General features: G+C 74.0%; 39 protein-coding genes. 23 read left to right on the forward strand and 16 right to left on the reverse strand.

The window, feature by feature from the left end; genetic code table 11:
* Positions 1 to 527, reverse strand: a 527-nt coding sequence (locus tag RI554_00575; GenBank protein MDR9390503.1) for a hypothetical protein, incomplete at its 3' end; no start/stop codon positions are given.
* Between the two features lie 97 nt (positions 528 to 624).
* Between RI554_00575 and glgP the strand changes: the two genes are divergently transcribed.
* Together glgP and RI554_00585 are read left to right on the forward strand one after the other, a co-directional pair.
* A complete protein-coding gene (gene glgP, locus RI554_00580; protein ID MDR9390504.1) occupies positions 625 to 3,162 on the forward strand; it encodes an alpha-glucan family phosphorylase in 2,538 nt (845 codons plus the stop codon).
* Positions 3,163 to 3,186: 24 nt separating this feature from the next.
* Complete coding sequence (locus tag RI554_00585; protein ID MDR9390505.1) at positions 3,187 to 3,783, forward strand: HDIG domain-containing protein; 597 nt, start codon at positions 3,187 to 3,189, stop codon at positions 3,781 to 3,783.
* 34 nt (positions 3,784 to 3,817) lie between these two features.
* Here the strand turns inward: RI554_00585 and lepB are convergent, their stop codons facing one another.
* The 4 genes from lepB to RI554_00605 form a co-directional block, all read right to left on the reverse strand.
* On the reverse strand, positions 3,818 to 4,750 hold the full coding sequence (gene lepB / locus RI554_00590; GenBank protein MDR9390506.1) for a signal peptidase I: 933 nt from the start codon (positions 4,748 to 4,750) through the stop codon (positions 3,818 to 3,820).
* Between the two features lie 10 nt (positions 4,751 to 4,760).
* Positions 4,761 to 5,627 (reverse strand): patatin-like phospholipase family protein, encoded by an 867-nt coding sequence (locus tag RI554_00595; protein MDR9390507.1) that lies wholly within the window; start codon positions 5,625 to 5,627, stop codon positions 4,761 to 4,763.
* A 70-nt stretch (positions 5,628 to 5,697) separates the two neighbouring features.
* On the reverse strand, positions 5,698 to 6,939 hold the full coding sequence (locus RI554_00600; GenBank protein ID MDR9390508.1) for a trypsin-like peptidase domain-containing protein: 1,242 nt from the start codon (positions 6,937 to 6,939) through the stop codon (positions 5,698 to 5,700).
* A gap of 103 nt (positions 6,940 to 7,042) precedes the next feature.
* Positions 7,043 to 7,978: a DUF368 domain-containing protein gene (locus RI554_00605; protein ID MDR9390509.1), complete on the reverse strand. Its 936-nt coding sequence runs from the start codon at positions 7,976 to 7,978 to the stop codon at positions 7,043 to 7,045.
* 62 nt (positions 7,979 to 8,040) lie between these two features.
* Here RI554_00605 and RI554_00610 point away from each other — a divergent pair, with 62 nt between their 5' ends.
* On the forward strand, positions 8,041 to 8,358 hold the full coding sequence (locus tag RI554_00610; protein MDR9390510.1) for a DUF3248 domain-containing protein: 318 nt from the start codon (positions 8,041 to 8,043) through the stop codon (positions 8,356 to 8,358).
* A complete protein-coding gene (locus tag RI554_00615; protein ID MDR9390511.1) occupies positions 8,355 to 8,861 on the forward strand; it encodes a DUF3809 family protein in 507 nt (168 codons plus the stop codon). The genes RI554_00610 and RI554_00615 overlap by 4 nt, the downstream gene beginning before the upstream one ends.
* A 19-nt stretch (positions 8,862 to 8,880) precedes the next feature.
* On the opposite strand, the gene mnmE is transcribed toward RI554_00615, so the two are convergent.
* On the reverse strand, positions 8,881 to 10,236 hold the full coding sequence (mnmE, locus tag RI554_00620) for a tRNA uridine-5-carboxymethylaminomethyl(34) synthesis GTPase MnmE (GenBank protein ID MDR9390512.1): 1,356 nt from the start codon (positions 10,234 to 10,236) through the stop codon (positions 8,881 to 8,883).
* A gap of 82 nt (positions 10,237 to 10,318) precedes the next feature.
* Here mnmE and RI554_00625 point away from each other — a divergent pair, with 82 nt between their 5' ends.
* The 9 genes from RI554_00625 to RI554_00665 all read left to right on the forward strand — a co-directional run bounded on the left by RI554_00625 (position 10,319) and on the right by RI554_00665 (position 17,142).
* Entirely contained in the window at positions 10,319 to 11,179 is an 861-nt protein-coding gene (locus RI554_00625; GenBank protein MDR9390513.1) for a phosphatase PAP2 family protein, read from the forward strand.
* Positions 11,176 to 11,994, forward strand: a complete 819-nt coding sequence (gene truA, locus RI554_00630; protein ID MDR9390514.1) for a tRNA pseudouridine(38-40) synthase TruA — start codon at positions 11,176 to 11,178, stop codon at positions 11,992 to 11,994. The genes RI554_00625 and truA overlap by 4 nt, the downstream gene beginning before the upstream one ends.
* A 9-nt stretch (positions 11,995 to 12,003) precedes the next feature.
* The gene (gene moaC / locus RI554_00635) at positions 12,004 to 12,477 is read left to right on the forward strand and encodes a cyclic pyranopterin monophosphate synthase MoaC (GenBank protein ID MDR9390515.1); all 474 of its coding nucleotides are present in this window, start codon (positions 12,004 to 12,006) and stop codon (positions 12,475 to 12,477) included.
* Positions 12,450 to 12,884, forward strand: a complete 435-nt coding sequence (locus RI554_00640; protein MDR9390516.1) for a DUF1999 family protein — start codon at positions 12,450 to 12,452, stop codon at positions 12,882 to 12,884. Before moaC ends, RI554_00640 begins: the two co-directional genes overlap by 28 nt.
* Positions 12,881 to 13,192 carry a DUF503 domain-containing protein gene (locus RI554_00645; GenBank protein MDR9390517.1) on the forward strand — a complete coding sequence of 104 codons (312 nt, stop codon included), beginning with the start codon at positions 12,881 to 12,883 and terminating at the stop codon, positions 13,190 to 13,192. The genes RI554_00640 and RI554_00645 overlap by 4 nt, the downstream gene beginning before the upstream one ends.
* A gap of 104 nt (positions 13,193 to 13,296) precedes the next feature.
* Positions 13,297 to 13,707 carry an Asp23/Gls24 family envelope stress response protein gene (locus tag RI554_00650; protein MDR9390518.1) on the forward strand — a complete coding sequence of 137 codons (411 nt, stop codon included), beginning with the start codon at positions 13,297 to 13,299 and terminating at the stop codon, positions 13,705 to 13,707.
* Positions 13,700 to 15,298: a DAK2 domain-containing protein gene (locus tag RI554_00655; GenBank protein MDR9390519.1), complete on the forward strand. Its 1,599-nt coding sequence runs from the start codon at positions 13,700 to 13,702 to the stop codon at positions 15,296 to 15,298. The genes RI554_00650 and RI554_00655 overlap by 8 nt, the downstream gene beginning before the upstream one ends.
* A gap of 159 nt (positions 15,299 to 15,457) precedes the next feature.
* Positions 15,458 to 16,324 (forward strand): hypothetical protein, encoded by an 867-nt coding sequence (locus RI554_00660; GenBank protein MDR9390520.1) that lies wholly within the window; start codon positions 15,458 to 15,460, stop codon positions 16,322 to 16,324.
* Positions 16,321 to 17,142: a hypothetical protein gene (locus RI554_00665; GenBank protein ID MDR9390521.1), complete on the forward strand. Its 822-nt coding sequence runs from the start codon at positions 16,321 to 16,323 to the stop codon at positions 17,140 to 17,142. Before RI554_00660 ends, RI554_00665 begins: the two co-directional genes overlap by 4 nt.
* Positions 17,143 to 17,152: 10 nt before the next feature.
* Here the strand turns inward: RI554_00665 and pyrF are convergent, their stop codons facing one another.
* The 3 genes from pyrF to RI554_00680 all read right to left on the reverse strand — a co-directional run bounded on the left by pyrF (position 17,153) and on the right by RI554_00680 (position 21,535).
* Positions 17,153 to 18,067, reverse strand: coding sequence for an orotidine-5'-phosphate decarboxylase (pyrF, locus tag RI554_00670; protein ID MDR9390522.1), 915 nt, complete (start codon positions 18,065 to 18,067; stop codon positions 17,153 to 17,155).
* Positions 18,067 to 20,874, reverse strand: coding sequence for a preprotein translocase subunit SecA (secA, locus tag RI554_00675; protein ID MDR9390523.1), 2,808 nt, complete (start codon positions 20,872 to 20,874; stop codon positions 18,067 to 18,069). The genes pyrF and secA overlap by 1 nt, the downstream gene beginning before the upstream one ends.
* A gap of 109 nt (positions 20,875 to 20,983) precedes the next feature.
* Entirely contained in the window at positions 20,984 to 21,535 is a 552-nt protein-coding gene (locus tag RI554_00680) for an RsmD family RNA methyltransferase (protein MDR9390524.1), read from the reverse strand.
* Between the two features lie 41 nt (positions 21,536 to 21,576).
* Here RI554_00680 and RI554_00685 point away from each other — a divergent pair, with 41 nt between their 5' ends.
* Together RI554_00685 and RI554_00690 are read left to right on the forward strand one after the other, a co-directional pair.
* The gene (locus RI554_00685) at positions 21,577 to 22,500 is read left to right on the forward strand and encodes a hypothetical protein (protein MDR9390525.1); all 924 of its coding nucleotides are present in this window, start codon (positions 21,577 to 21,579) and stop codon (positions 22,498 to 22,500) included.
* A gap of 36 nt (positions 22,501 to 22,536) precedes the next feature.
* Positions 22,537 to 22,893 carry a phage holin family protein gene (locus RI554_00690; protein MDR9390526.1) on the forward strand — a complete coding sequence of 119 codons (357 nt, stop codon included), beginning with the start codon at positions 22,537 to 22,539 and terminating at the stop codon, positions 22,891 to 22,893.
* Positions 22,894 to 22,911: 18 nt separating this feature from the next.
* On the opposite strand, the gene lon is transcribed toward RI554_00690, so the two are convergent.
* Positions 22,912 to 25,359, reverse strand: coding sequence for an endopeptidase La (gene lon / locus RI554_00695; protein MDR9390527.1), 2,448 nt, complete (start codon positions 25,357 to 25,359; stop codon positions 22,912 to 22,914).
* A gap of 77 nt (positions 25,360 to 25,436) precedes the next feature.
* On the opposite strand from lon, the gene dinB reads away from it, so the two are divergent.
* Positions 25,437 to 26,558, forward strand: coding sequence for a DNA polymerase IV (gene dinB / locus RI554_00700; protein MDR9390528.1), 1,122 nt, complete (start codon positions 25,437 to 25,439; stop codon positions 26,556 to 26,558).
* Positions 26,559 to 26,565: 7 nt separating this feature from the next.
* On the opposite strand, the gene RI554_00705 is transcribed toward dinB, so the two are convergent.
* From RI554_00705 to RI554_00720, 4 genes are all read right to left on the reverse strand, one after another.
* On the reverse strand, positions 26,566 to 27,954 hold the full coding sequence (locus tag RI554_00705; protein ID MDR9390529.1) for an MBL fold metallo-hydrolase: 1,389 nt from the start codon (positions 27,952 to 27,954) through the stop codon (positions 26,566 to 26,568).
* Positions 27,951 to 29,258 (reverse strand): RsmB/NOP family class I SAM-dependent RNA methyltransferase, encoded by a 1,308-nt coding sequence (locus RI554_00710; protein ID MDR9390530.1) that lies wholly within the window; start codon positions 29,256 to 29,258, stop codon positions 27,951 to 27,953. The genes RI554_00705 and RI554_00710 overlap by 4 nt, the downstream gene beginning before the upstream one ends.
* 8 nt (positions 29,259 to 29,266) lie before the next feature.
* Positions 29,267 to 29,926 (reverse strand): zinc metallopeptidase, encoded by a 660-nt coding sequence (locus RI554_00715; GenBank protein MDR9390531.1) that lies wholly within the window; start codon positions 29,924 to 29,926, stop codon positions 29,267 to 29,269.
* A 133-nt stretch (positions 29,927 to 30,059) separates the two neighbouring features.
* On the reverse strand, positions 30,060 to 30,401 hold the full coding sequence (locus RI554_00720; protein MDR9390532.1) for a stage V sporulation protein S: 342 nt from the start codon (positions 30,399 to 30,401) through the stop codon (positions 30,060 to 30,062).
* A gap of 275 nt (positions 30,402 to 30,676) precedes the next feature.
* Here RI554_00720 and ilvB point away from each other — a divergent pair, with 275 nt between their 5' ends.
* The 6 genes from ilvB to gltB all read left to right on the forward strand — a co-directional run bounded on the left by ilvB (position 30,677) and on the right by gltB (position 42,061).
* The gene (ilvB, locus tag RI554_00725; protein ID MDR9390533.1) at positions 30,677 to 32,371 is read left to right on the forward strand and encodes a biosynthetic-type acetolactate synthase large subunit; all 1,695 of its coding nucleotides are present in this window, start codon (positions 30,677 to 30,679) and stop codon (positions 32,369 to 32,371) included.
* Positions 32,368 to 32,916 (forward strand): acetolactate synthase small subunit, encoded by a 549-nt coding sequence (gene ilvN, locus RI554_00730; protein MDR9390534.1) that lies wholly within the window; start codon positions 32,368 to 32,370, stop codon positions 32,914 to 32,916. Before ilvB ends, ilvN begins: the two co-directional genes overlap by 4 nt.
* 103 nt (positions 32,917 to 33,019) lie before the next feature.
* Positions 33,020 to 34,012, forward strand: coding sequence for a ketol-acid reductoisomerase (gene ilvC / locus RI554_00735; protein ID MDR9390535.1), 993 nt, complete (start codon positions 33,020 to 33,022; stop codon positions 34,010 to 34,012).
* A gap of 34 nt (positions 34,013 to 34,046) precedes the next feature.
* Positions 34,047 to 35,648 (forward strand): 2-isopropylmalate synthase, encoded by a 1,602-nt coding sequence (locus RI554_00740; protein MDR9390536.1) that lies wholly within the window; start codon positions 34,047 to 34,049, stop codon positions 35,646 to 35,648.
* Complete coding sequence (gene cimA / locus RI554_00745) at positions 35,645 to 37,297, forward strand: citramalate synthase (protein ID MDR9390537.1); 1,653 nt, start codon at positions 35,645 to 35,647, stop codon at positions 37,295 to 37,297. The genes RI554_00740 and cimA overlap by 4 nt, the downstream gene beginning before the upstream one ends.
* Positions 37,298 to 37,492: 195 nt before the next feature.
* A complete protein-coding gene (gltB, locus tag RI554_00750) occupies positions 37,493 to 42,061 on the forward strand; it encodes a glutamate synthase large subunit (protein ID MDR9390538.1) in 4,569 nt (1,522 codons plus the stop codon).
* A gap of 13 nt (positions 42,062 to 42,074) precedes the next feature.
* Here the strand turns inward: gltB and RI554_00755 are convergent, their stop codons facing one another.
* Positions 42,075 to 43,940, reverse strand: coding sequence for a serine/threonine-protein kinase (locus RI554_00755; protein MDR9390539.1), 1,866 nt, complete (start codon positions 43,938 to 43,940; stop codon positions 42,075 to 42,077).
* A gap of 4 nt (positions 43,941 to 43,944) precedes the next feature.
* Complete coding sequence (locus RI554_00760; GenBank protein ID MDR9390540.1) at positions 43,945 to 44,160, reverse strand: transcriptional regulator; 216 nt, start codon at positions 44,158 to 44,160, stop codon at positions 43,945 to 43,947.
* A gap of 151 nt (positions 44,161 to 44,311) precedes the next feature.
* Here RI554_00760 and murA point away from each other — a divergent pair.
* Positions 44,312 to 45,622: UDP-N-acetylglucosamine 1-carboxyvinyltransferase (gene murA, locus RI554_00765; GenBank protein ID MDR9390541.1), on the forward strand; the 1,311-nt coding region annotated here is incomplete at its 3' end.

Genomic DNA, 45,622 nt, shown 5'->3' on the forward strand with positions numbered 1-45,622 from the left:
CCCCGCGCGACGGGGGCCGGACCGAACGGCGCCGCCTCCGCGGCCGTCGAGGTGGCGGGCGGCTGCGCGCCCCACGCGCCGCGGAGGGTGCGGGCGGCGCCGCCTCGGTGCGTGAGCGCGAGGCGCCCCGCGACCGGGCCCAGCCCCCCGCGCACCGTGGCGCCTCCGGCCCACGCGACCGGTCCGGACCGGTCGGCGCGGACGCCGAAGCCGCCCTCCACGATCCCCGTCCCCAACGGGCCGGCCGTCGCTGCGTACCGCGCGGCGGCGTCCAACCCGACGGTCGGCCCGACGACGGCGGCGACGTCCAGGACCGCGCCGGAGCGGCGGAGGTCCTCGACGCCGACCCGGAGGGATGCGGCGAACGGGGGCGCGCCGCCCCCCACCGCGACCGTCCCGACCGCGAGCGCGCCCGTCACGGTCGGCGTCTGCGCCACCGCGAACGGGGTGCAGAGGAGGGCGGCGAGGACCGCGCGCGCCGCCGGCCGCGGGCCGCGCGCCCGGCGCCCGGTGCTGCGATGCGTCATGCCGTCAGCCTCGCACGCCGGCGGGGGCGGGGGCGGGGCCGGTGGTACACTCCGCCCCGGCTGCGCGGCCCGGGCCGCGCGCCTGGAAGGACGTCCCATGCACATCCTCGGTCGCTTGACCGTGCTCCCGAACCTGCCCGAACCGCTCGCCCCCCTGCGCGACCTGGCGCACAACCTGTACTGGACCTGGACGCCGGAGGTGCGGGCGTTGTTCCGCGACCTCGCCCCGGACGTGTGGGAGGCGTCGGGCCACACGCCGGCCCGCGTCCTGCGCGACGTGCCGCAGGCGCGCCTCGACGCCGCGGCGGAGGACGACGCCTTCGTCGCGCGGGTCCGGGCGGCGGACGACGCCTTCCGTCACGCCCTGAGCCGCCCGAGCCCCTACGACGCGGCGCGCGCGGCGGGGGAGACGTACGCGTACTTCTGCGCCGAGTACGGCTGGAGCGAAGCGGTCGCGCTGTACTCCGGCGGGCTCGGCGTCCTCGCCGGCGACCACACGAAGGCCGCCAGCGACCTCGGCGTGCCGCTCGTCGGGGTCGGCCTCTGGTACCCCGAGGGGTACTTCCATCAACGCATCGCCGCCGACGGGACCCAGGAGGCGGTCTACCGCCGTCTGGACCCCGCGACGCTCGGCTTCACGCTCGCCACCACGCCCGACGGCGACGTCGCCGAGGTGCACGTCGAGGCGTTCGGGCGCCCCCTCGCGGTGCGGGCCTGGCGGCTCGACGTGGGCCGCGTCCCGGTGTACCTGCTGGACGTCGATCACGACGGCAACGACGCCGAGGATCGGGCGTTGCTGCAGCGCCTGTACGGCGGCGACCAACGCACCCGCATCGCGCACGAGATGATCCTGGGGGTCGGTGGGGTCCGCATGCTGCGGGCCTTGGGGATTTCGCCCACGTCGTGGCACATGAACGAGGGGCACAGCGCGTTCATGCCGCTCGAGCGGGCCCGCGAACTCGTCGCGGACGGCGCGTCGTTCGCGACGGCCCGGGAGCGGGTCGTGGCGAGCACGGCGTTCACGGTGCACACGCCGGTCGCCGCCGGCAACGACGCGTTCGCCTTCGACCTGGTGAACCAGGCGTTCGGGGGGTGGTGGGGGGCGCTGGGCTTGCGCCAGCACGACTTCCACGAGCTCGGGCGCGCCGACCACGGGTGGGGTCCGGTGTTCAGCATGACCGCGTTGGCGCTGCGCTTCAGTTCGTTCCGCAACGGCGTCGCGGAGCTGCACGGGCACACGAGCCGGCGGATCTGGTCGGACCTGTGGCCCGACGTCCCGACCCACGACGTCCCGATTCGGCACGTCACGAACGGCGTGCACGCCCGCACCTGGATCGCCCCCGAGATCCAGCGGCTGCACGACGCCACGCTCGGCAGCGACTGGCGCGACCGCCTCGACGACCCCGCGACGTTCGCGCCGGTCCGCGACGTCGACCCGGCGGCGTTGTGGGCGGTCCGACGCGAGATGAAGGCCCGCTCGGTGCGGCTGTTGCGGCGGCGCGTGCGCGCCCAACGCGTCCGCCAGCAGGCGTCCCCGACCGCGCAGCACGACAGCGACGCGCTGTTCGATCCCGAGCGCCTCACGATCGGTTTCGCGCGCCGCTTCGCGACGTACAAACGCGCGACGTTGATCTTCCACGACCTGGACCGCTTGGAGCGCATCCTCGCCGATCCCGACCGCCCCGTGCAGCTGGTGTTCTCCGGGAAGGCGCACCCCGCCGACGCGCCCGGACAGGCGCTCATCGAGCGGATCGACGCGCTGTCGCGCGACCCGCGCTTCGAGGGCCGCATCCTCTTCGCCGAGGATTACGACATGGCGCTCGGGCGGGCGTTGACGCGCGGCGTCGACGTGTGGCTCAACACCCCCCGCCGGCCGCTCGAGGCGTCGGGCACGTCCGGCCAGAAGGCGGCGATGAACGGCGTCCTGAACCTGTCGATCCTGGACGGCTGGTGGCCGGAGGGGTACGACGGCCGGAACGGCTGGGCGATCGGGAACGGCGCCGCGTACGCCGACGACGACCGGATGGACGCCGCCGACGCCGACGCGCTCTACGACCTCCTCGAGCGCGAGGTGGTGCCCAGCTACTACGACCGCGACGAGGCCGGCGTGCCGCGCACCTGGATGGCGCGCGCCGCCGACGCCATCGCGAGCGTCACGCCGGTGTTCAACGCCCAACGCATGGTCCGCGACTACGTCGAGGGCGCCTACCGCCCCGCCAGCGCCCGCGACGCGCGCATGGCGGAGGGCGACCACGCCCGCGCCCGCGCGCTCGCGGCGTGGCGGGAGCGGGTCGAGAGCGGCTGGAGCGACGTGTTCCTCGCGGCCGACACGCCGCACGACGCGGTGCGGCGGATCGGCGACGAGGTCGACGTCGAGGCGGTCCTGCACGCCCGCAGCCTCGAGGACGTCGAGCTGCGCGTCGAGGTCGTGTACGGCCCCGACGCCGACGGTCTGGAGGAGGCGTTCGACGTCGTCGCCATGGAGGCCCGCAGCCGCAACACCGACGGGAGCGTCGTGTACGGCGCGCGGTTCGCGCCGCGCGTCAGCGGCCGGCTCGCCTTCGGGGTGCGGGTGTACCCCGTGCACGAGGACCTCGTGTCGCCCTGGGACGTCGGCGTCCGCTGGGCGTCGTGACGGCGGCGTGCTAGCCTCCCGCGCATGAGCGACGCCCCGACCGCCGGACCCCTGCGCGACGACGCTCTCGCCCTCATGGAGGCGTGGACGCCGTCGGAATCCCTTCGTCGACACATGCGGGCGGTGGAAGCCGCCGTCGTCGCGTACGCGCACGCCGAGGGCGCCGACGTCGACCTGTGGGCCGCCACGGCGCTCCTGCACGACTTCGATTACGAACGCCATCCCGACCCGGGCCCCGAGGGCCACCCGTACGTCGGCGTGGCGTACCTCCGCGAGCACGGTTGGCCGGACGCCCTGACCGACGCGATCCTCGGGCACGCCGACTACACCGGCGTGCCGCGCACGTCGCGCCTCGCGAAGGTGCTCTACGCCTGCGACGAACTGACCGGCCTCGTCACCGCCGCGGTCCTGGTGCGGCCCGACAAGGACGTCCGCCAGCAGACGGTGAAGAGCCTCAAGAAGAAGTTCAAGGACAAGGCGTTCGCGAAGGGCGTGAACCGCGACGAGGTGCGCCACGGCGCCGAAGCCCTCGGGGTGGACCTCTGGGAGCACGCCGCGTTCGTCCTCGAGGCGATGCAGGACCGCGCCGAAGCGCTCGGCCTGGACGGCCGCACCGCCTGACGGACCTTCGCCCGCACGCGTCGGGCGGCCGACGTCAGGGGGCGGCCGGAACGGCGTCGAACGCCGGGGGCGGCCCCAGCCCCCGCCAGTTCCACGCCCCGTCGCGCCGCGGCGGCCAAATGACGGCGGTCGCGCGGCCCGCGACGGTGATCGCGTCGATCGGCCCGAAGTACCGCGAGTCCTCGCTCCCGCCGGCGGACGTCTGGCGGTTGTCGCCCATCACCCAGTAGCTGGATTCGGGCATCACCACCTCGTGCAGGAACGCTCGGCCCTCCGGCGCGTCGTCCGGGACCGGCGCCAACGCCTCGACCACCTCGCCGTAGTACAGCTGGACGCGGGGGTCGTCCACCGGAACGCCTTCGGGGATGCGTCCGTCGAGCGGTAGTTGCGGGACGGCGGTCCCCCGCATCGTTTGCGCGAACCCGACGTGCAGGTGCGTCACGACGCCGTCCCGGGCGGTGACGACGGGGAAGTCGATCCGATCGGCCGTGATGTCGCCCGAATCCTCGATGTAGCCCTGATCGACCGGCACGCCGTTCACGATCGTCACGCCGTCGTCCAGGCGGAAGGTGTCGCCGGACCGCGCGATGACGCGCTTGATGAAGAACGGACGTCGGTCGCGCTCCTGCGCGGTCGGGGCGTTCGCCGGTTCGCGGACCACGACGATCTCCCCGCGGGCGTACGGCCCCAACGCCCCGGCGCGGCGCAGCCACGTGTCGTACTTCGGGATGAACACGCGGTCTCCGGTCAGGAGGGCCGACAGGACGCTCCCCCCCGACCGGCCCCCATCGAGGTTCGGGCTCATCGAGACGCCGACCACGCCGACGGTGTTGAACACGAACGTGACGACGAGGTACGCGATCGCCAGCGCTTCGGCGTACCCGCGCACCTCCGTGAGGAGTCGGGCGCGCCAACGGGGGGGCGTCGCGCGCCCGGTGCGGGCGTCGCGCGGGGAGGGCTCGGGCATGCCGGGGAGTCTACCGCCTGGCCGCGATCGGGGGCGCCTTCTCGGGACGCTCGCGCTCGAGCGCGTCGAGGGTGCGTTCGCTGGTCTCGCGACCCAACGCCGCGATCGCTCGGAAGTCGCGAAACGACTCCATGCGGTACTGCGGCATGTCCATCGCGATGCGGACGTCGGCGGGGTGGAAGGTGTACTGCAGGTCGGTCAGCATCGCCTGCATGACGTCGGTCGAGCGGAGCAGCATCTGCGCCATCGGGCTGCGCCGCTCGAGGCGCACGGTCGCCGCCATCCGCTCCCACCAACTCCCGTCGTCGTCGGGTGCCGGGTCGAACGCCGACCGGCGGGGCGGCGTCGCGTCGCTGGCGATCACGTAGTCCGCTTCGAACAGGGCGGCCGCCGCGACCGGGAGGTTGTTCACGATCCCCCCGTCCGCCAGCGTCCGCCCCCCGACGACGACCGGCTCGAACGCGCCGGGGAAGCTGCTCGAGGCGCGCACCGCTTCGACGAGGTCGCCCTCGCGGAGGATGACCTCCTCGCCGGTCTCCATGTCGGTCGTCGTCACCGCCAGGGGCACGTCGAGCGCATCGAACGTCGCGGGAATCCGGTCCTGCAGGAAGCGCCGGAGTTTGTCGCCCTTCAGCAGGCCCGCCCCGAAACTCAGGTCGAGGACGTCGCGCCAACCGAGACCGTCGGCGATCGCGTAGATCGCGTCGGCGTCGTGCCCGGCGGCGGACATCGCCCCGAGGATCGCGCCCATCGACGTCCCCGCGATCGCGTCCACCCGGATGCCGCGCGCCTCGAGCGCCTGCATCACGCCGATGTGCGCGAACCCGCGGGCGCCGCCCCCGGACAACACCAACGCCACGTGGGGTCGTTCGCTCATGCCCGCAAGGTAGCACCGCCGCCCCCGAACGGGGGCGGCGGTACCGGGCCGTGCATCGCGGGACCGACGCTCAGCCGTCGTCCTCCTCGGGGACGACCGCCAGCGTGACGTCCACCTCGCGCACGTCGCCGCCGCTCGCGACGCGGAGGGTGACGACGTCGCCCTCGCGAAGCGCGAACACGGCGCGCTGCAGGTCCTCCGCCGCCTCGACCGGCCGGCCGTCGATCGCCACGACGACGTCCTCGGGGACCGGGAAGGTCGCGCCGTTCACCTCGATGCCGAAACCGCTACCGCGCAGGCCGGCGCGGTCCGCCGCCCCGCCGGGCGCGACCTCGATGATCGCCACGCCGCGGTCGGGCAGGTCGAGGCGTTCGCGGATCGCGTCGGGGTACGTCGCGACGTCGCGGACCGTGACGCCCAGGCGGGCGCGGGTGCGGACGCTGACGTAGCCCCCGTCGCGGAGCTCCTCGAGGGCGCCGGCGAGCGTGGCGGCGGGCACCGCGAAGCCGATGCCGAGCGAGCCCCGTTGCCCGGTCGCGCCGACGTTCGGAATGATCGCGGTGTTCACCCCCACGAGTTCCCCCCGTGCGTTCAGGAGCGGCCCGCCGGAGTTCCCGGGGTTGATCGCGGCGTCGGTCTGCACGAGCGGCGACGCGATCTCGCCGACCCCCTGCAGGGTCCGCCCGAGGGCGGACACGATCCCGGTCGTGACCGTGGATTCGAAGCCGAAGGGGTTGCCGATCGCGATCACCTTCTGCCCCACGCGGGGCGCGTCCTCGGACAGCGGGATCGGCCGCAGGTCCTGGGGCAGGTCGGCGGCGTCCTCCGGGACCAGCAGGGCCAGGTCGTACAGCGCGTTCGCGCCGACGACCTCGACGGGCACTTCGGTTCCGTCGGGGAACGACACGCTCAGGTCTGCGCCGTCCCGCTCGACGACCGAGGCGTCCTCCAGCGCGACGTCGACGACGTGGTAGTTCGTCACGATCGCGCCGGACGCGTCGACGACGAAGCCGCTGCCCGACCCCTGGCGGGGGCGTTCGCGTTGCTCGAACTGCGGCAGGAACTCCCGGAAGAACGGAGGGATCTGGTCCTCGGGGATGTCCTCCAGCGGGTTCGTGATGCGGCCCTCGACGCGGACGTTCACCGCGACGACGGAGTCGGCGTAGCGCTCGACGACGTCGATGGTGTTGCGTTCGCTCTCGAGGAGCGGTGCATACGTGGACGTGGCCTGCGCCAGGGCCGGCCCCCCGAACGTGGCGAGGGTGACGGCGAGGGCGCCGGCGAGGGCGAGGGTCGAGCGATGTCGGAACATGGGGCCTCCTCGGTGCGGGGTGTGGGTCCGCGAGCGGACCGAAACGTCAGGATGCCATCCGCGTCTGAGAGGATCACGAGTCCCGCATGAACGACGTGAAGGCTCAGCCGCGTGGAGGCGGCGCCGACCCCACGTCCCGCGACCGGGGCCCGGCGCTCGCCTCCAGCATGACGACCGCAGCGACGCCGAGCGCCAGGAACGTCACACCGAGCGCCGCGTCCGCGAGCGACGCCGGGGCGGCCAGCGGGACGACGAGGCCGTCCCCCTGCCACGGCCACACCTTCCGCAGGGCCCCCACCAGGAAGCCCGCCAGGAGGCCGAGGGTCGGGTCGGGGTAGCGGGTCAGGACCCACGCGAGGCCGCGCGCGGCGGCGAGGCCGCCGGCGATCATGCCGAGCGCCAGCGGTACGAGTACGCCCGGGTCGAGGGTGGCGACCGCGTTCAGGACGCGTTCGTACTGCCCCAGGAGGAGCAGCACGAAGGCGCCCGACACGCCGGGAAGCAGCAACGCCGAGACCGCCGCGGCGCCGGACGCTGCCAGCACCAGCGGCCCTCCGGGCGCCTCCATCGGGACGAGGCCGGCGAGGCTCCAGGCGACCGCGGCCCCCAGGGCGGCGGCGCCCCACACCCGCGGACCGGGGCGCGCGACCCGTCGGAAGACGAGCGGTGCGGACGCCGCGATCAGGCCGAAGAAGGCGCCGTAGACCGCCACCTCGTAGCGGGCGAGGGCGAACGACAGGGCGCCGGCGAGGCCCACGATCGCGACCGCCATCCCGGCGGCGAGCGCCGCCAGGAAGCCGCCGTCGACCGCGCGCCAGGCGGCGGCCAGGTGGCCGCGCCGCACCGCGGCGCGGAAGGGTGCGGCGGTGAACGCCGCGAGGGCGCCGATCAGGCGCGGGTAGATCCCGAGGATCAACGCCATCGTGCCGCCCGACACGCCCGGGACGAGGTCGGCGGCGCCGATCCCCAGGCCCCGCGCAGCGGTGGCGAGGGCCGCGCGGCGCGGGCGGCGGGCGTCGGGGGGGGACGAACGAGGCACGGACGGGAACGTAGCACGCGCGGCGACGGGGGCGCGCCCCGTCCCTGCGGTACCCTACGGGCATGAACGACGACGACCTGCGCCGCGGCGACGACGCGCCGGCCGAGGGGACGTCCACCCCGTCCGACGCCGGTCCGGCGGACGCCGCCCCCGGGGTCACGGCCGATCAGCTCGACGCGCTCGCCGCGAACCTCGTGTGGCGGGTCGGACGCACGTCCGACGACGCCCCCGTCACGGTCCGGGTCGGCCTCCCCAGCGCCGCGCACGCGTTCGCCGACCTCCCGAAACTCCGCAACGCCACCGACGCGGAACTGGCCGACGCGCTCGCGTCCGGCGACGTGCGCGTCGAGTGGGTGTCCCCGAAGGCGCGGGGCGCGTGAAGCTCGAACGCCGCGTCGCCTTCGACGTGCCGTCGACGCTGCCGCCCGACCCGGCGATCGCTTTCGTGCGGGACGTCGAGCGAAGCCTCCGGCACGCCGACTTCCTGGAGCGCTTGGAGGTCGGCGACGACGGCGTCGTGTCCGCGATGCTGCCGGTGAACGCCGCCCTCTTCGGGCAGCAGCGGCTCCGCTTCCGCAGCCGCGTCGAACCGACCGAGGACGGCGGCGCCCTCGTCGGCCTCGACCTGGACGACGTGCCCGGCTGGGCGCGCGTCGGTGGGCGCGGCCGCGTCGAGCCGGACGGCGACGGGACCGTGCTGCGCTACGCGTTCGACGTCGAGATCCACCTGTCGTTGCCGACCAGCCGGCACTGGGGCGGGCGGGCCCTGCTGCGCATGATCGACGTCACCGCCGACGCCGTCCTCGCCAAGATCCAAGCGTCGTTCCCCGAAGCGGTGCGGGCCGCCGCCCAGGACGCCGCCCGCGAGGTCGACGCCGCCTGAGGGCGGCGCCCCCGGGGGGTCACTTCCCGACGCAGAAGTTCGCGAACACGTGCTCGAGCGTCGCTTCGGCGACGTCGCCGCGTCCCGTCAACGACGCCAGGTCCACCAGCGCGTCCTGGACGTCCATCGCCATCAGGTCGTCGGGGGCCTCCAGGGCCCGGGCGAGGGCCGCGTCGACGCGGCGGAGGACGTCGACGTGTCGGTCGCTCGTCACCCACACCTCCTCGCCGGTGGCGCTCCCCACCAGCGCCTCCGCCACGGCGTCCACCAACGCCTCCATGCCGTCGCCCGTGGTCGCGCTGACGGGGAGGGCGGCGGGGAGGCCGCCGCCGGGCGCGGCGGGGTCCCATGCGGGGGGCAGATCCCCCTTCGAGGCGACCGCGAGCGTCCGCCCCTGCGGGAGGCGGTCCCACAGCGCGCGGTCCTCCGCCTCCAGCGGGCGGCTCGCGTCCCACAAGCCCAGCACCAGGTCGGCGTTCTCGGCGAGGTCGAGCGCACGCTCGACGCCGACCGACTCGATCGCGTCGGGGCTCTCGCGCACCCCGGCGGTATCGATGGCGGTCACCGGGACGCCGCGCAGCTCGAGGGGCGCCTCCAGGTAGTCGCGGGTGGTGCCGGGCACGTCGGACACGATCGAACGGTCGAACCCCAGGAGGGCGTTCAGGAGGCTCGATTTGCCGGCGTTCGGGCGCCCAACGATCGCGAGCCGCGCGCCGCGGCGCGCGAGGGCGGCAGCGTCGGCGGTGGCGAGCAACGCCGCGATGCGCTCGCGGACCCCCATGATGCGCGGGCGCGGGTCGCGGAGCTCGACCCCCTCCTCGGGGTAATCGAGGACCGCCGTGACGTCGCCGTACGCCGCCGTGAGGGCAGCCTCGAGGTGGAGCAGCTCCTGCGACAGGCGTTCCGTGAGGCCGTCGGCGGCGCTGCGTCGCGCCCGCTCGCTGCGGGCCTCCACGACCGCGAGGACGCTTTCCGCCTGCACGAGGTCGAGCTTGCCGGCGAGGTACGCGCGGAGCGTGAATTCGCCCGGTCCGGCCGGTCGGGCGCCGGCGGCGAGGCACGCGTCGAGGACCGCTCGGAGCACCGCCGGCCCGCCGTGCGTCTGCAGCTCCACGGCGTCCTGCCCCGTGTAGCTGTGGGGGGCGCGGAACGGCAGCAACACCGCGTCGTCGAGCACCGCGCCGTCGCGCGTGACGCGGCCGGTCACGATGCGGCCGGCGGGCCGGGCGCTCGGGGGGCGACCGCGGCGCGGGCGGAAGACCGCGTCGGCGACGTCGAACGCGTCGGGGCCCGCGACGCGGACGATCCCGATCGCGCCCTCGCCGGCCGCGGTGGCGATCGCCGCGATCGTGTCGCCGGAGGGGGGTAACGCCATGCGGGAAGGGTCGCACGTCGGCCCGCCCGACGTCGTCGCGCACCGTGCGCCTTGGTATCCTCGGCGGCCCGAGGAGGGCGCCATGACCGGCATCGAGTTGCTGCAACGCGTCGCCACGCCGTGGCTGGACCGCGTCGCGATGATCGGGACGCACGTCGGGTCGGAGGCGTTCTTCGTCGCCGCGTTGAGCGTGACGTACCTGGCGATCGACGCGGGGGCGGGGCGCCGTCTGGCGCTGGCGGTGGTCGTGAGCCAGTGGACGAACCAGGCGCTCAAGGGGGTGGTGGACGCCCCCCGCCCGTTCGAGCTGGACCCGTCGCTCCTGCGGCTGCCCGGCGCGGCGGAGACCGCTCCGCACGCGTCGTTCCCCAGCGGGCACGCGCAGGTGAGCGCCACCTTCTGGACGTTCGCGGCGTGGCACGTCCGCCGTCGCCGCTTCGGACTGCTCGCCGTCGCGGGGGTCGTGGGCGTCGCCTGGACGCGGCCCTACCTGGGCGTGCACACGGTCCCCGACGTCCTGGCGGGGGTCGGGATCGGCGTCGCGATCGCCGCCGGGGCGGTCGGTCTGGTGGCGCTCGGCGTCCGCCTCCCAAGCGTCGCGGAGGGGGCCTTGGGCGTCGGCGTGCCGCTCGCCGGTGTCCTGCTGGTGCCGACGCCCGATGCGGCGCGGTTGGCGGGCGCCTTCGCCGGGGTCGCGACCGCGCCGTTGCTGCGTCGGCACGCGCCGCGCGGGGGTCCGCTGCGGCGGGCGGCGACCGCCGCCGCCGGGTTGGGCGCCGCGGCCGCCGTCCTGGCCGCCGGGAGCGCGGCCGCACGCCCCCTCGTCGCGGGCGGGGTCCCGCCCGCCGCGGTCGAGGCCGGGGTGACCCTCGCCGCGGTGTACGGCGCGTGGGTCGCCGCGCCGTGGACCGCCGACGCGCTGCTCGGGGGCGGCCTCCGGTGAGCGTCGCGCCGGACGGGCGCCGCGTCGCCCTCACGGTGGAGTTCGACGGGACCGACTTCCGCGGGTGGCAGTCGCAACCCACGGGGGAGCGGACGGTGCAGGACACCCTCGAGGCGGCCCTGGCGCGCCTCCCGGGCCCGCACGGGCGGGTGCACGCGGCCGGGCGGACCGACGCCGGCGTGCACGCGTTGGCGATGACGGCGCACGTCGACACCCGCAGCGCCCTCCCGCCGGAGAAGTTGCGGTTGGCGCTCGACGCGCACCTCCCTCGCGACGTGGCGGTCCTGGCGGTCGAGGACGTGCCGACGTCGTTCGAGGCGCAGTTCGGGGCGACGTACCGGCGGTACCTGTACCGCATGCGGGTCGTGCGCGACGCGCCGCGTGGGGTGGCGCTCGACCGCGCCCGGGTGTTGATGGTGCACGTGCCGCTGGACGTCGCCGCGATGCAGCGGGCGGCGCCTGCGTTCCTGGGGACGCGCGACTTCTCCAGCCTCGCGACGCAGGAGACCCGCTCGCGGGTTCGGACGCTGCTGCTGTGCGAGCTTCGCGAGCGCGACGGGGACCTCGAGCTGCACGTCGCGGCCGACGGGTTCCTGCGCGGCATGGTCCGTGCGATTGCGGGGACGTTGCTGCGCGTGGGCACCGGCCGGCTCGCGCCGGAGGCGATCCCCGCGATCCTCGAGGCGAAGGATCGGCGGCGCGCCGGCCAGGCGGTCGCGCCGTACGCGCTGTACTTCGTCGAGGCCGGCTACGCCCCCTGGGATGGGGCGCGCAGCGACGCGCGGTTGGCGCGCCTCCGGGGGCGGCCGGGGTAGGCTCCCGGCATGGCAGGCCCCCACTTTCGCGACGGGCACCCGTGGATGGTGGACGTCGGCGCGAAGGCCCCCAGCGCCCGCGTCGCCGTCGCCGAAGCCACCGTCCGCCTCCCCGCCGACGCCGTGCACGCCCTCGACGCTCCGAATGCGAAGGGCGACCCGGTCGCGGTCGCCGAGCTCGCCGGCATCCACGGATCGAAACGCACCGCCGACCTGATCCCGCTGTGTCACCCGCTGCCGCTCGACCGCTGCGAGGTCGTCGCGACCCGCGAAGGGGACGTCGTCCGCTTCACCGCGACCGCGGCGACGCACGCCCGGACGGGCGTCGAAATGGAGGCGATGACGGCGGCGAGCGTCGCGGCGTTGACGCTGTACGACATGCTCAAGAGCGTGTCCAAAGGCATCGCGATCGAGGCGGTGCGGTTGCTGTCGAAGGAGGGGGGAAAGAGCGGGGCATGGTCCGCGTCCGACCGCTCGACGTAAGCGACGGCGACGCCCTCGGCGCGTTCGCGGACGCGGCGCCCGGCCGGGGCGCGGTCGCGTTCTACGCCCGGACCGGGCACGCCTTCGTCGCCGAGGACGACGCCGGGATCGCCGGGTTCGCCCTCGCGGCGGCGGTCTGGGACGGGGAGCGCCCCACGGTGCGCCTCGCCCGCCTCGCGCTTCGTGCGCACGCCGAGGCGGACGAGGCGGACGCGGTCCGCGCCGCGTTGCTGGAGGCGGTCACGAAGAGCGCCTACGACGCGGCGGTGTACGACCTGGTCGCGGAGATCCCCGAGGGCGACGCCGCGACCGCGGCGTGGTTGGTGGCGGCGGACTGGACGGTCCGTCCGGTGACGACGTTCGTGCGGATCCTGGGGTCGCGCGGTGGGGGGGACCGCGGCGCGTGAGCGACGGGGGACTCCCCGTCACGTGGGTGGGGGTCGCGACGTTCGACGTGCACACCCCGGACGCGCGCAGCAAGAAGGACAAGCGGGGGGTCGTCACGCCGCTCGTCGAGCGGTTGCGGCGCCGCTACCCCGTGTCGGTGGCGCGCCTCGCGGGCGTCGATCGGCTCGACCGGGAGACGATCGGTCTGGTGGTGATCAACGCCGACGCCGCGCAGTGCCGCAGCGTGCTCGAGACGGCGACGGCGTACGCCGCGACGTTCGGTGCGCGCGTCGATGCGGTCCGCATCGACGTCGAGCGTTGGGATTGAGCGGCCCGCCGGGGTAGACTGGCGCCACCCAACCCGGTGGACGCGGTCGGTGTGCGGACGCCGGCACCCGAGCCCTCATCCGCGTCGCCTCGGAGGAGGTCCACGTGACGGCAACCCCTTCGCCCGACCCGTCGGGCACGGATTCGACCGACCCCACCCCGCTCGAGACCGCTGCGCCGGTCGATGCGACGCACGTCTCCGACGATGCGCTCGCGACCCTGATCGGCCTTGCGGCGCACGAGGTGCCCGGCGTCGTCGGGATGGCGCCCGCCGGCTTCGGGGACGGCATCCGCCGCATCCTCGGCGTCCGCCAGGCGGACGAGGGCGTCGAAATCGATCGCGAGCACGAGGACGACGCCCCCGACGTCGTCCTTCACGTCGTCGTCGCCTACGGCGTGAACATCCCGGTGGTCGCCGAATCGGTCGAGGAGCGCGTGCGTTACGCCTCCGAGCACTACGGAGGCGTCGAGGTCGCCGACGTCACGGTCCGGGTGGCGGGGGTGTCGCGTGATTGACGCCGCCCAACGCGAACCGGTGACCGCGACGTCGCTCGCGTCGGCCTTCGCCTTCGCGACCGACTGGTTGGGCGTTCACGTCGACGAAGTGAACGCCCTGAACGTCTACCCGGTGCCGGACGGCGACACCGGCACGAACATGCACCTCACCATGCAGAGCGTCCGCCGGCAGGTCGCCGACGAGGACCCGCAGGACATGGATCGCCTCGCGCACGCGCTCGCGTACGGTTCGCTGCTCGGCGCGCGCGGTAACTCCGGCGTGATCCTCTCGCAGATCCTGAAGGGCTTCGCCGACGGCATCAAGGGGGCCGACGCGCTGGACGAAACGACCCTCGTCAAGGCGCTGGAGCGCGCGACCGACGCGGCGTACGCCGCGGTCATGAAGCCGGTCGAGGGCACCATCCTCTCGGTGTGCAAGGCGCTCGGCGAGCGTGCGGCGCAGGTGGAGGGGGGCGAGGGCCCCGTCGCGCTGCTCGAGGTGGCGCACGCCGCGGGCGAAACCGCGCTCGAGCGGACGCCGGACCAACTGCCGCTGCTCAAGCAGGCCGGCGTCGTCGACGCCGGCGGGTTGGGCCTGCTCCGGATCGTGGAGGGGCTCATCGCGCACTTCGAACGGCGCGACCTGCCGCCCCCCCCGAAGGTCGAGCGGCGGGCGCAGGAACAGTTCGAGGAGGAGGCGTTCGGGTACTGCACCGAATTCCTGCTCTCCGACGTGGACGTCCCCACGAAGGTCATCCAGGAGCTCGTCGCGCCGTACGGCGACTCGTTGTTGGTGGTCGGTGCCGAGGGGTTCGTCAAGGGCCACATCCACACCGAGGAACCCGAGCGGCTCCTCGCCGAGGTCGGCCGGTACGGCCACATGGTGCGCTCGAAGGTCGACGACATGAGCGAGCAGCACAGCGAAATCCTGGCCGGCGTCGAGATGACCGAGGCGGAGGCGCCCGCCCTCGCGATGGTCGCGGTCAGCGACGGGTACGGCGTCACGAACGCCTTCCGTTCGCTCGGGGCGCGCGTGGTCGGTGGGGGGCAGACGAACAACCCGTCGGTGCAGGACATCGCCGACGCCGTCCGTTCGGTCGGCGCGGAGACGGTGTTGGTGATGCCGAACAACAAGAACATCGTGATGGCCGCCGAGCGCGTCGACGAGTTGGTGCCCGACCGCGACGTGCGGGTGCTGCCCACCCGGACGTTGGGGCAGGGCCTCGCGGCCGCCGTGGCGTTCCAGGAGGACGGCGACGTCGACGGCGTCGTCGAGGGGATGATGGCGGCGGCGGAGGCGTCCCGCACGCTGGAGGTGACCCTCGCGAGTCGCGACGCGACCCTCGACGGCGTCGCCGTCACCGAGGGGCAGTTCATCGGGCTTCGCGACGGGACGCTGGTCGTGGCCGCGGACGCCGCGGAGGACGTGCTCGCGCGGATGCTCGAGGGGGAGGACGAGGCGGAGGTCGGCACGTTGTTCCACGCCGCGTCGGTCGAGGTGTCGGTGGCGCAGGCCACCGCGGAGCGCCTCGAGGCGGCGGTCGAGGACCTCGAGATCGAGGTGCATCCCGGCGCCCCCGACCTGTACCCCTACCTCCTCGTCCTCGAGTAGGCGGTCGGGGCGGCGCACCGGCGGCGGCGGACGGGCGCGGGGCGCGAGGGCGACGCGCCCGCCCAGGCCCCCACGCCGGTGCGTGGGCCACCGGCCGCGGTTCGGTCCGCGTCTAGGATGAAGGGGTCCCGCTCACGCGGGAGGAACCTGGAGGAGGTCATGCGTCCCGCCACGTCGTCCGCCGTCCGTACCGCCCTCGCCGCCGCCCTCGCCGCGGTCCTGCTCGCCGCGTGCGAGATCACCATCACGCCCGGCCCCACCTACGAGCGCCCGACCCCCGACGTGGCCGACCTGCGCGACGCGGCGCCGTTCGACGAGGCGTTCCTGAGCGACGGAGAGACCGCGTCGTGGGAGGTCCGCATCTCCCGCTTCGATGGCGATCAGGTCGTCTTCATGACCGACGGCGACGTCCTGCGCCTGCGCGACGCGAGCGGTCGCGTCGTCGCTTCGTCGGTGGTCGCCAACCGGTTCGTGGAGGGGGACGTCGTCCCCTTCGCCGTCCCGGCGATCACGGTCGAACCGACCGACCCCGGTGCGTGGCGGTGCGAGGCGGGACCGTGCGTGGCGGTGCCCGCGCCCGACGTCCCCGAGGTCGTGACGGTCGAGGTGGAGCGCTCGGGCTTCGGGAGCGCCTGGACCGACGTCTACGCCGCCGGGATGGCGTTCTACGACCCGGCCGAACCGACGAACGACGATCCCGACGGCGCGGTACGCCTCCGGAACGACGCGGTCGCGGCGCACGCGATCGAGACGATCGGGGACGTCGACCGCTTCGTGGTCGACGAGGAAGGCCGGTACGACGTCGCCCCCGCCTTCGACCTCGACCTGCGCGTCACCGTCCGCGGGGGCGGCGAGGCGCTCGACTACCGCCTGGAGGCCGGCGACCCGCCCGGGTCGGTGTACCTGTTCGCGGGGGACACCGTCGTCGTCGAGGCGGACGACGCGGGGCGCGCGGCGACGGCGGACGGCAGCGCGTACGAGATCGCGCACCCCGCCCAAAGCAGCGAACGGCTCCCACCCGAGTGAGGCGGCGCGCCCCCCGCCGCGGTGCGGTCCGCGCCCTCCTCGGGGCCTGCGTCGTGGTCGCGACGTCGGGGTGGGGGACGGCGCAGCCGGACGGCTGTCCCCCCGCCGCGGCGGACCCGGCGGCGCAGGCGTTGCTGGCGATCGAGGGGGCGCTGCCCGACGCGGCGTCGGTCCTCGCGAAGGGGCCCGACCGGACGCTCCTCGAGCGCGTCCGTGCGGGCGACGACGAGGTCGACCTGTTGGCGGTCGCGAGCGCCGCGTACGGGGTGGCGGTGCCGCCCGGGACGCCCGACGTGGACGCCTGGCGCGCCTGGACCGACGTCGCGGCGGAGGCCGTCACGGCGTACGCCGTGCTCCTCGAGGCGGCCCCCGGGGAGGTCGTCGCGCAGGGCACCTACTGGGCCAGCCCGTGGTTGGAACGCCTCACCGTCCGGCGGCTCGACGCGCCGCCCGACGACCCGTACGCGCCCGAGGCGTGGGCGGCGCTCGGGTCGTGCCGCGTGACGCCGGACGGCTGGATCGCGGTGCCGGCCGCGACGCTGCGCGACGTCGCGGGGAACGCGCCGGAGCGCTACGCCTACCTCGCGCCGGAGGGCCCCGACGGGCGCGACCTGCCGGGCGTCTGGATCGACGCGGCGGACCTCCCCGACGCGGTGCGGTTCGACCACCCCGCGGTCCGCGACGCGGACCGCTTCCACGCCTGGTTCGCCGGCCCCCCGCTTCCGTTCCTCGTGTGGGCGTCGGTCGTGCCGCAGGTGCGGTCCAGCGTCGATCCGGACGCGTTGCTCACGACGGTCCTGGAGATCGCCGGGTTCTGACGCGCTCGCGTCAGGGGCCGCGTGCAGCGACCGCGTCCCGCACGGCGCGCTGCATGGCGGCCGCCGCCGTCCGAGCGCTGGCGGCGGGGTCGTCCCCGCCCGCGTGCGTGAGGCTCCGACTGGCGCTCACGACCGCCCCGAACCCGTCGGCGTCGAAGGCGGCGGCGACGTCGGTCGCGTCCGCCCCCTGCGCACCGTAGCCGGGCACGAGCAGGACCGCGTGGGGGAGACGCGCCCGCGCGCGGGCGAGGGCGTCCGGATGCGTCCCGCCCACCACCGCCCCGAACGGCCCGTACCCGCGGACGTCGAGGCGTCCCTCCCGCGCGCGGGCGGTCCACAGGTCGGCGACGTGGTCGGCGACGGAGCGTCCGTCGGCCAGCGCGAGGTCCTGCAGGTCCGCGCCGCCGGGGTTGCTGGTACGGACCAGGGCGAACAGCCCGCGGCCCTCCGCCTCCGCCGCCGCCGCGAACGGCTCCAGTGCGTCCATCCCGAGGTACGGGTTCACCGTGAGGGCGTCGGCGACGAACGGACCGTCGCGGAGGTACGCGTCGGCGTAGGCGTCGGCGGTACTGCCGACGTCGCCGCGTTTCGCGTCGAGGATGGCGGGCAGCCCGAGCGTCCGGGCGTCGACCAGGAGTTGCGCGAGGCCGATCCAGCCGGGGATGCCGAGCCGCTCGAAGAACGCCGCTTGGAACTTCACGCACGCCAGGTGGTCCGCCGCCGCCTCCAGTTGGGCCCGGTGGTAGGCCGTGACGGCCTTCGCGACCTGCGCGCCGTCCCCCCCGAACCGGTCCGGGTGGGTCGAGGGATGCGCGTGCGGCCGCGGGTCGATCCCCATGCAAACCGCCGTCCCGAGCGCCTCCATGCGGGCGTGGAGCGCCTCGACGAACGGTGTCCGGGGATCGTCGCCGTCGTCGGGGGGCACTAGGCGGCGGCCCGACCGTGGCAGTGCTTGTACTTCTTGCCGCTGCCGCAGGGGCACGGGTCGTTCCGCCCGACCTTGTCGCCCACCTCGACCGGTTTCGTCTTGCTCTGCGCCTGGCCGCCCCTCGCGGCGCCCGTGAGGGCGGCGAGGCCGGCGGGGGTCCCGCCGTCGTCGTACGTGACGTTGCGGCGGGTCTCGGTCCGCTCGAGCGAGGTGTCGCTCTGCACCTGGACGCGGAACAACAACTTCGCGACGTTCAGGCGGATGGTGGCCTTCATCTCCTCGAAGAGGTTGTAGCCCTCGAAGGCGTACTCCTGCAGCGGGTTGCGCTGGCCGTACCCGCGCAGGCCGATCCCCTGCCGCAGGACGTCCATCGCGTGCAGGTGTTCCTTCCAGTGCTGGTCGACGGTCTGCAGCACGATGTAGCGCTCGAGGTCGCGCATGAGGGCGCTCCCGAACTCCGCTTCGCGCGCGGCGTACGCCGCCTCGATCTCCGGGACCAGGAGGTCCGTGGCGTCGTCGGGATCCATGCCGCGGAGGCGTTCGAAGTCGAACCCCTCGAGCGGCGGGAGGGCGTCGAGGATCGCTTGGCGCAACTCGCCGATCTCCATCTCCTCGGGCTCGAGCTGCGGGTTGAGGGTGGCTTGCACCTGCGCGTCGACGTACTCCGCGATCATGTCCTGGACGTCGTCGGCGATGTCGTTGCCGAGCAGGATGTCGCGCCGCTGCTTGTAGATCACTTCGCGCTGCTTGCTCATGACGTTGTCGTACTCGAGCAGCTGCTTGCGGATCCCCAGGTTGCGGTCCTCGACGCGTTTCTGGGCGCGTTCGATGGCGCCGGACACCATCTTCGCTTCGATCGGTTGGGTGTCGTCCATCCCCAGGCGGTCCATCATGCCGAGCACCCGCTCGCTGGCGAAGAGCTGCATGAGGTCGTCCTCGAAGGAGACGTAGAAGCGGCTGGAGCCGGGGTCGCCCTGCCGGCCGGAGCGGCCGCGCAACTGGTTGTCGATGCGGCGCGCCTCGTGCCGTTCGGTCCCGATGATGTGCAGGCCGCCCGCCGCGAGGACCTTCTCCTGGTCGGCGCGGGCCTCGTCGCGGAGGCGTTCGAGCTTCGAGAGCACGTCGGGGGGGAGCCCCTCGAGGCGGCGGGCGATCGCCTGCGCGTCGTCCATGCGGTCGCGCATGACCGACTTGATCAACAACTCCGTGTCGCTGTCGTAGCGGTCGAACCCCTCGCGCGCCAGCAGCTGCCGACCGAGCGCTTCGGGGTTCCCCCCGAGCACGATGTCGGTCCCGCGCCCCGCCATGTTGGTGCTGATCGTCACGGCCCCACTCCGGCCGGCCTGCGACACGATCTCCGCTTCGCGGTCGTGGAACTTCGCGTTCAGCACCTCGTGCGGGATGCCGCGCCGCTTCAGCATCGTCGCGAGCGTCTCCGACGCCTCGATGGTGACGGTGCCGACGAGGATCGGTTGGCCGGTCGCGTGGATCTCCGCGATCTCTTCGACGACCGCTTCGAACTTGCCCTGCACCGTGCGGTAGACGACGTCCTCGAAGTCCTTGCGGACGACCGGCTCGTTGGTGGGGATCACGAGGACGTCGCTTTCGTAGATCTCCTGGAACTCCTTCTCGTCGGTCTTCGCGGTCCCCGTCATCCCGGCGATCTTGTCGTAGAGCTTGAAGAAGTTCTGGTACGTCACCGTCGCGAGCGTCTGGTTCTCCCGCTCGATCTTGACGCCCTCCTTCGCTTCGATCGCTTGGTGCAGGCCCTCCCCGAAGCGACGCCCGGGCATCAGACGGCCGGTGAACTCGTCGACGATGACGATGCCGCCCGCCTCGTCCTTCACGTACTGCTGGTCGATGGCGTAGTGCTCCTTCGCCCGCAACGCCTGGCGCAGCATGTGGCCGAGCTCCATGTTCTCGTGACTGAAGATGTCGTCGATCTTCAGCAGGTCCTCCGCCTTGGCGATGCCCTGCTCGGTGAGGTGGACGTCCTTCGTCTTGCCGTCCGCCGTGTAGTCACCGGTGGGGGGGACGTCCTCCCCCTCGCCCGGCTCGCCCCGCTCGAGCTGCTTGGCGACCTTCGCCATCGTGAAGTACTTGTCGGTGGCGACCTCCGCGGGACCGGAGATGATCAACGGCGTGCGCGCCTCGTCGATGAGGATCGAGTCGACCTCGTCGATGATCGCGTAGTGCATCGGCGTCTCTTCACGCAGCACGAGCTGGTCGGGGCGCAACGCCATGTTGTCGCGCAGGTAGTCGAAGCCCAACTCCGAGTTCGTGATGTAGGTGACGTCGCGGCGGTACATCTCGCGCCGCGTGGCGTTGTCGTGCCCGTGCTCGATGACGCCGGCCGTCAACCCCAAGCCGCGATAGACCGGCCCCATCCACTCCGCGCCGGTCCGCGCCAGGTAGTCGTTCGTGGTGACCAGGTGGCTCCCCATGCCGTCCAAGGCGTTCAGGACCAACGCCAACGTCGCGACGAGGGTCTTGCCCTCCCCGGTCTTCATCTCCGCGATGCGGCCGTAGTGGAGCGCCGCCGCCCCGATCAACTGCACGTCGTAGTGCCGCAGGCCCAGGTAGCGCTTCGCGGATTCGCGCGTGAGCGCGAACGACTCGGGCAGGAGCGCCTCGAGGGTCTCGCCGCCCTCGCGGCGGGCCCTCAGTGCGGCGTAGGCCGCGACGAGGTCGTCGACCGCCTCCATGTCCGCTTCGAGCGCGTTGACCGCGCCGACCACCTCGTTCTCGAGGCGGCCGACCTCGCGGTCGTTGCCGTCGAACATCTTCTGCAGGAATCCGAGCATGCCGGGGTGAGCTCCCTCCGTGCGGAGCGACGTCCGGGACGGACCCCGCGCCCCGCTTCACGCCCCGGAGTGTAGCACCGCGCGCCCGCGCGCCCGTCGGCCGGACGGCTCAAGGGCGACGCACCTCGGTGACGGCGTTGCTGCCGTAGCGGCGGACGCGGGGCGCGGCCGCCCCGAGCCGCGCGAGGGGGCCCTCGAGGGCGGCGGCGGCGTCGAACCGCGTCGGGTGCTGCAGCAGCCAACGACCGCCGGGCGCGACCCCGCCGGCCTCGAGGACCGCCGCGAAGATCCGCGCGAGGTCGTCGGGGTAGGGCGGCGCGACGAACGTCACGCCGTATGCGTCGGGCCGGTCCCGCGCCACGCGCAGCGCGTCCGCCTCGAGCACCTCGACGTCCAGGCCGGCCCGCCGTGCGTTGCGGCGCAGGACCGCCGCCGCCGCGCTGGAGCGTTCGACCAGCGTCACCGGGAAGCCGCGGCTGGCGGCCTCGAGACCGATGGCGCCGGTGCCGGCGTACAGGTCCAGGAACGGGGTGCGGGGCGCGAACTGCAGCGCGTCGAACACCGCCTCGCGCAAGCGCGAGGGGCTCGGCCGGGTCCCGCGCCGCGGGGTGTCGAGGACGGCGCCCTTCGCGACGCCCCCGAGGATCCTCAGGTCCTTCACGGCTTCACCATCGCACGGAGGCGCGCGGTATCGTCCACGCCGTGATGCGGACGTTGGCGCCGGACGAGTGGGTGTGGTTCCTGTCGCGGAGCCTGCACTACCTCGGGCACGACGACCCGGTGGGGTTGGCGCGCCGCTTCGGGGCGCGGGTGCGCGACGCGCACGCCGCCGCCCCCCACGCCCTCGTCGAGGGGACCGGCGGCGGGCCCCCGCGCGCCGGCGTCGCGGTCCGGCCCGCACCCCCCGACGCGGTCGACGCCGTCGATGCGGTGGATGCGGTCGATGCGACCCGCCGCCTCGGTCCCGTGTGGCGCGACGACGTCGACGCCGGCCACGCGCTGATCGACGCGGTCGTGCGCCGCTCCCCGCACGACGCCCTCGCCGTCGACCTGGGGCCCTACCCGGACGGTCCGGCGGGCGACCTGCGGCGCTGGTTCGGGGCGCACGGCTTCCACGTCGTGGAACGCGACGCGCTCCGCTTCGCGCTGGCGGACACCCCGCCGCTCGGGGCGCCCCTCACCCTCGACGCGTGGACGCAGGACCGCGACGCCACCTTCCGGCGCGTCTACGCCGACGCCGAAGCGCGCGCCGTATCGGACGGGCACTGGTCGTGGCGGAAGCGCCACGGCGGGACCTTCCGGCCCGACCTGTGGTTCCTGGCGCGCCCCACCCCCGACCAGGCGCCGGTCGGCTACGCCTTCGTGCACGCCGGGCGCGGCGGCGTCGACGCCGTCTACCGCCTCGAGGCGGCCGGCGTGACGCGCCGCCACCGCACCGCGAGCGAGATGGCGCACCGCCTCGTCGTCACCGTCCTGCAGGAGCTCGCCGGCCGCAGTCCGCTCGGCTCGGTCCGGACCGACGTCGACGCGAGCGACGCGGCGTGGCGCCGCATCCTGGAGGGCGTCGGCTTCGAGGGGGCGCGGCGAACGCGCCGCTTGGAGCGGCCCCCCGGCGCGGTCTCGTGACGGGGGGCGCGCGCGAGGGCGCGGTACCCTGACGCCATGCACCTCCTGTGGCGCTGGGCGCTGAACGCCGTCGCGCTGTGGTTGACCGTCGAGCTCGACATCGGCGCGAGCCTCGCGGGGGACTCGCTGGGGACGCTCCTGATCACCGCGTTGGTGCTCGGCCTCGTCAACGCGGTCCTGCGGCCCGTGTTGATCCTCGTGACGCTCCCCCTGACGTTCGTGACGTTCGGGGCGTTCCTGTTGGTCGTCAACGCCCTGTCGTTGGCGGTGGTGGCGGCCCTCACGCCGCTCGAGTTGGCCGGCTTCGGGGGCGCGGTGCTCGCCGCGCTCGTGCTGACGGTCATCGCGTCGCTCCTGGCGCGCGTCGCGCCGCCCACCGCCCCCCGCCGCTGACGCCCCGGCGGGCGCCGCTCAGGCGCTGGCGCCGGGGCGGTCGCCGGCGGCGTCCTCCGCGGCGGGGGGCGGCGCGAAGGCGGCGTCTCCGTCGAGCAGCATGGCGTCCAGCACGTCCTGGAAGTCCCGCACGAGGGTGACCTCGAGCTCCTCGAGGACGGCGTCGGGGACGTCGTCGAGGTTCGCGCGGTTGTCCTCGGGAAGCAACACGCGGTGGATCTCCGCCTGGTGGGCGGCGAGGAGTTTCTCCTTCACCCCCCCGATCGCCAGGACCCGACCGCGGAGGGTGATTTCCCCCGTCATGGCGACGTCGCCGCGCGTCGGTCGGCCGGTCAGGGCGGACGCGACCGCGGTCGCGATCGCGATGCCGGCGGACGGCCCGTCCTTCGGCGTGGCGCCCTCGAGGACGTGCACGTGCAGGTCGAGGCTCTCGTGGAACCCTTCGGGCAGCGCGAACGCCACCTGGTGCTTGCGGAGGTAGGCGATGGCGGCCTGCGCCGACTCCTTCATGACCTCCCCGAGTTGGCCGGTGAGGGCCACCTTGCCCTTGCCCGGCACCGCGATCGCTTCGACGTCCAGCGTCACGCCCCCGACCGACGTCCAGGCGAGGCCGTGCGCGAGGCCCACCTGGGGCTCCTTCTCCGCGCGTTCGTCGCGGAAGGGGGGGACCCCCAACAGGGTGCGGGTCTCGTCGGGATCGACGGCGTGCGCGTCCTCCCACGGCGCGTCGAGGTAGCGCTTGGCGCTCTTGCGCGCGATCTTGGCGATCAACCGGTCCAGGGTGCGGACGCCGGCTTCGCGGGTGTACTCCGTGACGACCGTCCGCAGCGCCTCGGGCGTCACCTCGAGGCGGTCGGACAGCCCGTGGTCGCGCACCTGCCGCGGGACGCGGTAGCGCGCCGCGATCTCCAGCTTCTCCTGCAGCGTGTAGCCGGGGATCTGGATGACCTCCATGCGGTCCAGCAGCGGCCGCGGGATCGTCGCCAGGCTGTTGGCGGTCGTGATGAACATGACCTGCGAGAGGTCGTAGGGGATCTCCAGGTAGTGGTCCGCGAACGTCGCGTTCTGTTCCGGGTCGAGCACCTCCAGCAGGGCGGAACTCGGGTCGCCCCGGAAGTCGGCGGTCATCTTGTCGACCTCGTCGAGGAGGAACACCGGGTTCGTCGAGCCGGCCGTCTTCATGCCCTGCAGGATCCGGCCCGGCATGCTGCCGATGTAGGTGCGGCGGTGCCCGCGGATCTCCGCTTCGTCGCGCACCCCACCGAGGCTCATGCGCACGAACGAGCGCCCCATGCTCCGCGCGATCGACGCGCCGAGGCTGGTCTTGCCGACGCCGGGCGGCCCGACGAGGCAGAGGATCGGCGCCTTGTACTCCGCGTCCTCGGCGTCGGCGGCGAGCTGCCGTACCGCGAGGTACTCGAGGATGCGTTCCTTGGGTTCCTGCAGCGCGTAGTGGTCCTCGTCGAGGATCTCCGCGGTGTGCGCCACGTCGAGGGTCTCCTCGTCGCGTTCGCTCCACGGCAGCTCCAGCAGGGTGTCGACGTACGTGCGCACGACGGTCGCTTCGGGGCTGCCGCCCGGCATCTTCTCGAGCCGGTCGAGCTCCTTCTCCGCGCGCTCGCGTGCCGCCTCGGGCAGGCCCTTCGCGTCGACCTTCTCGCGGAGCTCGTCGAGTTCCGACGTCTCGTCGCTGCCGAGCTCCTTCTGGATGGCCTTCATCTGCTCGCGCAGGTAGTACTCGCGCTGGTTGGCGTCCATCTGTTGCTTGACGCGCGAGGTGATCTGTTTCTCGGTGTCGAAGCGCTCGAGGTCGCGCGCGAGGTAGCCGTGCACCTGCCGGAGGCGGGCGTGCGGGTCGGCCTCCTCGAGGACCGCCTGCTTGTCGGGCACGTCCCACGTCGCGTACTTCGTGACGACGTCGGCGACGGCGCCCGGTTCCGTCAGGCTCCGCAGGTTCTCGAGGTGGAACGAATCCAACCGAAGGCCCTTGTTCTGCTGCGCGTACTCCTGGAACGTGGTCTTGGTGCGCTCGACGAGGTCGGCGACGTCGCCGTCGGCCGCGTCGCCGCCGTCCTCGCCCGCGTCGGTCCCGCCCGCGTCGGCCTCGCCGGCCGCCCCGTCGGACGGGGACTCGTCGAGGGTGTGGACCTGCGCCCGCAGCGACGGCCCGTCGACGTACCCGTCGATCGCGGCGCGCTCGCGGCCCTCGACGAGGAGTTGCAGGGTGTCGTCGGGCAGCCGGATGACCTGCTTGACGACGCAGAGGGTGCCGACGTCGTAGAGGTCCTCGCCGTTCGGGTCGTCGACCCGCGCCTCGCGCTGCACGACCATCAGCACGCGGTTGTCGGCGGCCTGCGCCTCCTGGAGCGCGCGTTTGGACTTCGGGCGGCCGACGTCGACGTTCTCGAGCGTACGCGGCAGCACCACCTGATTGCGGAGCGCGATGACGGGCAGTTCCCAATCCATGACCCGGAGTAGACCCCGTCCGGCGCGCCCGAGCGGTAAGCCGGCCGACGCGGGCCGCGGCCGGGTAGCCTGAGCGCGTGCGGCGGATCGTGCACCTCGATGCCGACGCCTTCTACGCGTCGGTCGAGCAACGCGACGACCCGAGCCTCCGCGGCGTCCCGGTCGCCGTCGGCAGCGCGTCGGGGCGCGGCGTCGTCATGACCGCCAGTTACGAGGCGCGCGCCTTCGGCGTGCGCAGCGCGATGCCGTCGGCGGAGGCCGCCCGCCGGTGTCCCGAACTGCGGTTCGTGCCGCCCCGCATGGAGACGTACCGGGCGGTGAGCCGCGAGATCTTCGCGATCTACCGCACGTACGCCGCCGCCGTGGAGCCGCTCGCGCTGGACGAGGCGTACCTCGACGTGACCGAGCCGTTGCGGGGACCGCCGTCGGGGACGCGCGTCGCGGAAGCGATCCGGCGGGACGTGCACCGCGAGACCGGCCTTCGCGTGTCCGCAGGGGTGTCGTACTGCAAGTTCGTCGCGAAGCTCGCGAGCGACGACGCGAAGCCGGACGGCGTGAAGACGGTGCCGCCCGAGGACGCCGAGGCGTACCTCCGCGACCTGCCGGTCCGCCGCATCCACGGCGTCGGGCCGCGCACCGCGGAACGCCTCGCGGCGTTGGGCGTGGCGACCGCCGGCGACGTCGCGGCGTACGACCCGGACGCCCTCGAGCGGCACTTCGGGAAGGTGGGGCGCGACCTGTGGCACATGGCGCGCGGCGAGGACGAACGGCCGGTCGACCCCCACCGCGTCCGCAAGTCGGTGTCGTCGGAGACGACGTTCGCGCGCGACCGGAGCGGCGTCGAGGACCTCGTCGAGGCGCTCCCGGACGTGTGCGCCGACACCGCGCACCGGGCGCGCCGGGCCGGCGTCCGGGGGCGCGGCGTCGTCGTGAAGGTCAAGGACGACCGCCACCAGGTGCACACCCGCCAGGTGCGGCTGCCCGCGGCGACCGACGCGGTCGAGACGATCCACGCCGTCGCGCGGGACCTGCTGACGACCCGCGTGCCGCTCGCGCGTCCGGTCCGGCTGTTGGGGGTCGGGTTGACGGCGTTGGAGGTCGGGAACGTGCACCAGCCCCCGCTCTTCGAGGGGCCCGGGACGGACCCCACGCCCGCGGGGGCGACGCCGCCCGACGGCGATCCCGAACGCCGGCCCTGAGGGGCGCTCAGAGCGCCGTCGCGCGGCCCTCCTCGACGACCGCGGCGTCGTGGCCCCGGTCGCCGAGCGTCGCGGCGAACGCGTCGAGCGCGTCCGCTTCGCCGTGCACCAGGCGGACCTTCGCCCCGTGGACCGGCGCCAGCCACGCGAGCAGGTCGTCGCGGTCGGCGTGGGCGGAGAGCCCCCCGATGGTGTGGATGCGGGCCCGGACCCGAATCGCGTCCCCGAAGATCCGCACGTGCGTCGCGCCGCCCACGAGGGCCCGCCCGAGCGTCCCGCGGGCCTGGTACCCGACCACGACGACGCGGGTGTCGTCCTTCCAGAGGTGGTGCTTGAGGTGGTGCAGGATCCGTCCGCCCGTCATCATGCCGGAGCCCGCGACGACGATCAGGGGGCCCTCGCGGTCGTTCAGGGCGCGGCTGGAGGCCGCGTCGGGCGTCGCCTGGAAGCGCGGGGGCGTGAACGGGTCGCCGTCGCCGGCGAGGGCGCGGACCTCGGGCCGGAAGGCGTCGGGGTGACGGCGGTAGATCTCGGTCATGCGCGACGCCATCGGGGAGTCGAGCACCACGGGCACCTCCGGCACGGTGCCCTCGCGTTGGAGGCGGTGGATCTCGTAGAGCACCGCTTGCGTGCGCTCGAGCGCGAAGCTGGGGATCAGGACCCGCCCGCCGGCCGACGCGGCCTGCGCGAGGACGTCGGCGAACTCCGCGCGGGTCGCGGCGCGCGAGCGGTGCGTCCGGTCGCCGTACGTCGCTTCGCACAGCACCGCCCGGGCGGCGTCGGGCGGGGCGGGGGCGGGATGCAGGAGGCTCTCGCGGTTCCCGAGGTCGCCGGACGCCACGATGCGGCCCTCGGGGCCGTCGAGGGCGACCCAGGCGCTGCCGACGACGTGCCCGGCGGGGTGCAGCGTGACGCGGAGGCCGGCGACGTCGGTGGCGGCGCCGAACGCGACGGTCCGGAATCGATGCAGGGCGGCCTCGACGTCCGCTTCGTCGAACGGTGGGGGGGCGACGGCGTCCTCGCGGCCGGCCCGCCGGGCCTTGCGGCGGGCGCGCTCCACGTCCTCGCGGGCGATCTTCGCCGCGTCGTGGAGGATGACGTCGGCGACGTCGCGGGTGCCGGGCGCCGCGAGGACCGGGCCGCGGAAGCCCGCCCGCACGAGCTGGGGGAGGCGCCCGACGTGATCGAGGTGCGCGTGCGTGAGGACGACGGCGTCGAGGGCGGCGGGGTCGAACGGGAACGGTTCGGCGTTGCGCGCCTCGAGGTCCGCGGGGCCCTGGAAGGCGCCGCAATCGACGAGGAGGCGGGCGCCGGCGTAGGTGAGGTGGTGGCACGAGCCGGTCACGGTGCCCGCCGCGCCGGCGGAGCGGAGGACGGGGCCGGTGGGGGCGCTCACGGGGTGGCCGTCCGGCGCAGGCGCGCGACGTAGAAGCCGTCCAGGCCGTCGGCCGGCAGCGTGAACGTCCCGACGGCGGCCGGGTGGAGCGGGACGTCCGGCGCGAGCGTCGCGAAGGGGGGCGGGTCGGGCGTCAGGTCGCCGCGGGCGTGCAGGACCTGCGCGACGACGTCCGGGCCCTCCTCGGCGAACAGCGAGCAGGTGGCGTAGACGAGGGTCCCGCCGGCGGCGGTGGCGTCGGCGGCGACGTGCAGGAGTCGGCGTTGGGCGTCGGCGAGGGCGGGGAGGTCGGCGACGTCGAACCGGTCGGCGATCTCCGGGTGGCCGCGCAGCGTGCCCGACCCGCTGCAGGGGGCGTCCAGCAGGACGTAGGGGGCGGGGTCGCGGGCGAGGTCGGCGGCGACGTCGGGCGCGAGGAGGTCGGCGGCGCGGGCGTCGGTCCGTCGCCCGAGGCGCGCGAGGTTGCGCTGCGCAGCCGCGAGTTTGCCGGGGTCGCGCTCGACGGCCTCGACCCGGGCGCCGCCGGCGGCGAGGACCGCCGCCTTGATGCCGCGCCCGCTGGCGAGGTCGAGCACGCGGGCGCCCGTGGGCGCCTGCAGGGCGTGCGCGACGAGGGTGGAGGCGGGGTTCATCGGTTGCACGAGGCCCCGCCGGAACGCCTCGAGGTCGCCAAGCCGGCCCGCTGGGCGGACGCGACGCGTGCCCGGGACGGGGCCGGGCGCGACGTCCGCGCCGTCGCGGGCGAGCGCCGCGTCCGCGTCGGGCGCCAGGACCGCCAGCCAGGTCGGGCCGGGCGTCCGCATGGCGGCGGCGGCGGTGGCGGCGCGGTCGTCCCCGAGCGCGGCGACGAGGCGCGCGTACGTCGCGTCGGGGAGCGACGCCGCGAGGGCGGGGGAGGGCGCCTCGGGGGGCGCGACGCGGCGCAGGACGGCGTTGACGAGCTTCGCGAAGCGGGGGGTGCGGCGGCGGGCGACGTCGACCCACGTCGACGTCGCGGCGTGCGCGGGCGTACCCCGCTTCAGTCGGTCGAAGGTTCCGAGCCGGAGCAGCGTGCGGACGTCGGGGGGGAGGGCGTCGGGGCGGCCGAGGTGCGGGGCGAGGGCGGCGTCGAGCCAGCGGCGCCAGCGCGCTTCGCCGTACGCGAGGTCGGTGACCGCGGACCGGTCGCGACCGTGGAGGCCGCTGTGGTCGAGGGCGCGCCCGAGGGTACGGGACAGCCGCCCGGTCCGCGCGGCCCGCCGCGCGACGTCGAAGGCGACGTCGCGCGGGTCGCGGGGGGCGTCGGCGTGGGGCGCGGCGCCCACGCCGGGGTTCAGCGGCGCGCCATGAGGATGAAGTACAGCAGGTACATCACGCTGCCGGCGGCGGCGGCGACGTACGTCAGCGCGGCGGCGTTCAGGACCGCGCGGGCGCCGCCGGCGTCGTTCTGGGTGACGATGCCGAGGTCGCGCATCTCCGCGAGTGCGCGGCGCGAGGCGTCGAACTCGATGGGGAGCGTCACCAACTGGAACGCGACCGCCGCGCCGAAAAGCACGATGCCGACGTTTAGGAGGCCCGACGCGCCGAGCATCAGCCCGAAGATCGCCAGGTAGGGCCCGAACTGCCCCCCGATGTTGGCGACCGGCATCAGGGCACTGCGCCACTGCAGCGGCGCGTAGGCGTTCGCGTGCTGCAGGGCGTGCCCCACCTCGTGCGCGGCGACCGCCATGCCGGCGACGGAGGCCTGCGAGTGGATCGGGTCGGAGAGGCGCACGACCCGCTTCGTGGGGTCGTAGTGGTCGCTGAGTTCGCCGCGGACCTGCTCGATGGCGACGGTGTCGTCGAGGCCGTGCTTGCGCAGGATCGTGCGGGCGGTGTCGCGCCCGGTGAGGCCGGCGGTGTTGGCCTTCTTCGACCAGGTGCCGAAGGTGGAGCGCAGGTACCACTGCGCCCCGAGCGTCAGGACCATCATGAGGATGAAGATCGCGAACATCGTGGACCTCCTGGGGGTCGGCGGACGCCGTCCTCGGCCTCGGCGGGGGCGCCGGGGCCGGGCGGGTCGCCCGCATCCAGGGATTCAGGGTACGTCGCGCGAGCACGGTGGGGGGCGTCCTGGGCGACCGTCGTCAGTCGAGGAGGGCGTCGGCCCAACGAACGATCGGCGCCCGGCGCGCCTCGGGCGGGGTGCCGGTCGCCTCCACGCCGTTCGGGCGGGCGGCGACGTGGAGGTGCACCGCCGTGCGTTCCTCGCCGTGCAGCTCGAGCGTCACGAAGCCCGGCGTCGCGGCGAGCTCGAGGCGGTCGTCGGCGAGGTAGCCGCGGGCCACGGCGAGCGCTTTGATCGCCTGGTTGACGGCGGACGCGCCGATCGCCTGGACGGCGACGGTGCGGTCGCGCCGGAGGACGCCGGCGATCGCGCCGGCGACGGCGTGGGGCCGGGACGTTGCGGAGACGCGAAGGGTTTCCACGGGCCACCTCCCAAGGGGCCGCGGCGTCCGTCGGCGACGGAACGCGCGCGTTGACAGGGACGCTAGCAGGCCGTATACTCCGCCGCAGTGAGCAACGCCGCAGCCCCCGTCCGGACCGTGTCGACCCTCGAGGTCGTAGGCCTAGTCGGGTCGGGACGCGCTGCGTAGTCGTTGCATCACGCCACGCACGAAGCGACGTCCCGCCGACCGCACCTCGGTGGGACGTTCTCGTGCATCGTCAGGTAGGCCGCCCGCGTACGGGCCGAGGAGGAACCATGAACGGTGCCGAAGTCATCATCCGCGCGCTGGAACGCCACGGGGTCGAGGTCGCCTTCGGGCACCCCGGGGGCGCGATCATGCCCGTGTACGACGCGATCTACGATGGTGACGTCCGGCACGTCCTGGTCCGTCACGAGCAGGCCGGCGCGCACGCCGCCGACGCCTACTACCGGGCGTCGGGCAAGCCCGGCGTCGTGATCGCCACCAGCGGTCCCGGCGCGACGAACCTGGTGACGGGCCTGGCGACCGCGATGATGGACAGCAGCGCCGTCGTCGCGATCACCGGCAACGTCCCCACCAGCCTCATCGGGACCGACGCCTTCCAGGAGGCGGACGTCTACGGGATCACCGGGCCGGTCACGAAGCACAACTTCCTCGTCAAGTCGGTTCAGGACCTCCCCCGCGTCATCGCCGAAGCGTTCCACATCGCCACGACCGGCCGGCCCGGCCCGGTCCTGGTCGACGTCCCCAAGGACGTCCAGCAGGCGGTCTTCGAGGGCGACCCCGACGCGCCGGTGGAGGTGGACCTGCCCGGGTTCCAACCCACCTGGAGCGGGCACGCCGGCCAGATCCGCAAGGCCGCCGAAGCGATCCGCGCCGCGGAGAAGCCGGTGATGATGGTGGGCGGCGGCGGTCAGGTCGCCGCCCCCGAGGTCATGGCGTTCGCCGAACGCCTCGGGGTGCCGGTCATCACGACCCTCATGGGGATCGGGGCGTACCCCGCGGGCCGCGACCAGGCGCTGGGCATGCCCGGCATGCACGGCACCGTCACCTCCAACCGCGCGATCACGCACTGCGACCTAATCATCGGGGCGGGCCTGCGCTTCGACGACCGCGTGACGGGCAAGATCAGTCGCTTCGCGCCGAACGCGACGGTCGTCCACATCGACGTCGACCCGGCGGAGATCTCCAAGCTCGTGCACGCGCACGTGCCGGTCGTCGGGGACTTGCGCGACGTCCTGCCGCGCCTCGCCGACGAGCTGGGGCCGTTGGACGTCGAGCCGTGGTGGGCGCAACTCCGCGAGTGGAAGGCGCGCTACCCCGAGCGCTACAAGACCGACAAGCCGCTGGTCAGCCAAGAGGTGATCGAGCTCATGCGCGACGTCGTCGGGCCCGACGCCATCGTCGCGACCGACGTCGGGCAGCACCAGATGTTCGCCGCGCGCCTGTTCCCCACGCACGCCCCGCGCACCTGGATCACGTCCGGGGGGCTCGGGACGATGGGCTTCGGGCTGCCCGCCGCGATCGGTGCGGCGTTCGCGAACCCGGGGACGCCGGTCGTGCTGATCGCGGGGGACGGCAGCATCCAAATGAACATCCAGGAGCTCGCGACGATCCGCAAGCACGACCTGCCGATCTTCATCGCCATCGCCAACAACGGGGTGCTCGGCATGGTGCGGCAGTGGCAGGAGCTGTTCCACGCGCAGCGCTACAGCGAGATCTTCCTCGCCGACAGCAACCCCGACTTCGCGAAGCTGGCCGAGGCGTACGGCATCGAGGGGCACAACGTCTTCGATCGCGAGACCGCCGCGACCCTCGTGCCCGACGTCGTCGCGCGGGGTGGGCCGGCGCTGCTGAACTTCGTGGTGTACGAATCCGAGAAGGTCTTCCCGATGATCCCCGCCGGCGCCGGCGTCGACGAAATGATGATCGGCGACCAGGAGCCCGAGACGCCCGAGGCGACCTCGTGAGTGGCGTCTCGACGCGGCGCGTCATCTCCGTCACGGTCCGCGACGAACCGGGTGTCCTCGTCCGCATCGCCGGCCTCTTCGCCCGTCGCGGCTTCAACATCGCGTCGTTGTCCGTCGCGGAATCCGAAACGCCCGGCCTCAGCCGAACGACGTTCGTCGTCGACGGGGACCCCGGCACGATCGAGCAGGTGCAGAAGCAACTCCAGAAGCTCGTGGACGTCCTCAAGGTCGTCGATCACACCGAAACGAACTTCGTCGATCGGGAGCTCATGCTGATCAAGGTCGCGGTGCGCGGCCCCGACGAACGCGTCGAGCTGCGGCAGATCGCGCAGGACTTCCGCGCGCGGATCGTGGACGTCGCCCGGCGCGCCCTCGTGTTCGAACTGACCGGCGACGAGGGCAAGATGGACGCCTTCATCGACCAAATGCAGGACTTCGGCATCGTCGAACTCATCCGCACCGGCCGGGTGGCGCTGCCGCGCAGCGCCGGTCGGGCGGCGCGCGGCGGCGAGGGCGCCGTCCAGGAGCGGGCCGACGTGACCTGACGCCCCCGCCCCGACCCTCCGCCCCGGGCGTCCGCCCGGGGCGCGTTCCGTTCCCCCGTCCCCGTCCCCTCCCGCGGTACCCCCGCCCCCACGAAGGAGCATCATGGCCACCATCTACTACGACGACGACGCGAACCTGCAGGTCCTGCAGGGCAAGACGATCGCCATCCTGGGGTTCGGCTCGCAGGGCCACGCCCACGCGCTGAACGCCCACGCCTCCGGCCTGGACGTCGTCGTCGGCCTGCGCGAGGGGTCCGCCTCGCGCGCCGAGGCGGAGGCCGCCGGCCTGAAGGTCACCGGCATCGCCGACGCCGCGAAGGCCGGCGACCTGGTGATGGTCCTCCTGCCCGACGAGATCCAGGGGGCGGTCTACGCCCAGGAGATCGCGCCGAACCTCGCGCCGGGCGACGCCCTGGCGTTCGCGCACGGCTTCAATCGCGTCTTCCACCAGGTCACGCCCCCCGAGGGCGTCGACGTCGTCATGATCGCGCCGAAGGGCCCCGGGCACCTGGTGCGCCGCGTGTTCGTCGAGGGGGGCGGCGTGCCCTGCCTCGTCGCGGTGGACGTCGACGCGACCGGGGAGGCGATGCCGCGCGCCCTGGCGTACGCCAAGGCGATCGGGGGGACGCGCGGCGGGGCGCTGGAGACGACGTTCCGCGAGGAGACCGAAACCGACCTGTTCGGCGAGCAGGCGGTGCTGTGCGGCGGCGTGAGCGAACTCATGCAGGCCGGCTTCGACACCCTCGTCGAGGCGGGCTACCAGCCGGAGATCGCCTACTTCGAGTGCGTGCACGAGATGAAGTTGATCGTCGACCTGATCTACGAGGGCGGCTTCGAGACCATGCGGCACTCGATCAGCAACACCGCCGAGTACGGCGACTACCGGACCGGGAAGCGCATCGTGACGGAGGAGACCCGCGCGGAGATGCGCGACGTCCTCGAGGAGATCCGCAACGGCACGTTCGCGCAGGAGTTCCTGCTCGAGAACCGCGTGGGGCAGCCGCGCCTCAAGACCGAACGCGCGGCCAGCGACCGCAGCCTGGTGGCGACCGTGGGCAAGCGACTACGCAAGATGATGTCCTTCATCGCGTCGTAGGCACCCCGCACCCCGCCCCCGGGAGGTACGTCCCATGGCCCGCATCAAGATCTTCGACACGACCCTGCGCGACGGCGAGCAGAGCCCCGGCGTCACGCTCAACCTGCGCGAGAAACGCGAGATCGCGCGCCAGCTCGCGCGGCTCGGCGTGGACGTCATCGAAGCCGGCTTCCCCGTCGCGTCGCCCGGCGACTTCGAGAGCGTCTCGGAGATCGCGCGGGTCACGGCGGAGGAGAACGCCGACGTCGTCGTCGCCGGCCTCGCGCGCGCGCATCGCGGCGACATCGAGCGCGCCGCCGCGGCGCTCGAGACCGCCGCGGCGCCGCGCATCCACACCTTCATCGCGACGAGCCCCATCCACATCGAGAAGAAGCTGCAGAGCACGCCCGACGCCGTGCTCGAGCGGGCGGTGGACGCCGTGAGGTTCGCGAAGTCGTTCGTGGACGACGTCGAGTTCAGCGCCGAGGACGCCGGCCGGAGCGACCCGGCGTTCCTCGAAGCGATCTTCGCTGCGACCGTGGACGCCGGCGCGACCACCATCAACGTGCCCGACACGGTCGGCTACATGACGCCGTGGGAGTACGGCGCGTTGATCGAACGCCTGCGGGAGCGGGTGCCGGCGTTGCGCGACGTCGACCTGTCGACGCACTGTCACGACGACCTGGGCCTCGCGGTCGCCAACTCGCTCGCCGGCGTGCGGGCGGGCGCGACGCAGGTCGAGTGCACCCTCAACGGCATCGGGGAGCGCGCCGGGAACGCCAGCCTCGAGGAGATCGTCATGGCGCTCGAGACGCGCGCCGACGTGTGGGGGCACGCGACGAACGTGACGACCCGCGAGCTGTACCGCACGTCGCGGATGGTGTCGATGATGACGGGGATGGTGGTGCCACCCAACAAGGCGGTCGTCGGCGACAACGCCTTCGCGCACGAGTCCGGCATCCACCAGGACGGCGTCATCAAGGCGGTCGAGACGTACGAAATCATGTCCGCCGAGACCGTCGGGCGGGACGCCGGCGTGCTCGTCATGGGCAAGCACTCGGGGCGTCGCGCCTTCCGCGCGACGCTGCAGGACCTCGGGTACGCCGCGTTCGAGGAGGCGGACCTCGACCGCCTGTTCGCGGAGTTCAAGGACCTCGCCGACCGCAAGGCGACCGTCACCAGCGAGGACATCCGCGCACTGGTCGACGCGGAAACCACCCGCGTGCCGGAGACGTACGCGTTGCGCCGCGTGCAGTTCCAGAGCGGGACCGGCGTCACGCCGGTCGCGACGGTCGAGGTGGAGATCGACGGCGAAGCGCGCGAGGAGGCGTCGGTCGGTGACGGGCCGGTCGACGCGATCTACCACGCGATCGAGCGGTTGACGGGCCGCGCGTTGCGGCTCGAGTCGTACGAGATCCGCTCGGTCGGTCACGGCAAGGACGCGCTCGGCGAGGTCACCGTCCGCGCCCGCGAAGGGGACCGCGTCGTGCATGCGCGCGGGCTGTCGACCGACGTCGTCGAGGCGTCGGCGAAGGCGTACCTGGAGGCCATGAACAAGCTCGCCGCCGGCCTCGGCCGACCCGACGGCGGACCGCGGCCCGACGACGTCGTCCCGAGCGAACCGGCCGACGACGCGCGCGGCGCCGCAGCGTCGTGAGCGTCGAGATCTACGACACCACCCTGCGCGACGGGACGCAGGGGATCGGGTTCGCGTTGACGAGCGCCGACAAGGTCGCCGTCGCCCGGCGCCTCGACGCGTTCGGGGTCGACGCGATCGAGGGGGGCTGGCCGGGCTCGAACCCCCGCGACGTCGAGTTCTTCGAGCGGATGCGCGACGTGCCGCTCGCGCGGGCGCGCCTCGCGGCGTTCGGCAGCACCCGCCACAAGGACGTCGCGCCGGAGGACGACGCCAACCTCGCGGCGTTGGTGGCGGCCGGGACGCCGGTCGTGACGGTGTTCGGCAAGGCGTGGACGCTGCACGTCCGCGAGGCGCTCGGCACCGACCTGGAGACGAACCTGGCGATGATTCGCGAGTCCGTCGCGTTCCTCGTCGCGCAGGGACGCGAGGTCGTCTACGACGCCGAACACTTCTTCGACGGTGCGCGCGAGGACGCGGCCTACGCCCACGCGACCCTCGAGGCGGCCGCCGAGGGCGGCGCGTCGCGGCTGGTGGTGTGCGACACGAACGGCGGCACGTTGCCCGACGTCGTCGCGGACCGCACGCGCGAGGTGGTGGCGCGGTTCGGCGTCCCGATCGGCATCCACGCGCACAACGACGCGGAGCTGGCGGTCGCGAACAGCCTCGCGGCGGTCTCGGCCGGCGCTCGGCACGTGCAGGGCACGATCGGCGGGTACGGCGAGCGCGCCGGGAACGCCAACCTCGTGTCGATCACCGCGAACCTGGCGTTCAAGCTCGGCTTCGACCAGCCGCAGGACCTCGCGCACGTCCGCGAGGTCGCGCGGTACGTCGACGAGCGCGCCAACCTATCGCCGAACCCGCGCGCACCGTACGTCGGCGACGGCGCCTTCGCGCACAAGGGCGGCGTGCACGTCTCCGCGGTGGCGAAGCGCCCGGAGAGCTACGAGCACCTCCCCCCCGAAGCGGTCGGCAACGAACGGCGGGTGTTGGTCTCCGACCTCTCCGGCCGCGCCAACGTCCTCGCGATGGGGGAGGGGCCGTTCCCCGCCGGCGACGGTGCGGTGGGGGACGGCGCCCGCGAGGTCGTCGCGAAACTCAAGGAGCTCGAGCACCGCGGGTACGCCTTCGAGGGCGCGGAAGCGTCGTTCCGGCTGATGGCGGCGAAGGTGCGCGGCGAGCACCGTCCCTACTTCGATCTGGGGGGCTTCACGGTGGTGATCGACAAGCGCGACGCCGACCGCGTGCCCCGCGCCGAGGCGTCGATCAAGGTGGCGGTCGGGGACGCCGAGGAGCACACCGCCGCCGACGGCGACGGACCCGTCCACGCCCTCGACCGGGCGCTCGGCAAGGCGCTCGAGCGGTTCTACCCGTCGCTCGCCGACCTCGAGCTGGTCGACTACAAGGTGCGGGTGTTGTCGGGGGAGGAGACCGGCACCGCCAGCGTCATTCGCGTGCAGGTGGAGTACGGCGACGGCGAGGCGACGTGGGGCACGGTCGGCGCGAGCACCGACATCATCGACGCGTCGTACCAGGCGTTGATCGACGCGATCGAGTACAAGCTCGTCAAGGACGGCGTCGCGCCGCGACCGCGCGGGGCGGCGCAGGCCGAGGCGGGCGTCGCCGAGGCCTCCACGAACGCCGCCGGCGAGGGCCCGCCGGTCGCCTGACCCGGGCGGCCCGACGACGGCAAACCCGCCTCGCCGCCGACGAATCGAAGGCGGGTTCTTCCTTAGGCTTTCAAAACGACGGTTCGGTCGGGCACCGTCCGGGGTCGGACGCCCCCTTCGTTTGACACCCCCGACGCCCTCGGATATCGTCCCACACGGCCTCCCGGCCGTCGCCCCGTGCCCCAGGAGGTCTCCGTGCACGACGCCCCCCGTTCCGACTTCGAACGCCTCGCATGGCCCCACGAGCGCGACGCCTGCGGCGTCGGGTTCGTCGCCGACCTCCACGGCCGACGCGAACGCCGCGTCCTCGAGCACGCCCTCGAGGCGTTGCGGAACCTCGCGCACCGCGGGGCCGTCAGCGCCGACGGCCGCACCGGGGACGGCGCCGGCATCCTCACGCAGCTCCCGTACCGACTGCTGAAGCGCGACCTCGCCGCGCACGGCATCACCGACGTCGAGGACGCCGACCTCGCGGTCGGCATGTTCTTCGTCGCCAACGACGCGGAGGTGGGCCCGCTGTACGCCGTCATCGAGGACGAGCTCGCGCGCAGCGGCGTCCGCCTCCTCCTGTGGCGCGACCTGCCCCTCGACGACGACGCGCTCGGGGCGTTGGCGCGGCGGCGCCGACCGGTGTTCAAGCAGGCGATCGTGGCGCGGCCCGACGGGCTCGACCCCCTCGCCTTCGAGCGGCGCTTGTACCTGACGCGCAAACGCATGGAGCGCGCCCTCGAGGCGGCCGACCTCGGGCGCGCCTACGTCTCGTCGTTCTCCAGCCGGACGGTCGTCTACAAGGGCCTCATGGTCGCCGACCAGCTCGACGCCTTCTACCGCGACCTCGCCGACCCGGACTACGAGACGTCGCTGGCGGTGTTCCACCAGCGTTACTCGACGAACACCATCCCCCGCTGGTCGCTGGCGCAACCGTTCCGGATGTTGGCGCACAACGGCGAGATCAACACCCTGCAGGGCAACGTCAACCTGATGGCGGCCCGCGAGCCGGTGTTGACCAGCGCGGTGTGGGGCGACGACGTCGCGGACCTCCTGCCGGTCGTGCAGGCGGTCGCCAGCGACTCCGCGGCGCTCGACAACGTCCTGGAGTTGTTGGCGCTCTCGGGCCGCGACCCGCTGCACGCCCTGGCGATGTTGGTCCCGCCGGCCTTCGAGGGGGACGACGCGATGGACCCCGCCGTGCGTGCCTTCTACCGCTACCACGCCAGCGTCATGGAGCCGTGGGACGGCCCCGCCGCCCTCGCGGTGAGCGACGGAACGCGCGCCATCGCCGCCCTCGACCGCAACGGGCTCCGCCCCCAGCGCTACCACGTCAGCGAATCGGGGCTCGTGGTGGTCGGCAGCGAGGCGGGCATGGTCCCGCTCCCGGCCGACGACATCGTCGAGCGCGGCAAGCTCGGCCCCGGCGAGATGCTGGCGGTCGACACGAGCGACGGGCGCATCCTCCGCGACGCGGAACTCAAGGCCGAGCTCGCCGCCGCGGAGCCCTACCGCGCCTGGTTGGGCGCGAACCTCGCGCGGCCCCCCGAACCGGACTCGCTGCAGGCCGACGCGCCCGACGGCGAGGCCCGCACGCGCCTGCAGACGGCCGTCGGGTACGGCACCGAGGACCTCGAACGGATCTTCGCGCCCATGGCGTTCGACGCCGCCATCCCGCTGGGGTCGATGGGGGACGACACCCCCCTCGCCGCGACGTCGGCCAACCCCCAACCGCTGTGGCGCTACTTCAAGCAGCGCTTCGCGCAAGTGACGAACCCGCCGATCGACCCCTACCGCGAGCGGACCGTCATGAGCCTCGAGACGACGGTCGGGCCGCGCGCCCCGTTGCTGGAGCAGGGCGAAGCGCTCGCGGCGGTCCTGCGGTTCGACGGCCCCCTCGTCGACGCGACGCAACTCGCGTGGATCGAGGGGCAGGACCGCTTCGCCACCACCCGCCTGGCGACGACGTTCGCCGTCGCGGGGGGCCCCGAAGCGCTCGAGCCGGCGGTCGAAGCGCTGTGCGACGCCGCGGCGGATGCCGTCCGTGACGGTGCGGGCCTGCTGATCCTCAGCGACCGCGGCATCGATGCGGACACCGCCGCCATCCCCGCGCTGTTGGCGACGGCGGCGGTCCATCACCGCCTCATTCGCGACGGACTGCGGACGCGGGCGGCGTTGATCTGCGAGACGGCGGAACCCCGCGAGGACCACCACTTCGCCGCCCTGATCGGCTACGGCGCGGCGCTGGTGCACCCCTACCTGGCCTTCGCGACGGCGCGCGACGTCGCCGACCACGTCAAGCGAAGCGAGCCCGCCCCGACGCCGGACGCCGCGGTCCGCAACTACCGCGCGGCGGTCGAGCAGGGCCTCCTGAAGATCATGTCGAAGATGGGCATCTCGACGATCAGCAGCTACCGCGCCGCGCAGATCTTCGAGACGGTCGGGCTGGATCGCGCGGTCCTGGACCGCTACTTCCGGGGCACGTTCGGGCACCTCGGGGGGGTGGACCTCACGGACCTCGCGCGGGACGTGCTCGCCTTCCACGCCGAAGCGTTCGGCGAGGCGCCGGCCCTGCGCGATCGCGGCGTCTACCGCTTCCGCAAGGCGGGCGAATACCACGCCTTCGAACCGGCGGTGTTCAAGGCGCTGCACGTCGCGGTCCGCGAGGACGACGCCGAGGCGTACCAGCGGTACGCCGACCTCGTGCACGACCGCCCGCCGACCACGATCCGCGACCTGCTCGACGTGAAGCCGCTCGGCGATCCGGTACCGATCGACGAGGTCGAGTCGGTCGATGCGCTCGCGCGACGCTTCACGACGCAGGCGATGAGTCACGGGGCGGTGAGTCGCGAGACGCACGAGACGTTGGCGATCGCCATGAACCGGCTCGGCGCGAAGTCGAACAGCGGGGAGGGTGGCGAGGACCCGGTCCGCTACGAACCCTACGACCGCGACCGGCCCGACCGGTCGGAGGCGGCCTGGCACCCCGTGGCCGGCGATCACGGGGCGAGCGCCATCAAGCAGGTCGCCTCGGGCCGGTTCGGGGTCACCGCGCGTTACCTCACGACCGCCCGCGAGATCGAGATCAAGATGGCGCAGGGCAGCAAACCGGGGGAGGGCGGCCAGATCCCCGGCGTGAAGGTCGACGAGGAGATCGGGCGGATCCGCCATTCGGTGCCGGGCGTGACGTTGATCAGTCCCCCCCCGCACCACGACATCTACTCGATCGAGGACCTCGCGCAACTCATTCACGATCTCGGGCGCGTCAACAAGGAGGCGCGCATCGGCGTGAAGCTCGTCTCCACCCACGGCGTCGGAACGATCGCGGCGGGGGTCGTGAAGGGGTACGCCGCCAACGTCCAGATCTCCGGCGCGGACGGCGGCACCGGCGCCAGCCCCCTCAGCAGCATCAAGCACGCCGGCGTCCCCTGGGAGCTCGGGCTGCACGACACGCAACGCGCGCTCGTGGAGAACGACCTGCGCGGGCGGGTGACGGTCCGCGTCGACGGTGGCCTCAAGACCGGTCGCGACGTGGTGCTCGGTGCGGTGTTCGGCGCGGAGGAGTTCGGCTTCGGCACCGCCGCGCTCGTCTCCGCGGGGTGCGCGATGTTGCGCCAGTGCCACCTGAACACGTGCGCGGTCGGCGTCGCGACGCAACGCGAGGACCTCCGCGCGCGCTACAAGGGCGACCCGGAGCACGTCGTGCGCTTCATGCGTTTCGTGGCGCAGGAGGTGCGCGAGCGACTGGCCGCCCTCGGGGCGCGCCGCCTCGACGAGATCGTGGGGCGCAGCGACCTGCTCGTCGAGCGCGACGTGCCCCTCCCGCGGGGGGGGAGCGTGGACCTGAGCTCGTTGCTCGACGCGTCGCACGTCACGCCGGACGCGACCCTCCGCAACGTCCACCCCCGCAACGACCGTCCGGGCGGCGAACCGCTGGACGAGCGCGTCTGGACCGACGTGTGGCGCGACCTGGAGGAGTTCGGGCGCAGCGACCGCGGTTACGACACCACGAACCGCGACCGCGTGATCGGGGCGCGCCTGTCGGGCGAGATCGCCCGCGCGTACGGCGCCGAAGGCCTCCCCGAGGGCACCGTCCGCCTGCGCTTCCACGGCCCCGTCGGCCAGAGTTTCGGGGCGTTCCTCGTGCCCGGCGTCCGCCTGGCGTTGCGCGGCGAAGCGCAGGACTACGTCGGCAAGGGCATGTCGGGCGGCGAGATCGTCCTCCGGGCGCTGCACCGCGAGGAGGAGGCCACGCCGCCGGTCCTCCTCGGGAACACGGTCCTGTACGGCGCGACCGGGGGGCGGTTGTTCGCGGCCGGCGCGGCGGGCGAACGCCTCGCGGTCCGCAACTCCGGTGGGCACGTCGTCGTCGAGGGGTGCGGCGACCACGGGTGCGAGTACATGACGGGGGGGACGGTCGTCGTGCTGGGGTCCACGGGGCGGAACTTCGCGGCCGGCATGTCGGGCGGCGTCGCCTTCGTCCTCGACGAGGAGGGCACGTTCGACGGGCGCTACAACCCCGCGTCGGTCGACGTCGACCGGCTCGTGGGGGGGCCCGACGAGGAGCTCCTGCTCCGCCTCCTCGAGCGGCACGCCGCCGCGACGCGCAGCCCGAAGGCGACCCGCATCCTCGCGCGCTGGTCGGCCCTCCGGCACGCCTTCTGGCGGGTCGCCCCCAACGACCTGCCGGGGCGCGACGCGAGCGACGTCGGGAGTTGGTTCGCGGAGCGTTCGTTGTCGACGGTCGGCCTTCCCGCCTCGACGCGTCCCCGCTGACCGGCGACGGGGCCTACGCGTCGGGCGCGCCGAGCGCGGCGACGGTGCCGTCGGTCGCCGCAACGATCACCTGGTCGTCGAGGGGGAGGGGGGACGCTTGGATGGGGGCGGCGGCGACCGACGCGCGCCCGACCGGGCGGCCGTCGCGCGCGTCGAAGCCGGCGACCTCGCCGGTTTCGGTCGCGACCCACACGCGGCCGCGCGCGACGACCGGAGCGCCGGTCACGGCGCCCGGGAGTGGGCGGACCCACAGTTCGTCGCCGGTCCGCAGCGACAGACAGTGCAGCGCCCCCGACCAGCCGGCCTGGTACACGCGGCCGGCCCACACGGCGGGGGGACCGTACACCGCGGCGTCCAACCCGAAACTCCACGCGACGTCGTGCGCGGCGAGGACGAACCCGTGGAGTTCCCCACTGCGTTCCTGGAGGACGACGATGCCCCCCGACGCGGCGAACGGCGCCGGGACGGCGCCCAAGTGCGCGCGGAAGCGTTCCCGCCCGTCGGTCAGGTCCACCGCCAGGAGCGCCCCGTCGGCGTCGGCCACCAGCGCGGCCCCGGCGTGCACGAGGGGCGGGACGGCGGCCGGCGCGTCGAGCGTCGCCCGCCAGCGGAGGGCACCGTCGGGCGCGCGGCGCTCGAGGGCCCCGACGTCGCGAGCCACCAGCACGTCGTCGCCGACGGCGGCGATCCCGACCGCGCCGGCCTCCGCGTCGCGGTGGAGGTGCGCCCCGTCGGGCCACGCGAACGTCGATACCGTCCCGTCGCGACTGGCGGCGACCACCGCCTTCGCGGTCGCGAGGGCGGGCGCGGCCGCCTCGTCGGGCAGCGCGAGCGTCGCGACCGGCGCCCCGCGGTAGCGGTCGAGGACGACGACCGCGTCCCCGCGCGTGGCGACCAGCAGCCGCCCGTCCCGGGCGGTGAGGCCGGCGGCGCCCTGCGGGCCCGCGCGCAGGTGCGTCCGCCAGCGCACCGCCGGGGCGTCCGGCCCGGTCGGGCCGGCGGGGTGGACGCCCGTGGCGGCCGCGCCGCCCGCGGGGTGGGCGGCGGCACGGACGGCGACGTCGGCGGCGACGTCGCGGAGGGCGTCCGCGACGGCGTACCCCGAGGCGGGGCGGTCGGCGGGGTCCTTGGCGAGGAGGGCGGCGACGAGGCGCGCCAGGCCCGGGGGGACCAGCGGATTGACGTCCCGGGCGGAGGCGACGTCGCCGTAGACGTGCTGGTAGAGCACCGCCTGGTCGTTGTCGGCGTCGAACGCCGCTTCGCCCGTCAGGGTGCGGTGCAGGACCGCCCCGAGGGCGTACAGGTCGGTCGCGGCACCGGTCGTCGCACCGGTCGCCTGCTCGGGCGCCATGTACTGCGGCGTCCCGAGCGTCGTGCCGGTCCGGGTGAGTTCGCCGTCGCTTTCGGTGAGCTGCACGAGACCGAAATCCATGACCTTCGGCGCCCCGCGGTCGGTGAGCAGGACGTTGCGGGGGGTGAGGTCGCGGTGCACCATGCCGAGTTCGTGGACGTACCCCAGCGTCTCCGCGACGGTGATCGCGGCGCGCAGGAACCGCTCCGCGCTCTCCGCGTCGTCCTCCCACGGACCGAGGTCGGTGAAGGGGCCGCCGGTGATGCGTTCCATCGCGAAGTACACGACGTCGTCCGTCCCGAGGTCCAGGATCGTGACGATGCCGGGGTGGGAGAGGCGCGCGAGCGCGCGGATCTCCCGGCGGAAGCGTTCCGCGTCGGTTTCGGTGAGGTGGGGGCGGAGCACCTTCAGTGCGACGCCGCGCTCGAGGTGCCGGTCGTACGCGGCGTAGACGTGCGCCATGCCGCCCTGCCCGAGCGGCCCCTCGATCTCGTAGCGGTCCGCGAGCACGTCGCCGACGTCGAACATCGACTCAGGCGTCGTCGCCGTCGAGGTCGTTCAGGAGGGCGGGATCGAGGTCGCCGTCCTCGACCGCCTTGTTGAGCATCTGAATCCCGAGGCGGACGACCTCCGACTTCGAGACGAGGCGTTCGGGGTTGCTGAGGCGGTAGGCGGTCTTCGTCAGGAGGGAATCCTGCGCCTCGCTGATGACGACCTGCAGCCGCTTGCTTTTCTCGCGTTTCGGCACGTCGCCTCCTCGGCGGTAGTGTAGCGCGACCCACATCGTCTTGACAATGTGCGTCGTCCTGCCTAGCATGATGCTACACACGATGTGTACGTACCTCCGGGTGCGTGCGCATGCACCCCCCGCCCGCCGCGCCCCCAGGAGGCCCCCGCCGATGACGCCCCGCAGCGACGACGACGCCGCCCTCGTCCTCCACGGCGGACGCCCCCTCGAGGGACGCACCCGCGTGCAGTCGGCGAAGAACTCCGCGCTCTACCTCATCCTCGCGTCGCTCCTCACCGACGAACCGCTCCACCTGCGCGACGTCCCGAAGCTCAGCGACGTCCTCGTCGGCCTCGAGATCCTCGAGCACGTCGGCGTCGACGTGCGCTGGGACGGTGCGGACCTGCACCTGCACGCCGCCCACGTGCACCGCAGCGACGCCCCGTTCCGCCTCGTCCGCAAGATGCGCGCCAGCTTCGTCGCCATGGGCGCCCTCCTCGGGCGCGCCGGCCACGCCCGCATCGGGGTGCCCGGCGGGTGCGCCTTCGGGCCCCGCCCGGTCGACCGCCACATCGCCGCGTTCGAAGCGCTCGGCGTCGACGTCGACGAGGTCGACGGCGACTTCGTCGCCGTCGCTCGCGGCCCGCTCGAGGGCCACGTCCGCTTCCCCGCCCCCACGGTCGGTGGCACGCAGAACGTCCTCCTCGCCAGCGCCCTCGGCAGCCGCCGCGTCGTCATCGAGAACGCCGCCCTCGAACCGGAGGTCGGCGACCTCGTCGCCCTCCTCAACGCCATGGGGGCCCGCATCGGCGGGGCCGGCACGTCGGTCCTGACCGTCGAGGGCCGCGACCGGCTGCACGGCGCGACGTTCACCCCCATCGCCGACCGCATCGAGGCCGGCACCTTCCTGCTCGCGACCGCCGCGACGCGCGGCCGGACCGAACTGCACAACGTCCGCACCGACCACCTCGGCGCGGTGATCGCGACCCTCGAAGCGACCGGCGTCCTGGTGCACCCCAACGGCGACGGCGTCGTCGTCGACGCCGCCGGTCCGCTCCACGCCGTCGACGTCGAAGCCACCCCCTACCCGGGCTTCCCGACCGACCTGCAGGCGCCCTTCGGGGCGTACCTCGCGACGCTGCCCGGCGCCGCGAAGGTCCGCGACGCGGTGTACCCCGACCGCTTCACGCACGTCCCCGAACTCCGCAAGATGGGCGCCCGGCTGGAGCTCGTCGACCGCACGCTGCACGTCGACGGCGGCGCCCTTCAGCCCGCCGACGTGCACGCCGCCGACATCCGAGCCGGGGGGGCGTTGGTCGTCGCCGCCCTCGCCGCGAAGGGCACCAGCCGCATCGGCGGCGTCGCCTTCCTCGACCGCGGCTACGAACGCCTCGACACCCGCCTCCGGGCGCTCGGCGCGCACCTCGAACGCAGCGGCAGTCCCGCCCCCGACCCCGGCGACGCGCCGTACCTCCCGGCGCCC

This window comes from Trueperaceae bacterium (assembly GCA_031581195.1).
In the GTDB taxonomy this organism is placed as follows: domain Bacteria; phylum Deinococcota; class Deinococci; order Deinococcales; family Trueperaceae; genus SLSQ01.

Excerpts from the sequence above, each read along its gene's own strand:
- glgP (MDR9390504.1), top strand. The coding sequence starts at position 625 with ATGCACATCCTCGGTCGCTTGACCGTGCTCCCGAACCTGCCCGAACCG.
- ilvB (MDR9390533.1), top strand. The coding sequence starts at position 30,677 with ATGAACGGTGCCGAAGTCATCATCCGCGCGCTGGAACGCCACGGGGTC.
- RI554_00715 (MDR9390531.1), bottom strand. The coding sequence starts at position 29,926 with ATGTTCGCGATCTTCATCCTCATGATGGTCCTGACGCTCGGGGCGCAG.
- RI554_00640 (MDR9390516.1), top strand. The coding sequence starts at position 12,450 with ATGGTCCGCGTCCGACCGCTCGACGTAAGCGACGGCGACGCCCTCGGC.
- ilvC (MDR9390535.1), top strand. The coding sequence starts at position 33,020 with ATGGCCACCATCTACTACGACGACGACGCGAACCTGCAGGTCCTGCAG.
- RI554_00660 (MDR9390520.1), top strand. The coding sequence starts at position 15,458 with ATGCGTCCCGCCACGTCGTCCGCCGTCCGTACCGCCCTCGCCGCCGCC.
- RI554_00625 (MDR9390513.1), top strand. The coding sequence starts at position 10,319 with ATGACCGGCATCGAGTTGCTGCAACGCGTCGCCACGCCGTGGCTGGAC.
- lepB (MDR9390506.1), bottom strand. The coding sequence starts at position 4,750 with ATGCCCGAGCCCTCCCCGCGCGACGCCCGCACCGGGCGCGCGACGCCC.
- secA (MDR9390523.1), bottom strand. The coding sequence starts at position 20,874 with ATGCTCGGATTCCTGCAGAAGATGTTCGACGGCAACGACCGCGAGGTC.
- RI554_00610 (MDR9390510.1), top strand. The coding sequence starts at position 8,041 with ATGAACGACGACGACCTGCGCCGCGGCGACGACGCGCCGGCCGAGGGG.
- RI554_00600 (MDR9390508.1), bottom strand. The coding sequence starts at position 6,939 with ATGTTCCGACATCGCTCGACCCTCGCCCTCGCCGGCGCCCTCGCCGTC.
- mnmE (MDR9390512.1), bottom strand. The coding sequence starts at position 10,236 with ATGGCGTTACCCCCCTCCGGCGACACGATCGCGGCGATCGCCACCGCG.
- RI554_00595 (MDR9390507.1), bottom strand. The coding sequence starts at position 5,627 with ATGAGCGAACGACCCCACGTGGCGTTGGTGTTGTCCGGGGGCGGCGCC.
- RI554_00755 (MDR9390539.1), bottom strand. The coding sequence starts at position 43,940 with ATGTTCGACGTCGGCGACGTGCTCGCGGACCGCTACGAGATCGAGGGG.
- lon (MDR9390527.1), bottom strand. The coding sequence starts at position 25,359 with ATGGATTGGGAACTGCCCGTCATCGCGCTCCGCAATCAGGTGGTGCTG.
- RI554_00690 (MDR9390526.1), top strand. The coding sequence starts at position 22,537 with ATGCACCTCCTGTGGCGCTGGGCGCTGAACGCCGTCGCGCTGTGGTTG.
- RI554_00585 (MDR9390505.1), top strand. The coding sequence starts at position 3,187 with ATGAGCGACGCCCCGACCGCCGGACCCCTGCGCGACGACGCTCTCGCC.
- RI554_00740 (MDR9390536.1), top strand. The coding sequence starts at position 34,047 with ATGGCCCGCATCAAGATCTTCGACACGACCCTGCGCGACGGCGAGCAG.
- moaC (MDR9390515.1), top strand. The coding sequence starts at position 12,004 with ATGGCAGGCCCCCACTTTCGCGACGGGCACCCGTGGATGGTGGACGTC.